50 protein-coding genes and 1 tRNA gene are annotated in these 55,045 nt (G+C 74.8%); 18 read left to right on the top strand and 33 right to left on the bottom strand.

Annotated elements, in window-relative coordinates; genetic code table 11:
• Positions 1–3 precede the first annotated feature (3 nt).
• Both CITRIK5_RS04685 and CITRIK5_RS04680 read left to right on the top strand, forming a co-directional pair.
• Positions 4–654: a hypothetical protein gene (locus CITRIK5_RS04685; protein ID WP_087114303.1), complete on the top strand. Its 651-nt coding sequence runs from the start codon at positions 4–6 to the stop codon at positions 652–654.
• 192 nt (positions 655–846) lie between these two features.
• Complete coding sequence (locus CITRIK5_RS04680; RefSeq protein ID WP_002854519.1) at positions 847–1,092, top strand: superinfection immunity protein; 246 nt, start codon at positions 847–849, stop codon at positions 1,090–1,092.
• Between the two features lie 16 nt (positions 1,093–1,108).
• Here the strand turns inward: CITRIK5_RS04680 and CITRIK5_RS04675 are convergent, their stop codons facing one another.
• Positions 1,109–1,657 (bottom strand): maltokinase N-terminal cap-like domain-containing protein, encoded by a 549-nt coding sequence (locus CITRIK5_RS04675; RefSeq protein ID WP_049147365.1) that lies wholly within the window; start codon positions 1,655–1,657, stop codon positions 1,109–1,111.
• A gap of 59 nt (positions 1,658–1,716) precedes the next feature.
• Positions 1,717–3,822: an NADPH-dependent 2,4-dienoyl-CoA reductase gene (locus CITRIK5_RS04670; protein WP_049147364.1), complete on the bottom strand. Its 2,106-nt coding sequence runs from the start codon at positions 3,820–3,822 to the stop codon at positions 1,717–1,719.
• A 149-nt stretch (positions 3,823–3,971) separates the two neighbouring features.
• On the opposite strand from CITRIK5_RS04670, the gene CITRIK5_RS04665 reads away from it, so the two are divergent.
• The 3 genes from CITRIK5_RS04665 (at position 3,972) to CITRIK5_RS04655 (ending at position 6,144) form a co-directional block, all read left to right on the top strand.
• Positions 3,972–4,448, top strand: a complete 477-nt coding sequence (locus tag CITRIK5_RS04665) for an NfeD family protein (protein ID WP_061867282.1) — start codon at positions 3,972–3,974, stop codon at positions 4,446–4,448.
• A 70-nt stretch (positions 4,449–4,518) separates the two neighbouring features.
• Positions 4,519–5,709, top strand: a complete 1,191-nt coding sequence (locus CITRIK5_RS04660; protein WP_036315078.1) for an SPFH domain-containing protein — start codon at positions 4,519–4,521, stop codon at positions 5,707–5,709.
• Positions 5,710–5,796: 87 nt separating this feature from the next.
• Positions 5,797–6,144 carry an RNA polymerase-binding protein RbpA gene (locus tag CITRIK5_RS04655; RefSeq protein ID WP_012750883.1) on the top strand — a complete coding sequence of 116 codons (348 nt, stop codon included), beginning with the start codon at positions 5,797–5,799 and terminating at the stop codon, positions 6,142–6,144.
• A gap of 76 nt (positions 6,145–6,220) precedes the next feature.
• On the opposite strand, the gene CITRIK5_RS04650 is transcribed toward CITRIK5_RS04655, so the two are convergent.
• From CITRIK5_RS04650 to CITRIK5_RS04605, 10 genes are all read right to left on the bottom strand, one after another.
• The gene (locus CITRIK5_RS04650; protein ID WP_049147360.1) at positions 6,221–6,952 is read right to left on the bottom strand and encodes a polyprenol monophosphomannose synthase; all 732 of its coding nucleotides are present in this window, start codon (positions 6,950–6,952) and stop codon (positions 6,221–6,223) included.
• 90 nt (positions 6,953–7,042) lie between these two features.
• Complete coding sequence (locus CITRIK5_RS04645; protein ID WP_049147358.1) at positions 7,043–8,137, bottom strand: hypothetical protein; 1,095 nt, start codon at positions 8,135–8,137, stop codon at positions 7,043–7,045.
• 19 nt (positions 8,138–8,156) lie between these two features.
• Positions 8,157–11,147: an RNA helicase gene (locus CITRIK5_RS04640; RefSeq protein ID WP_159833167.1), complete on the bottom strand. Its 2,991-nt coding sequence runs from the start codon at positions 11,145–11,147 to the stop codon at positions 8,157–8,159.
• A gap of 74 nt (positions 11,148–11,221) precedes the next feature.
• A complete protein-coding gene (gene tatC / locus CITRIK5_RS04635; protein WP_061873143.1) occupies positions 11,222–12,079 on the bottom strand; it encodes a twin-arginine translocase subunit TatC in 858 nt (285 codons plus the stop codon).
• A gap of 20 nt (positions 12,080–12,099) precedes the next feature.
• Positions 12,100–12,357: a twin-arginine translocase TatA/TatE family subunit gene (locus tag CITRIK5_RS04630; RefSeq protein ID WP_002855080.1), complete on the bottom strand. Its 258-nt coding sequence runs from the start codon at positions 12,355–12,357 to the stop codon at positions 12,100–12,102.
• Between the two features lie 37 nt (positions 12,358–12,394).
• Positions 12,395–14,503, bottom strand: coding sequence for a YafY family protein (locus tag CITRIK5_RS04625; protein ID WP_134416993.1), 2,109 nt, complete (start codon positions 14,501–14,503; stop codon positions 12,395–12,397).
• Positions 14,504–14,514: 11 nt separating this feature from the next.
• On the bottom strand, positions 14,515–14,910 hold the full coding sequence (locus CITRIK5_RS04620) for an FKBP-type peptidyl-prolyl cis-trans isomerase (protein ID WP_010078659.1): 396 nt from the start codon (positions 14,908–14,910) through the stop codon (positions 14,515–14,517).
• Positions 14,911–14,942: 32 nt separating this feature from the next.
• Positions 14,943–16,034 carry an FKBP-type peptidyl-prolyl cis-trans isomerase gene (locus CITRIK5_RS04615; RefSeq protein ID WP_159833165.1) on the bottom strand — a complete coding sequence of 364 codons (1,092 nt, stop codon included), beginning with the start codon at positions 16,032–16,034 and terminating at the stop codon, positions 14,943–14,945.
• A gap of 37 nt (positions 16,035–16,071) precedes the next feature.
• Entirely contained in the window at positions 16,072–17,466 is a 1,395-nt protein-coding gene (pafA, locus tag CITRIK5_RS04610; protein WP_134416991.1) for a Pup--protein ligase, read from the bottom strand.
• Positions 17,463–17,654 (bottom strand): ubiquitin-like protein Pup, encoded by a 192-nt coding sequence (locus tag CITRIK5_RS04605; RefSeq protein ID WP_061867274.1) that lies wholly within the window; start codon positions 17,652–17,654, stop codon positions 17,463–17,465. The genes pafA and CITRIK5_RS04605 overlap by 4 nt, the downstream gene beginning before the upstream one ends.
• A gap of 124 nt (positions 17,655–17,778) precedes the next feature.
• Here CITRIK5_RS04605 and CITRIK5_RS04600 point away from each other — a divergent pair, with 124 nt between their 5' ends.
• Together CITRIK5_RS04600 and CITRIK5_RS04595 are read left to right on the top strand one after the other, a co-directional pair.
• Complete coding sequence (locus CITRIK5_RS04600) at positions 17,779–18,243, top strand: pyrimidine dimer DNA glycosylase/endonuclease V (RefSeq protein WP_036336875.1); 465 nt, start codon at positions 17,779–17,781, stop codon at positions 18,241–18,243.
• A gap of 40 nt (positions 18,244–18,283) precedes the next feature.
• Positions 18,284–18,877: a cyclodeaminase/cyclohydrolase family protein gene (locus CITRIK5_RS04595; protein ID WP_159833163.1), complete on the top strand. Its 594-nt coding sequence runs from the start codon at positions 18,284–18,286 to the stop codon at positions 18,875–18,877.
• Positions 18,878–18,892: 15 nt separating this feature from the next.
• On the opposite strand, the gene dop is transcribed toward CITRIK5_RS04595, so the two are convergent.
• Genes dop through CITRIK5_RS04570 form a run of 5 tightly spaced genes read right to left on the bottom strand, consistent with a single transcriptional unit; the run spans position 18,893 to position 25,317 of the window.
• Positions 18,893–20,620, bottom strand: a complete 1,728-nt coding sequence (gene dop / locus CITRIK5_RS04590; protein ID WP_061873144.1) for a depupylase/deamidase Dop — start codon at positions 20,618–20,620, stop codon at positions 18,893–18,895.
• On the bottom strand, positions 20,617–22,371 hold the full coding sequence (gene arc, locus CITRIK5_RS04585; RefSeq protein WP_159833161.1) for a proteasome ATPase: 1,755 nt from the start codon (positions 22,369–22,371) through the stop codon (positions 20,617–20,619). The genes dop and arc overlap by 4 nt, the downstream gene beginning before the upstream one ends.
• Positions 22,372–23,436, bottom strand: coding sequence for a tRNA (adenine-N1)-methyltransferase (locus CITRIK5_RS04580; protein WP_159833159.1), 1,065 nt, complete (start codon positions 23,434–23,436; stop codon positions 22,372–22,374).
• Positions 23,437–23,452: 16 nt separating this feature from the next.
• Positions 23,453–24,580 (bottom strand): site-2 protease family protein, encoded by a 1,128-nt coding sequence (locus CITRIK5_RS04575; RefSeq protein ID WP_036315175.1) that lies wholly within the window; start codon positions 24,578–24,580, stop codon positions 23,453–23,455.
• Positions 24,577–25,317 carry an HAD family phosphatase gene (locus CITRIK5_RS04570; RefSeq protein ID WP_051995261.1) on the bottom strand — a complete coding sequence of 247 codons (741 nt, stop codon included), beginning with the start codon at positions 25,315–25,317 and terminating at the stop codon, positions 24,577–24,579. The genes CITRIK5_RS04575 and CITRIK5_RS04570 overlap by 4 nt, the downstream gene beginning before the upstream one ends.
• Before the next feature lie 91 nt (positions 25,318–25,408).
• Here CITRIK5_RS04570 and CITRIK5_RS04565 point away from each other — a divergent pair, with 91 nt between their 5' ends.
• On the top strand, positions 25,409–26,359 hold the full coding sequence (locus CITRIK5_RS04565; protein ID WP_036315178.1) for a proteasome assembly chaperone family protein: 951 nt from the start codon (positions 25,409–25,411) through the stop codon (positions 26,357–26,359).
• Positions 26,360–26,381: 22 nt separating this feature from the next.
• Here CITRIK5_RS04565 and mshC read toward each other — a convergent pair whose 3' ends face one another.
• The 3 genes from mshC to CITRIK5_RS04550 form a co-directional block, all read right to left on the bottom strand.
• Complete coding sequence (mshC, locus tag CITRIK5_RS04560; RefSeq protein WP_159833157.1) at positions 26,382–27,650, bottom strand: cysteine--1-D-myo-inosityl 2-amino-2-deoxy-alpha-D-glucopyranoside ligase; 1,269 nt, start codon at positions 27,648–27,650, stop codon at positions 26,382–26,384.
• A 64-nt stretch (positions 27,651–27,714) separates the two neighbouring features.
• On the bottom strand, positions 27,715–28,548 hold the full coding sequence (locus tag CITRIK5_RS04555) for an undecaprenyl-diphosphate phosphatase (protein WP_159833155.1): 834 nt from the start codon (positions 28,546–28,548) through the stop codon (positions 27,715–27,717).
• Positions 28,549–28,617: 69 nt separating this feature from the next.
• Positions 28,618–28,836, bottom strand: coding sequence for a hypothetical protein (locus CITRIK5_RS04550; RefSeq protein WP_036315190.1), 219 nt, complete (start codon positions 28,834–28,836; stop codon positions 28,618–28,620).
• A 93-nt stretch (positions 28,837–28,929) separates the two neighbouring features.
• Between CITRIK5_RS04550 and CITRIK5_RS04545 the strand changes: the two genes are divergently transcribed.
• On the top strand, positions 28,930–29,169 hold the full coding sequence (locus CITRIK5_RS04545; protein WP_036315193.1) for a DUF5703 family protein: 240 nt from the start codon (positions 28,930–28,932) through the stop codon (positions 29,167–29,169).
• Between the two features lie 52 nt (positions 29,170–29,221).
• Here the strand turns inward: CITRIK5_RS04545 and CITRIK5_RS04540 are convergent, their stop codons facing one another.
• A complete protein-coding gene (locus CITRIK5_RS04540) occupies positions 29,222–30,547 on the bottom strand; it encodes a M20/M25/M40 family metallo-hydrolase (RefSeq protein ID WP_102708390.1) in 1,326 nt (441 codons plus the stop codon).
• 116 nt (positions 30,548–30,663) lie between these two features.
• Here CITRIK5_RS04540 and CITRIK5_RS04535 point away from each other — a divergent pair.
• Positions 30,664–30,747: transfer RNA gene (locus CITRIK5_RS04535), tRNA-Leu, on the top strand.
• Positions 30,748–30,832: 85 nt separating this feature from the next.
• On the top strand, positions 30,833–34,342 hold the full coding sequence (gene malQ, locus CITRIK5_RS04530; protein ID WP_159833153.1) for a 4-alpha-glucanotransferase: 3,510 nt from the start codon (positions 30,833–30,835) through the stop codon (positions 34,340–34,342).
• A 67-nt stretch (positions 34,343–34,409) separates the two neighbouring features.
• On the opposite strand, the gene CITRIK5_RS04525 is transcribed toward malQ, so the two are convergent.
• Genes CITRIK5_RS04525 through CITRIK5_RS04515 form a run of 3 tightly spaced genes read right to left on the bottom strand, consistent with a single transcriptional unit; the run spans position 34,410 to position 38,031 of the window.
• Positions 34,410–35,303, bottom strand: a complete 894-nt coding sequence (locus CITRIK5_RS04525) for a MaoC/PaaZ C-terminal domain-containing protein (protein WP_044658921.1) — start codon at positions 35,301–35,303, stop codon at positions 34,410–34,412.
• A 2-nt stretch (positions 35,304–35,305) separates the two neighbouring features.
• The gene (locus CITRIK5_RS04520) at positions 35,306–36,655 is read right to left on the bottom strand and encodes a 3-oxoacyl-ACP reductase (protein WP_036383386.1); all 1,350 of its coding nucleotides are present in this window, start codon (positions 36,653–36,655) and stop codon (positions 35,306–35,308) included.
• A gap of 32 nt (positions 36,656–36,687) precedes the next feature.
• Positions 36,688–38,031, bottom strand: a complete 1,344-nt coding sequence (locus CITRIK5_RS04515; RefSeq protein WP_061867265.1) for an acetyl-CoA C-acetyltransferase — start codon at positions 38,029–38,031, stop codon at positions 36,688–36,690.
• Between the two features lie 118 nt (positions 38,032–38,149).
• Here CITRIK5_RS04515 and CITRIK5_RS04510 point away from each other — a divergent pair, with 118 nt between their 5' ends.
• Entirely contained in the window at positions 38,150–38,863 is a 714-nt protein-coding gene (locus CITRIK5_RS04510) for a TetR/AcrR family transcriptional regulator (RefSeq protein WP_036383382.1), read from the top strand.
• Complete coding sequence (locus tag CITRIK5_RS04505; protein ID WP_134416990.1) at positions 38,860–40,983, top strand: acyl-CoA dehydrogenase; 2,124 nt, start codon at positions 38,860–38,862, stop codon at positions 40,981–40,983. The genes CITRIK5_RS04510 and CITRIK5_RS04505 overlap by 4 nt, the downstream gene beginning before the upstream one ends.
• 79 nt (positions 40,984–41,062) lie before the next feature.
• Here CITRIK5_RS04505 and glgA read toward each other — a convergent pair whose 3' ends face one another.
• Positions 41,063–42,259 (bottom strand): glycogen synthase, encoded by a 1,197-nt coding sequence (gene glgA, locus CITRIK5_RS04500; RefSeq protein ID WP_002855046.1) that lies wholly within the window; start codon positions 42,257–42,259, stop codon positions 41,063–41,065.
• Positions 42,260–42,372: 113 nt separating this feature from the next.
• On the opposite strand from glgA, the gene glgC reads away from it, so the two are divergent.
• Together glgC and pepN are read left to right on the top strand one after the other, a co-directional pair.
• On the top strand, positions 42,373–43,617 hold the full coding sequence (gene glgC, locus CITRIK5_RS04495) for a glucose-1-phosphate adenylyltransferase (protein ID WP_061867262.1): 1,245 nt from the start codon (positions 42,373–42,375) through the stop codon (positions 43,615–43,617).
• 103 nt (positions 43,618–43,720) lie between these two features.
• Positions 43,721–46,369 carry an aminopeptidase N gene (gene pepN / locus CITRIK5_RS04490; RefSeq protein ID WP_159833151.1) on the top strand — a complete coding sequence of 883 codons (2,649 nt, stop codon included), beginning with the start codon at positions 43,721–43,723 and terminating at the stop codon, positions 46,367–46,369.
• 79 nt (positions 46,370–46,448) lie between these two features.
• Here the strand turns inward: pepN and CITRIK5_RS04485 are convergent, their stop codons facing one another.
• From CITRIK5_RS04485 to CITRIK5_RS04460, 6 genes are all read right to left on the bottom strand, one after another.
• Positions 46,449–47,093, bottom strand: coding sequence for a hypothetical protein (locus CITRIK5_RS04485; RefSeq protein WP_233437075.1), 645 nt, complete (start codon positions 47,091–47,093; stop codon positions 46,449–46,451).
• A gap of 373 nt (positions 47,094–47,466) precedes the next feature.
• Complete coding sequence (locus CITRIK5_RS04480) at positions 47,467–48,525, bottom strand: biotin/lipoate A/B protein ligase family protein (protein WP_159833149.1); 1,059 nt, start codon at positions 48,523–48,525, stop codon at positions 47,467–47,469.
• Positions 48,526–48,628: 103 nt separating this feature from the next.
• Positions 48,629–48,886, bottom strand: a complete 258-nt coding sequence (locus tag CITRIK5_RS04475; protein WP_036336843.1) for a type B 50S ribosomal protein L31 — start codon at positions 48,884–48,886, stop codon at positions 48,629–48,631.
• A gap of 109 nt (positions 48,887–48,995) precedes the next feature.
• Positions 48,996–49,838 (bottom strand): RNA methyltransferase, encoded by an 843-nt coding sequence (locus CITRIK5_RS04470; RefSeq protein WP_159833147.1) that lies wholly within the window; start codon positions 49,836–49,838, stop codon positions 48,996–48,998.
• Positions 49,831–50,676, bottom strand: coding sequence for a sulfite exporter TauE/SafE family protein (locus tag CITRIK5_RS04465; protein ID WP_036315227.1), 846 nt, complete (start codon positions 50,674–50,676; stop codon positions 49,831–49,833). The genes CITRIK5_RS04470 and CITRIK5_RS04465 overlap by 8 nt, the downstream gene beginning before the upstream one ends.
• Complete coding sequence (locus tag CITRIK5_RS04460; RefSeq protein ID WP_052520061.1) at positions 50,673–51,497, bottom strand: ABC transporter ATP-binding protein; 825 nt, start codon at positions 51,495–51,497, stop codon at positions 50,673–50,675. Before CITRIK5_RS04460 ends, CITRIK5_RS04465 begins: the two co-directional genes overlap by 4 nt.
• A gap of 86 nt (positions 51,498–51,583) precedes the next feature.
• On the opposite strand from CITRIK5_RS04460, the gene serB reads away from it, so the two are divergent.
• Positions 51,584–52,420 (top strand): phosphoserine phosphatase SerB, encoded by an 837-nt coding sequence (serB, locus tag CITRIK5_RS04455; RefSeq protein WP_159833145.1) that lies wholly within the window; start codon positions 51,584–51,586, stop codon positions 52,418–52,420.
• A 73-nt stretch (positions 52,421–52,493) separates the two neighbouring features.
• On the opposite strand, the gene CITRIK5_RS04450 is transcribed toward serB, so the two are convergent.
• Together CITRIK5_RS04450 and CITRIK5_RS04445 are read right to left on the bottom strand one after the other, a co-directional pair.
• Positions 52,494–53,252 carry an SDR family oxidoreductase gene (locus tag CITRIK5_RS04450; protein ID WP_159833143.1) on the bottom strand — a complete coding sequence of 253 codons (759 nt, stop codon included), beginning with the start codon at positions 53,250–53,252 and terminating at the stop codon, positions 52,494–52,496.
• 37 nt (positions 53,253–53,289) lie between these two features.
• A complete protein-coding gene (locus CITRIK5_RS04445) occupies positions 53,290–54,036 on the bottom strand; it encodes a beta-ketoacyl-ACP reductase (protein WP_159833141.1) in 747 nt (248 codons plus the stop codon).
• A gap of 171 nt (positions 54,037–54,207) precedes the next feature.
• On the opposite strand from CITRIK5_RS04445, the gene CITRIK5_RS04440 reads away from it, so the two are divergent.
• Positions 54,208–54,675 carry a DUF3099 domain-containing protein gene (locus CITRIK5_RS04440; RefSeq protein ID WP_159833139.1) on the top strand — a complete coding sequence of 156 codons (468 nt, stop codon included), beginning with the start codon at positions 54,208–54,210 and terminating at the stop codon, positions 54,673–54,675.
• Positions 54,672–55,043, top strand: a complete 372-nt coding sequence (locus CITRIK5_RS04435; protein WP_036336831.1) for a hypothetical protein — start codon at positions 54,672–54,674, stop codon at positions 55,041–55,043. The genes CITRIK5_RS04440 and CITRIK5_RS04435 overlap by 4 nt, the downstream gene beginning before the upstream one ends.
• The last annotated feature ends 2 nt before the right edge of the window (positions 55,044–55,045 follow it).

Genomic DNA, 55,045 nt, shown 5'->3' with positions numbered 1-55,045 from the left:
TGTATGGTGTTCGTGCATCTGGTGCCCATCCGACCGACCGCTGCCACGGCCGACGACGCCCGACGTCTGGCAGCGGTGCTGCTCGATGATCCTCACCCGGACGCGGCTGTGATCGCGGCGGCGTGGCTTCTCGACGAATCCGGCCCGGTCGCCGATGCGGCGTCGCACGACGGCGAGCTGGCCGTCGTCGTCGAAAGCATGGCGGCTGCGGTGGGCCTGGCGTTGTGGGCTGTGCGGACCGGGTCCTGGGCGGTGCTGTTGGATCCCGAGGATGCCCTCGACAAGGACTCATTATTGTCGTACCTGACAACAGCCGAGCGGCGGCGGGCCCGGCGGGCACCGGGCCGACTCGTGCTGCCGGGCGGAGGTCGCGCGGACCGCGCCTCGGATGCCGGCCGAGAGGCCGATCTACGCTGTGCGGAGGCCACCCTGCAGCTGGTCGCCACGGTGGAACGGCGCCGGTCCGCTGATCAGCACGCGGCGGGACGGCTGGTCGAAGCCGGCGCCAGTCAGCGAGAGGCGGCGGCCGAGCTCGGGATCAGTCAGCAGGCCGTCCATTCCCGGTTGCGACACGGGCTCTGGCACGAGAGCCGGACGGCGGTGGCGGCCGTCCTGCCGTTGCTGGACCGGCTGTCCACAGACCCGGGGGAGTGAATCCCCGGCACGCGGCGCCGGCGTCAGCCGGCGCGACCTCCTGGGCCAGGTCCCGATGTGGCGCGTGCCGTGCAGGCGGCCTCCGAAGGGGAGGCGAAGAACGGGCTAGTTGACATAATGTACATTATCGGCGCACTGCGGAACGGTGGACAGGGCGCCCTCCGCGGCGGGTCTCGCGCGTAGCCTGGACCCATGACGATCATGACCGACCAGCGCGACCGCCCCCTGCACGCGACGATCGCCGTCGTCCTGGCCATCGCCACGGCGGGCTACCTGGCTCCATGGGCCGTCGCCGCCGTCCGTGGCCGTTCCAACGTGTGGGCGGTGTTCTGGGTGAACCTGCTCACCGGGTGGACCGTCCTCGGCTGGTGCATCGCGCTGTACATGTCGCTCACCAGCCATCGCCGGCTGCGGTCCTGGGGTCCGCGCGGCCTCTGACCGCGCGGACCGCCCCTCAGGTAAGACGCGCGACGACGGCCCGCACACCGTCTCCCTCGGCGATGAGGCACCGCGGGCCGTCGACGTCCGCCTCGCCCGTCTCCGACAGCTCGACCGGCACCTCGAGCTCCCCCGTCGCATCGGCGCCGATCACGCGGAGGGTGAGATCCGGGGCGCGCGTCTCGAGGTAGGTCCCGGACTCGTCATGCATCTCGAGCCGGGCCTGCGGGATCTCGCCGCGCACGGCGGCCGCGAGGATACGGCGCGCGTCCGGGTCGGTGGCGGCGTCCACGACCCAGCGGTGTCCCAGGACGGAGTGCTCCACCTCGGCCACGACGTCCCCCTCGGCGGGTGCGTCGCCTCGGTAGGCGAACGCAGTCTGGTAGAGCCGGTCCCCCACGCGCACGAGCATCGACTCGACGCCGATCTCGCCGGTGGGATCGTCGAACCGGTACGAGCCGACCTTCTCGGCGGTCACGTCCTCGGGCAGTCCGTGCGCCACGAGGCGGCGGCGGATCCATTCGGGCTTGTCCGGGTCCAGGCGTGCGGTGTAGATGAGAGCCATGCCCCGACCGTAGCCCCGACGTCGTCCGCCCGGGAGGGCCCGCCGGCCGGCGGCGCGGCTCAGCCCTGCACGGCCCGCACGGCGTGGTCCATGGCCCGGTAGGCGTCGAGCTCGCGGGCTTCGGCCGCCCCGCCGATCAGGCGCACCGCCTCCGGCGCGTAGCCCGCGGCCACGAGGTCCTCGACGAGATCCGTCTCGGACACCTGCCCGGCGCACACGACGACGTCCGTCACGTCCAGGGTCAGCGCCACGCGGGCCTCGGGGTCCTCCGGCGACGGCGCGGTCACGCGCAGACCGTCGGGGCCGACGCCCTCGTAGGTCACACCGGAGTGCAGCTGGACCCCGTGCTGCCGCAGCTCGGCGCGGTGCACCCAGCCGGTGGTGGGGCGCAGTCGGGCGCCGATCGGTCCGGGGCTGCGCTGGAGCAGGTGGACCTCGCGTCCCGGGTGGGCCGCGGCTGGCTTCGCCAGCTGGCCCGGCGTCTCCGAGGTCAGGGCCACGCCCCAGCGGGCCCGCCAGTGCTCCTGTGTCTCGGGTGTCCCGTCCGGCCGTTCCGTGCCGGCCGCCAGGGCCTCGGCGACATCCACGCCCACGCCGCCGGCGCCGATCACCGCGACGCGCGGGCCGACGTCGACATGTCCCAGGACCACGTCGTCGTACGCGTGGACGGCGGGCGCGCCCGGCTCCCCCGCCCCGGGCAGAGCGACGGGCCGCGGCCGCACGCCGGTGGTGAGGAGCACCTCGTCGTAGCCCGGCCGCCCATCGTCCGTGAGGAGTGTCTGTGCGGACACCTCCTCCCCGGTCACGAGCGTCACCCCGGATGCCGCCGCGCGGGCCGCCAGGTGCTCCAGCGCGGGACCGAACTCCTCCTTGCCGGGGATGCGCCGGGCGAGCCGGAACTGCCCGCCGGGCTCGGCGTGCCGGTCGAACAGGGTGACCTCGTGCCCGAACCGGGCCGCACGCTCCGCGGCCGTGAGGCCCGCCGGCCCGGCACCGACCACGGCGATCCGGCGCCGGCGGCCCAGGGCCACCGGGACGGGCGCGGCGTACTCCGGCTCCGTCTCCCGCCCGGCGCGGGGGTTCATCAGGCACGAGACCTTGGCCCCGGTGAACACGTGGTCGAGGCAGGCCTGGTTGCAGGCGATGCACGGGGTCAGGGTCCGAGCGCGCGGGTCGCTGATCGCGGCCATCCACTCGGGGTCCGCCAGCAGGGGCCGGGCCAGCCCGACGAGCGCGGCGGCCCCGGACGTCAGCGCCTCCTCCGCCTCGGCGGGGGTGGTCAGCCGGTTGGAGGCGATCACGGGGATGTCGACGGCGGCGGTCAGGTCAGCCGAGGCGGCGAGGAACGCGGCGCGCGGCACGGAGGTCACGATGGTCGGCACACGCGACTCGTGCCACCCGATGCCGGTCATCAGGACGTCCGCTCCGGCGGCCTCGAAGGCCCGGGCGGTGTCCGCGATCTCCGCGCGCGTCTGCCCGTCGGGGACCAGGTCCGCTGCCGAGGTGCGCACCGAGAGCACGCCGCGCTCCCCCAGCGCCTCGCGCACGGCCGCGACCACCGCCACCGGGAACCGGCGTCGGCGCTCGGCGTCACCCCCGTACTCGTCCGCGCGTCGGTTCGTCGCCGGGGCGAGGAACTGGTTGAGGAGGTAGCCCTCCGAGGCCATGATCTCCACGCCGTCGTATCCGGCCTCCAGGGCCAACGTGGCCGCGCGTGCGAACGCGTTCACGGTCCGCTCGATGTCCGCGGCCGTCATCTCCCGGGGCGTGTGCCGCGAGATCGGCGCTCGCACCGCGGAGGCCGAGACCAGGTCGGGGCTGGGGGCGTAGCGTCCCGCGTGCAGCAGCTGGGCGAGGATCCTGCCCCCGGCGGCGTGGACGGCGTCCGTGACGACGCGATGGGCGCGCGCGTCCTCCTCGCTGGCGAGCATCCCCCCGCCCAGCGTCACCGTGCCCTCCGGGACCACACCCAGGCCGCCGGTGACGATGAGCCCGACGCCGCCGCGTGCCCGCTCCGCGTAGAACGCCGCCAGCTGCGGCAGGTCGTCGTGCCGATCCTCCAGTCCCATGTGCATCGAGGCCATGACCACCCGGTTGGGCAGCCGGAGGGGGCCCAGAGTGATCGGCTGGAGCAGGGGCGAGACCGCGACGGGTGAAGATGTCATGCAGCTCACATTACCGGGCGGTAGCCCCCTCCTTCCAGGACCGCCTGGGGACACGCTGTGTCCAACGCCACTGCGTAGGGCAGGATGGGGATCACATGTCGACGCGCGGCAGACCCGTCCGCGCACCCGACACGGAGGGGAGCGCACGCATGGAGTGGATCGAGGCGAACGCGGGCTGGCTGTGGCTGGTGCTGGCCGCCGGCCTGGCCGGCGTCGAGCTGCTGACCCTCGACCTCGTCTTCCTGATGATCGCCGCCGGGGCCGGCGCGGCGGGAGTGGTCGCGCTCGTGGGCGGCCCGCTGGCGCTCCAGCTCGCGGCGTTCGCCGCCGTCGCCCTGCTGATGCTCGCCGCCGTGCGCCCCGTCGCCCTGCGCCACCTGCGCAAGGACACCGGCGCCGGCGCCTCCTACCTGGACACGCTCCCGGGGCGCCGCGTCGCGGCCCAGGGCGCGATCACCGGCGACGCCGGCACGCTCGCCGTCGACGGCGACACCTGGTCCGCCCGCGTCGAGCCCGGGGCGCCCGACGTCGCCCCCGGCGACGAGGTGACCGTCCTGCGCATCGACGGGGCCACCCTGGTGGTCCGCCCGCTCCCCCGCATCGACTGGGAGGCGGACGGCGCCTGAACCGCCCCACGTCCTTGTTCCGACCGCACCGACCGCACCGACAGCACCGACCCCAGAAGAAGGGACCCCGATGGAAACCCTCATCGTCCTCGTCGTCCTCGCCGTCCTCGCGGCGGTGATCGTGGCCTCCTCGGTCAAGATCATCCCGCAGGCGCGGACGGCCAACATCGAACGCCTCGGCAAGTACAACCGCACGGCCGGCGCCGGGCTGACCCTGATCATCCCGTTCGTGGACCGCATGCTCCCGATGGTGGACATGCGCGAGCAGGTCGTCTCCTTCCCGCCCCAGCCGGTGATCACCGAGGACAACCTCGTCGTCTCCATCGACACGGTCGTCTACTTCCAGGTCACGGACGCCAAGGCCGCGACCTATGAGATCGCCAACTACATCCACGCGGTGGAGCAGCTCACCACCACCACCCTGCGCAACGTCGTGGGCGGCATGAACCTCGAGGAGGCGCTGACCTCTCGCGACTCCATCAACTCCCAGCTGCGCGGCGTGCTGGACGACGCCACCACGCGCTGGGGCCTGCGGGTCTCGCGGGTGGAGCTCAAGGCCATCGACCCGCCCATGTCCATCCAGGACTCGATGGAGAAGCAGATGCGCGCCGAGCGCGACCGCCGCGCCGCCATCCTCACCGCCGAGGGCACGAAGCAGGCCGCCATCCTCACGGCCGAGGGCGAGCGCCAGTCCCAGATCCTCTCCGCCGAGGGCGAGGCTCAGGCACGCGTGCTGCGCGCCAACGCCGAGGCCGAGGCGATCGAGGTGGTCTTCGACGCCATCCACTCCGGCGGCGCCGACTCCGAGGTCCTGGCCTACCAGTACCTGCAGTCCCTGCCCAAGATCGCCGACGGCCAGGCCACCACCATGTTCGTGGTCCCCGCCGAGCTCACCCGCGCCCTGCAGGGCCTCGGTGAGGCGTTCGCCCCCGGCGACGGCGACCGCCCCACCCCGGAGCGCGCACCCCGGCGTCGGGACTCCGGGGACCGCGCGGGCGAGCCGGGCGCCGAGCACGTCGGCGTCACCCCGGAGCGCGCGCGTCGGCCGCGTGGGTCCCGCCCCACCACCGCGGACGCCCTGCGCGCCAGCGGCGTCATGGACGCGATGACCGCCGGCGCGGTGACGGCGGAGGACATGCCGCAGACCTCGCTCGACGAGGCCCTGGCCACGCCGCAGGAGATTGAGCCCGACCCGTCGGCCGGCCGCACCCCCGGCACCCGCCCGGCCGGCGAGGCCGACGGGAATGCTGTGGGACACTGAATGGTTCCATCAGTGAGGACGACCCGCCGCGCCTCGATCGGCCCGCGCCCCCGCGCGGGCCTCGGCGCGGCCTGACGAGGAGGAAACGTGAGCGATCGCAGCCTGCGGGGCATGCGCCTGGGCGCGCAGTCCCTGGAGTCCGAGGCCGGCGTCGAGCCCGCCGCCCGGCAGCGGGTGGAGTACCGCACGGAGGACGGCGAGCAGGTGTTCGTGACCTTCTCCGTGGAGGCGGACGTGCCGGCCACCTGGACCTCGAAGACCGGCAAGGAGGCGTTCCTCGTCAGCGGCGAGAAGCCGGCTGAGACCGAGGGCAAGCCCGTGCGCACCCACTGGGACATGCTGCGCGAGCGCCGCAGCCTCGAGGAGCTGGAGGAGACCTACAAGATCCAGCTCAACAAGCTGCGCGCCAGCCGCGGCGAGGACGTCGACGCCTGACCCGCCGCTCCCCCATGCATGACGGGGCCGGATCCGCCATGGATCCGGCCCCGTCGTCGTTCGGGGGCTGTGCGCCTCAGAGGCCGAGGCGGGCGCGCAGGCCCTCCCAGCGCGCGGCCAGGCCCCACCGGGTCACGTTGACCACGGCCTCGCCGATGATGCCGCCGCTCATCTTGGACTCGCCGAGCTCACGCTCCACGAACGTGATCGGGACCTCGACGATCCGCTTGCCGAGGCGGGCCGTGCGGAAGGTCATGTCCACCTGGAACCCGTAGCCCTTGGACTCGATCGCGTCCAGGTCGATCGCACGGAGCGTGTCGGCCCGGTAGGCGCGGTAGCCCGCCGTGATGTCCGTCAGGTCGAGGCCGAGCATGATCTGCGGGTACAGGGACCCGGCCCACGAGATCATCTTGCGGGAGGTCGGCCAGTTCACCATCTTGCCGCCCGGCACGCGGCGCGAGCCGATCACCAGGTCCGCGGTGCGGACGGCCTCCAGCAGGCGCGGCAGCTGCTCGGGCTGGTGCGAGCCGTCCGCGTCCATCTCGACCAGGACGTCGTAGCCGCGCTCCAGGCCCCAGCGGAACCCGGCGATGTAGGCGCCGCCCAGGCCGTCCTTGGTGGTGCGGTGCAGCACGTGCACGGAGGGGTCCTCGGCGGCGCGGGCGTCGGCCCAGTCGCCGGTGCCGTCCGGGGAGGCGTCGTCCACCACGAGAACGTCGGACTCCGGGACGGAGTCACGGAGCCGGCCGAGGGTCAGCGGCAGCGACTCGATCTCGTTGTACGTGGGGATGATGGTCAGCACGCGCATGTGCGGTTCTCGCCTTCCGGCCGGGGTCGTTGGGGCGGCCCGCCGGTCGGACGGGCCATCGCATCCGTTCGAGTATAGGAAGCGGAGGTCTCAGGCCGGCGTCGCGCCATCGCGCGCGTCGCGGGCCACGTCCTCCGCGGCGATCCGGCCGTCCACCCAGGTGGCCCGCCAGCGGGGCAGGGCGGTCTCGGCGTCGAGGGCCGGCAGCAGCGGCGTGCCGGCCCGGGTGTCCGTGCTCCACGCCGCCACCCGGCCGTCCGGCGACTGCACGGCCACCGCGTCCGCGTCCCAGACGCCGAACACGGCCGGGGCCGACACGCTCAGGCGCGGGGCGACGGACAGGCCTGCCGCCGGAGCGTCGGGCAGCGCGCGCAGCGGGGTGCGGGTCGCGGCGGCGAAGGCGGAGCGGGCGGAGATGCGCTCGTCCGGGTCGGGGTGGGACAGCGCCGACCGGACGGCGGCCCACGGGTCCCCGGCCGGGCCGGCGCCCAGGCACACGGAGACGGCGTCGGCCAGCAGGCTCGCCACCGGGGCGTGCAGCACGCCGTCCGCGTCGGGGACGACGGTGGCGCTGACCCCGGCGGCGGCCAGGAAGGCGCGGTCCACGGCGGTGACGGAGTGGGTGACCACGAGCCGATGGCGCACGCGGCCCAGGGCGGCGGTGCCGAGTTCCTCCGCGACCGAGCGCAGGGCGGTCAGGGCCACGTCCTGGGCGGCAGGCCCGGCGTCCGCACCGCCGTCGGGGACGAGGTAGGCCTGCTCCCCCGCCTGGGTCGAGGCCGTCAGGAGACCGGCGAGCGTGGCGGGGTCGGTGTCGGCCCCGACGGGCAGCCACACCCCGGCCGCCTCGGCGTCCACGCGGTCGGCGTGCCGGTAGACGACCGTCTGGACGTCCTCGTCGGCGGGCGCGGCGCCCGTGTCCTCGGGCCCGGCCAGGACCGTCACGACGGCGGTGCCGCGGCTCAGCGCGTCACGCGCGTCCGCGGGCCGCGCCAGCGGCTCGACGAACACGGGCACGACGACGGCGCCGTCGAGGTCCCGCCGTTCGTCACCCGGATCGGCCACGCGGTCCGCGGAGTCGTCCGCGCCGAGCCAGGCGATCATCCCGTCCCGGACCAGCAGCGCCTGTGCGTACGGGTCCGTCGTCGAGTGGATGATGCCGCGGGTCAACAGGTGTGCGCTCACCCGCCCACCCTAGCCCGTGTCAGTCCTCGTCCGTGCGGGGCGCCGAGGCCGCCGGCAGCGAGGTGGCCACGACGCCGCGGGAGACGAGGTCCGCGGCCCGGCGGCAGGCCCGGCTGCGACGGGCGTCCCCGGGGACGTTGGCCAGCTGGTCCAGCACGTCGATGACCTGCCGCGCCCAGCGGACGAAGTCGCCCGCGGCGAGGTCCGCGCCCTCGAGGGTGCGGCGCAGGGTGGCCCCCCGCACCCAGCGATGCATGGGCGCCACCAGGCCGGGGTCCGTCCGGGGCGTGGGCTCGAGCCGTGCCTGGGCCTCGTCCGTGCGCAGGCGCTCCTCGATGCGCTCGGCGGCCTCCGCGACCCGTCCGAGCCGGGGGGTCGGCATCGGGACCAGTCCGGGCTCGGTCTCCCCCTTGCCCTGGTACACGAGCAGCGCGGCGACGGCGGCCCACTCCTCCGGCGTCAGGCCGTCCGTGGCCGGATCCTGCAGCACCAGCGAGGTGAACAGGTCCCGCTCGCCGTAGATCCGGCGCAGGGCCTCGCCGCGCTCCGTGAGCGCCGCACGGGGCGAGGACGCGTCCTCCTGGACGTAGCCGTAGGCGCGCAGCAGAGCGACCACGCGGTCGAACGTGCGGGCGATGGTGTTGGTGCGGCCCGCGATGCGCTCCCGCAGGACGGAGACCTCCCGCCGCATGGCCCACCAGCGGTCGCCCCAGCGGGCGTGCTCCTCGCGGTCCTGGCAGCCGTGGCACGGGTGGCGGCGCAGCGCCCGGCGCAGCTCCTCGACCCGGGGCGCGGCCGGGTCCTCCCGGAGGCGGAAGCCCGCCGTGCGGCGGCCTCCGGCGGGCGGGCGGCCCGTGCGCACGGCCTCGCGCATGAGCGCGGCGACGTCCTTGCGCTGCGCGGGCGTCTTCACCTGCACCACCTGGGGCAGGGCGGCGCCCGCCACCGGCTCGACCGGCCCGGCGACGTCGTCCACCGTGATGCGGCGCAGCTGCGCCTTGTCCGTGACGACGCCGACGCGCGGGTTCTGGGGGTTGCCGGCGGGGAACACGACGACGGCCCGTCCGAGCGAGCGGCCGGCGTCGAGCTCGACGACGTCCCCGACCGCGAGGTTCGCGAGCGAGTCCTTCACGGCTGCCAGGTGGGCTCGACGGCGTCCCTGCGAGCCGGACTTCTCCGCGGCAGCGAGCTCCTTGCGCAGGGTGAGGTATTCGGCGAAGTCGCCGAGGTGACACTGCATGGCCTCCTCGTACTTCTCGAGGCTGGCCTGCTTCGAGCGGACTTCGCGGGCCAGCCCCACCACGGAGCGGTCCGCCTGGAACTGGGCGAACGAGGACTCGAGGATGCCCCGCGCCCGCTCCGCGCCGACCTGCGCCAGCAGGTTCGCGGACATGTTGTAGGTGGGCCGGAACGAGGAGTGCAGCGGGTAGGTGCGGCGCGAGGCCAGGCCCGCGACGGCGGCCGGGTCCAGCCCGGGACGCCACATCACCACGGCGTGGCCCTCGACGTCGATGCCGCGGCGGCCCGCCCGGCCCGTCAGCTGGGTGTACTCCCCCGGCGTGATGTCGACGTGGTTCTCGCCGTTGAACTTGACCAGCTTCTCGATCACGACGGAGCGGGCCGGCATGTTGATGCCGAGGGCGAGGGTCTCCGTGGCGAACACGGCCTTGAGCGCGCCGGCGGCGAACAGGTCCTCGACGGCCTCCTTGAACGGGGGCAGCATGCCGGCGTGGTGGGCCGCGAAGCCCCGGGACAGGCCGTCCCGCCACGCCCAGAACCCGAGGATCTCCAGGTCCTCGACGGGCAGCAGACGCGCCGCCTCCTCGACCCGCTCGGCCACGAGCGCCTTCTCCCGCGCCGTGGTGAGGTCGAGCCCGGCCCGGAGGCACTGTTCCACGGCGGCGTCGCAGCCGGTCCGGGAGAAGATGAAGGTGATGCACGGCAGCAGCCCGTCGCGGTCGAGGGCCCGGATCATCTCCGGGCGCGACGTGGACAGCCGCGGTCCGCGCCGCTGGCCGCCGTCGTGACCGCCCGGCCGACCGGAGACCGGCCGCTCCCGGTCCAGCGCGGAGGAGCCGGTCCGGCCTCGGCCGCCGTCGCGACCCGTGCGCCGACCGCCCCTGGCCCGCCCCTTCGGGACGCCCCCGCGCCCGTCGCGGTGCTGCTGCCGCCCGGGGCGCCCCCAGTCGGCGCGCTGGAACCGGCGCTCGGCCTCCTCCCCCAGGCGCTTGAGCTCGGGGTTGAGCAGGGCCTCCCCGTCCCGGTCCGCGGTGTCCTCGAAGGCGATGTCCTCGGCGAACAGGTCGTAGAGCCGGCCCCCGGCCATGACGTGCTGCCACAGCGGCACCGGCCGGTGTTCGGAGACGATCACGGTGGTGGCGCCCCGGACCGTGTCGAGCCAGGCGCCGAACTCCTCGGCGTTGGACACCGTGGCGGACAGGGAGATCAGCTGCACGTGCTCGGGCAGGTGGATGATGACCTCCTCCCACACCGGGCCCCGGAACCGGTCGGCGAGGTAGTGGACCTCGTCCATGACGACGAAGCCGAGGTCGATGAGGGTGTCCGACTGCGCGTACAGCATGTTGCGCAGCACCTCGGTGGTCATCACGACGACGGGCGCGTCCGGATTGATGGAGGTGTCCCCCGTGAGCAGGCCGACGTTCTCCGCGCCGTGCACGCGGGCGAGGTCCGCGTGCTTCTGGTTGCTGAGGGCCTTGATGGGGGTGGTGTAGAACGCCTTCGTGCCGCGGGCCAGGGCCAGATGGACGGCGAACTCGCCGACCACTGTCTTTCCGGCGCCGGTGGGCGCCGCGACGAGGACGCCGTGGCCGTCCTCGACCTCGGCGCACGCGCGGCGTTGGAAGTCGTCGAGGGGGAAGCCCACGCGTGCGGCGAACCGGCCGAGCTCGGAGCCGGCGTGGTGCCGGGCCGCCCGGGCACGGGCGTAGCGCTCCGCCGGGCTCAGCTCGGGCTCGTCGTGCGGGGTCGCGGACGCGGGATGGTGGGCCATGGCCCCACCCTACTGGCGGGTCCGGACACCGTCGTGCTCGTGCGTCCGGGCGCGAGGGCTGCGGCGGGCGCCGCTCAGATCTGATCGAGCGGCTTCGGGCCTGCGGCGAGCTCCGCCTCGACGTCCATCTCGCGCTGGCCCTGCCGACGGTCGCGACGCCGGTCGCCCCACAGGCACAGGACGATGGCCACGCCGAAGAGGACGACGAGCGGGATCGCCATGTAGAACATGGAGATGGCGTCCGCACCGGGGGCGGCGATCGCGGCGATCAGCATGATCACGAAGACGGTGATGCGCCAGTGGTGGACGATCGTGCGGCCCGGCAGGATGCCGAGCATGTTCAGTCCCACCAGCAGCACCGGCAGCACCATGGCCACGCCGAACGCGAGGTAGAGACGCGTGACGAAGCTGATGTACACCGACGCCGTCGGGAGGTTCGCGCCGCCCTCGGGAGTGAAGCCCACGAAGAACTGGACGGCCTGCGGCATCACGAGCCACCCCAGCGCGATGCCGAAGATGAACAGGGGCACGGCCGCGGCGATGAAGCCCAGGGCGTACTTCTTCTCGGCCTTCTTCAGACCCGGCACGATGAATGCCCAGATCTGGTAGAGCCAGACCGGGCTGGACAGGATGAGCCCGATGAACAGGCTGACCTTGAGCATGAGGTCGAACGGCGAGGCCACCGTGTCATAGGCGACGGCCGCCGTGTGTCCCTGGCTGGCGATCTCCTTGACCGGGCGGAACAGCTCCGCCATGACCGGCTGGTAGACGAGGAAGCCGACCACCATGCCGACCGCGACGGCGAGTCCCGACTTCAGCAGTCGGTTGCGCAGCTCCGTGAGGTGTTCGCGCAGCGGCATCTCGCCGGTGGGGTTGTCCCGCCGCTTCCGGCGGCGCCGGGTGCGGCGGGCGACCTCGTCGACCTCGGTCATCGGGTGGGGGTCCTTCCGGCTCAGCGCGGGTCGCGCGGGTCGGTCTCGTCACGCTCGACGACGCGGCCCTCGACCGGCTCGTCCGCGGCGGTGGAGCCGGCGCCGGAGCGCTCGTCCGTGGTGCCCTTGCCCTCGGTGCGCATCTGCTTCACCTCGGAGGAGAAGATGCGCATCGACTGGCCGAGGTTGCGGGCCATCGCGGGCAGCTTCGGCGCCGCGAAGAGCAGGATCGCGAGCAGGATGATGATGACGAGCTGCCAGCCCTGGAGTCCAGCCATGATGAGGGGTCCTTTCGATGGGGTTCCGGGGTCAAGGCTACCGCGCCGGCAGGGCCGCGAGGGCATCGCCCAGCGCGTCCGCCACGGACGTCCGGAGGTCGGCGGGGGCCAGCACCTGGACGGCTCCGCCGTGGCGTCCGACCAGCGCGGCGGCCACGCCGGCGTCGGTCAGATGCACCCGGGTGAGCCGGTCGCCGTCGGGCAGGTCGGCCTGGGCGTCCGGGCGGTAGCCGGCGGCCGCGTCGCGGACGGGATGGGCCCAGCGCAGCAGCACGGGCACCCCCGCGGCGTCGTCGGGGTGGACCCGCCAGCGTGCGGGCCGGGCCCGGGGCGCGAACGTCTCCCCCGTGGGTGCGGGCGCGCTGATCCGGTCCACCCGGAACACCCGGTGGTCCTCGGCGCGACGACACCACGCCTGCAGGTAGAGGCGCGCCCCGTCCTGCACCAGGGCCAGCGGCTCCACGTCCCGCTCGGTGAGGGCGTCGGCATGCACGGAGCGGTAGGTCAGGTGGACGACGGTCCGCTCCGCCACGGCGGCCAGCAGGGTGCGCACCGTCGCGGGGTCCACGGCCACGTCCCAGTGGGCGGCGACGGCGACCGGGGGCTCGCCGGCGGTGTGCGCCTCGGCCTCCCGGAGCGCGGCGTCGTCCGCGTCGTCCGCGTCGTCCGCGTCCGGGGCCCCCGCGTCCAGGACCGCGGCGCGGATCCGGCGCTGAGCGGAGCGGGCGGCCTCGCGGTCGGCCTCGTCCAGCACCGGCAGGTCCGCGACCGTCTGCAGGGCGGCGACGAGGCTGTGCGCCTCGGGGCGCGTCAGCCGCACGGGACCGGCCAGGTCGGCGGCGCGCTCCACGTGGACGCGGCCGGCCACCTCCGCCACCTCGAACTGGAAGCCGGGGAAGTCGCGCTCGGGCATGCCGCAGTAGCGCAGCGTCTCGAGGTCGGCGTCGAGGCGTTCGTCGGTGATCCCGAGACGCGCGCGCAGCTCCGCCCGGTCCACCCCGCCGGCCCGGTTGGCCAGCCCCACGATGTCCAGCAGGCGGCCCACGAGGTCCTCGCTCGAGTCGCGGGCGCGACGTCGGACGGGCGCGGCGAGCGCCACCTCGAGCAGGGCCGGGTCGGCGGGGCCGGCGTGGGCGGCCACCGCGGCGGCCAGGCCCGCGCGGACGCGGTCCGTCAGGTCCGGGTGCGCGGCCGAGGGCACGGCGAGGCCCAGCAGGCCGCCGATCTCCGCGGCGAGGCCGTCCTCGCGCGGTCCGGCCGGGGCCTCCCAGAGCTCCCAGCCGGGTCCCGGTGCGGCGCCGTCCTCGGCGCGGGGCTCGGCGGGCTCACCGACCGCGCGGACGCCCTGACCCCGGCCGGGCGCGAGCCACACCCGGACCCGCTCGGCGTCGGCCTGCCCGGCCAGGCGCGCCACGAGGCCGGCGTGGTCGTGGTCCTCGGGACGGCCGGGGGCGTCCGTCGCCCGCTCGAGGCGGCGCGGCTCCCCCTCCATCCGGGTGAGCCGGAAGCTGCGCTCGGCGCCGCGGTCGAGGTCCCAGCCGGTGAGGTACCAGCGGCCGCGCACGAGGGTGAGGAACCAGGCCCGCACGGTGCGCCGGGTGGCCCGCCCCCGCGCGTCGCGGTAGGGGAAGCGCAGCACGGCCTCGTCGGCCACGGCCTGGGTGAGGGCCTCGAGCCGGGGGTCGGCCCGGGGCATGAGGGTGTGGTACCCGGCCAGCTCGTCGTCGCCCGTGAGGTCGGTGGCCGGCTGGAACAGCAGGCCCACGGCGCGGACGACGTCGGCGCGCAGCGGCGAGTCGCCCCACAGGCGCCGCGCCCGCACGAGGGCGCGGCGCTCGTCCACGGTCAGGTCGAGGTCGCGCAGCAGCAGCGCATCGCGGACGACGCGGTGCCGCACCCCCGCCTCGTCCTCGTCGAAGCCGGCGGGTTCGAGGGTCTCCAGCGGGACCCCCACGGCGCGCAGCACGCGGCGGTCCCGCTGGAAGAGCTTCTCGAAGGCGGCGTCCGTGAGCCCCTCGTAGCCGACGACCTGCCGTCGGATCCGGTCACGCTCGAGGCCGTGCGGTGCCGAGAGCAGCAGCCACAGCAGCGAGATGATGCGCTCGGCGGCCTCGTCGCCGGCGCGCCGCGGGGCGGGTGGGGTCACGGGGCCCGGGGTCAGTCGACCGAGACGAGGTCGCAGACGAAGATGAGCGTCTCGTTCGGCCCGATCGCGGAGCCGGCGCCGCGGGCGCCGTAGCCCAGGTGCGGCGGGATCTCGAGGCGGCGGCGGCCGCCGACCTTCATGCCGAGCAGGCCCTGGTCCCAGCCGGCGATGACCTGGCCGACGCCGACGGTCAGGGGCAGCGGGGTGCCGCGGTTCCACGAGGCGTCGAACTCCTCGCCGGTGGACCAGGCCACGCCCACGTAGTGGACCTGCACGCGGGAGCCGGCCTCGACGGCCGGGCCGGAGCCCTCGATCAGGTCCTCCACCACGAGCTCGGTGGGCGGGGTCTCGCCCGGGAAGTCGATCTCGGGCTTGGTGCGGTCGTAGTCGCGCTGTCCGAAGGACACGGTGCTCTCCTCTTGGGTTCTCGTGGACGGGGTCAGTTCGCCGACGGGGTGGCGGACACCTGGGCGTCCAGGATGTCCACGACGAACAGCAGGGGCTCGTTCTCGCCGATGGCCGGCGGGCTGCCCTGCTCACCGTAGGCCTTCTCGGCCGGGATCGACAGGAGGACGCGCGAGCCCACCTTCTGGCCGGCCAGACCCTCCTTCCAGCCCTCGATGACCTGGTTGAGGGAGAACGTGATGGCCTGGCCCGTCTCCCAGGACGAGTCGAAGACCTCGCCGTCGGACCACGTCACGCCCTCGTACTGCACGGTCACGGTGTCGTCCGCGCCGACCTCGCGGCCCTCGCCCTCGATCAGGGGCTGGACCACCAGCTCCTGGGGCGCCTCGCCGTCGGGCTTCGCGATGCTCGGCCGGCCGCTCTGCTCGTCCACGGTGACGTCGGGCAGGCGCTCGTCCCGCTCGGTCACCTCCTCGCCCTCGGCCTGCTTCGGCAGGATGGCGTCGATCTTGTAGACGAACAGCTGGGCGGGCTGCGTCTGGGTGGGGGGGGAGGCGCTCGGCGACGCGCTCTCGGTCTGCGGGACGGGGACGTCGTACTCGGGGCTGTACGCGGCGACGATCGTGCCGGCGCCGTTGCCCACCAGCATCTCGTGGATCTCCGGGTTCATGGACTTGAGCTGGTCGTCCACGGGCACGGCCTCCGGTTCGCCGCTGAAGTTCTCGGCGACCACCTCGCCGCTGGCCGGATCGACGACGGCGATCGACATCTTCAGGACGTCGCCCTCCTGCACCTGCTCCCCCTCGCCGGCGGTCAGCACGCGCGTGGTGGGCTGGTCGGTGTCGATCTCCCCGTCGATCTCGACCGTCGGCGCCCCGCTGTCGCCCTCCGTGAAGGTGACACCCGTCAGGGCGTCCGGCTCCCCCTGGCCCTCGCCGACGGCCGCCCGCTCGGGGGCGGCCGACGTGGAGGCCGACGCGGTGTCGCTGTGGGGCTGGTCCGCGCCGTCGTCGCCGGTGGCGCAGGCGGTGGCCAGCATCAGGCCCGCGGCGCCGAGGGACAGCAGCGGCAGCAGGCGGCGACGGCGGCGGGCCGTCGGGGGCTGGGGGGTCTGGAACGAACTCATGCGGGTCACCCTAACGGCGCGTCCTGGGCGTGCGCTGTCAGGCGATTCGCCCGAACAGCCGGTCGACGGCGGCCGACGACGTGTCGAACGGGTCCTTCGTCACGATCGCGTGCAGCGGATGGTCGGTGAGCTTCAGGGTCGTCCAGTCGACGGCGTAGTCCAGGCCGCGCTCCCGGGCGCGGGCCACGAAGTCCGCGCGCACGCGGGCCCGGGTGGTGGGCGGGGCGGTCTCCACGGCGGACCGGGCGGCGTCCTCGGGCAGCAGGCGCGCGACGGCGCCGCGCCGCAGCAGCATGCGGAACAGCCCCCGGTCGGGGTCGATGTCGTGGAAGGCCAGGTCCAGCTGGGCGAGGCGGGGCGCGTCCCAGCCCAGGTCGTGGTGGGCCCGGTAGTCCTCCAGCAGGCGCAGCTTGATCGCCCAGTCGATGCGGTCCTCGATGCGGGACCGGTCACCGGTGCGGACGGCGTCGAGCACCTCGCCCCACAGGGTGAGGATCTCCCCCACCCGGTCGTGGTGGGCACCCTCCGCGGCGACGAAGGCGCGGGCCCGCTCGAGGTAGTGCTCCTGCAGCTCGAGGGCGGAGGCCTCCCCCTCCCGGAGCGCGATGCGGGCCGTGCCGGTGAGGTCGTGGGAGATCTGCCGCACCGCACGGGTGGGGTGGGCGACGACGCGGTCCCCGAGCGGGAAGCCCGCCTCGATCATCCGCAGCAGCAGGTCGGTGGTGCCGAAGCGCAGCAGGTGGGTGTGCTCGGAGAGGTTCGTGTCCCCCACGATCACGTGGAGGCGCCGGTACTCGGAGGCGTCCGCGTGCGGCTCGTCCCGCGTGTTGATGATCGGCCGGGACCGCGTGGTGGAGGAGGACACGCCGTCCTGCACGAAGTCGGCGCGCTGGGAGAACGCGAAGTGGGCCGGGCCCTCGCCCTCGGGCCACGTGCCGGCGGGCACGACGCGGCCCGCGCCCACGAGGATCTGCCGGGAGACGAGGAACGGGACGAGCGCCTCGGTGAGCCGCCGGTACTCGGTGCGCCGGCGCAGCAGGTAGTTCTCGTGGGAGCCGTAGGAGCTGCCCGAGGAGTCGGCGTTGTTGCGGTAGAGGTGGATCCGGCCGCCGACCCCGTCCGCGGCCATGCGCTCCTCGGCCTGGACCACGAGGTCGTGCAGCAGCAGGTCCCCCGCCCCGTCCGAGGCGATGAGCTCGTCGAGCGTCGAGCACTCGGCGGTCGCGTACTCGGGGTGGGACCCGACGTCGAGATAGAGCCGGGAGCCGTTGGACACGAACACGTTCGAGGACCGCCCCCACTCGACCACGGGCCGGAAGAGGTAGCGGACGACCTCTTCGGGGCTGAGCGGGCGCCCCTGCGGGTTCCAATGCTGGACGCCGTACTCCGTCTCCAGCCCGAAGATCCGGCGGGCGCGGTCCGCGTCGGTCACTGGCCGCCCTTCTGGACGAAGCCCTTGACGAACTCCTCGGCGTTGGACTCCAGCACCGAGTCGATCTCGTCCAGCAGGCTGTCCAGGCCCTGGTCCTGGGCCGCGGGCTTCACGTGCGCCTGGCCCGCCGCGGCGCCGGTCTCGTCGTCGCCGCCGGACGGGCGTGGGCGGATCTGCTCCCGGGACATGGTGGCCTCCTCGTGCGTCGACGCGGGTCGGTGTGCTCCGTCCGCGTCCACCCATCCTGCCCCACGCGCGGGCCACGTTTCAGCCCCACGTCCCCGGGTTGCCCCGCGCTGGCAGGATGGGGGCATGCGTCTGTGGACCCTTCACCCCCGCCACCTCGACCGTCAGGGCCTGACGGGCGCCTGGCGCGAGGCCCTGCTCGCGCAGGCCGTCCTGGCCGGCCGCACGCGCGGGTATCGGGACCACCCGCAGCTGCTGAGGTTCCGGGAGCACCCGGACCCGTCCGGCGCGATCGGCGCGTTCCTCTCCGGCCTCGAGGCCGAGGCCACGGCGCGCGGCTATCGCTTCGACCACTCCCGGATCGACCGGCCGTGCCCCGCCCCCGACGGCGCGGTGCGCATCCCGCCCGCCGGTCTCGCACCGATCCCGGCCACCACGGGCCAGCGCGACCTGGAGTGGCGTCACCTGTGCGCCAAGCTGGCCGCGCGCAGCCCCGCCTGGCTCGAACGGTGGTCGGACACGCCCGTCCCCGACGTGCACCCGCTGTTCACGATCGTCCCGGGGCCGGTCGCCTCCTGGGAGCGCGCCTGAGGGCGGGCCGCGGTCGGGCCCGGTCTGGCACGGTGGGCGCATGATCCGCGACGAGAGCATCGAGAGCTATCTGGGGCGCCTCGCCTCCGGCGAGCCCACCCCCGGCGGCGGCGCGACGGGCGCGCTCGCGGTCGCCGAGGGCGCCGGACTGCTGGCCATGGCGGCCCGGTTCAGCGCGGCCGAGGAGGACGCTCGGGCATCGGAGGGCCTGATCGCGGCGTGCCTCGGCCTCGCCGACGGCGACGAGCGGGGCTTCGGCGCCGTGGCCGAGGCGTTCGGGCTGCCCCGCGACACCCCGGAGGACCGGGCCCGGCGCTCGGCCGCGATCCAGGCCGCCCTGGCCGAGGCCGTCCGGCCGCCCCGCGGGATCGTCGACGTCGCCGAGCGTGCGCTGGACCTGGCCGAGCGTGTGCTGGACGCGGCGAACCCGAACGTGCTCTCCGACGTCGGTGCGGCGCTCGGCTGCGTCCGGGGCGGCCTCACCGCCGCCGCGGTCACCCTCGAGACCAACCTGGGCCCCCTCCGCGACGAGGGCCTGGAGGGCGTCCTGCGCACCGACGTCGACCGGGCGGGCCGTCTCGTCGCGCGGGCGGACGCCCTGCTGGGCCGCGTGCGCGCGGCCGTCGCGGGCTGAGCGCCCGCCCTCGCCTCAGGCCCGCGCGCCGAACAGCGGCGGCAGCGTGGCCACGAGCGCCTCGTCGTCGGGCCGGGGCGCGGCGGCGTCCTCCCACCAGCCGGGCAGGTCCACGGCGGCGCCGACCAGCGGCTCGGCCAGGTGCAGCCGGTGCACCCGCTCCCCCGCCCCGCGCAGCAGCAGCGTCTCCCACGCGGCGCCGGCCACGCGGTCACCGTGGCGGCCCACGAGGTTGCCGCGGGTCCACGCGCGGGTGGCCCGCGGCGGCGTGGCGACGGCGGCACGGATCTCCGCCTCGTCGGCGAGCGTCCGGAGGGCGCCGGCGGCCACGAGGCGGCGGTGCAGGGAGCGGGCCGGGCGCAGGTCGGCGTACTGCAGGTCCACCATCGCGAGGCGGGGGTCGGTCCAGTCCGCGCCCGTGCGGGCCCGCAGGCCCTCGAGGACGCGCAGCTTGGCCGCCCAGTCGGCGCGGTCGCTCAGGGACAGCGGATCCGCGGTGGCGTCGTCGAGGTCGATGGCCCAGGCCTCCAGCACCTCGCGCGTCTGCGGATCCGTCACCCCGAAGGCGGCGCAGTGGGCGCGGGCCGCGTCCAGGTAGGACCGCAGGATCTGCAGCCCGGTCCAGTGCCGGCGCACGGGGCCGTCCGCGGTGCGTTCGAGCAGCGGCACCGTGGCCCGCAGGCCCGGGTCGTGGCTGATCGTCTGCAACGCGGCCACCGGGTCGTCCAGGGTGAGCCGGGGCGCGGTCCCGGCCTCGGCCATCGCGAGGACGAGCGCGGTCATGCCCATCCGCAGCCACGTGGCGTGCTGGCTCAGCGTCGCGTCGCCGATGATCACGTGGAGCCGGCGGTAGGCCTCGGGACGGGCGTGCGGCTCATCCCGCGTGTTGACGATCGGCCGGTGGATCGTGGTCTCCAGCCCCACGGGCTCCTCGAAGTAGTCGGCCCGCTGGGACAGCTGGAAGCCCGGCCGCTCCCCCGCCGGGCCGAGTCCCACGCGGCCCGCGCCCACGAGCACCTGCCGTGCCGCGAAGAACGGCAGCAGGACGGCGGTGAGCTCCTCGAAGTCGAGGGACCGGGCCACGAGGTAGTTCTCGTGCGCGCCGTAGGACTGGCCCTTGCCGTCCACGTTGTTCTTGTAGACCAGCACCTCCGGGGCGCCGTCGGCCTGGCCGATGTGCTCGGCCGCCGCCTGGGCGACCAGGTCCCCGGCGGCGTCCCAGACCATGGCATCCCGCGGGGTGGTCGTCTCCGGCGACGAGTACTCCGGGTGGGCGTGGTCCACGTACCAGCGCGCGCCGTTGGCCAGCACGGTGGACAGCAGCAGGTGCACGGGCTCCCCGTCCGGGCCCACGAGCGCCTCGTCGGTCAGCTGCGAGGGATGCGCCGCCGAACGCGGCAGCCGCCAGCCGCGCGCGTCCACGAGCGGCGACTCCCCCGTGTAGTCCCACTCCGTGCCGGCCACCGTCGAGCCGGACCGGGTCACCAGGTCCGCGTACGCGTTCACGAGCTCGACCGAGAGCACGCTGTGGTGCGCCCCCGGGTTGGCCGGCGCGTGGATGCCGAACTCGGTCTCCGTGCCCATCACCCGGTGCACGCCCCAGCCGGCGGCGTCCCGCCCGTTCGGGGGCACGGCCGCGCCGTGGAACAGCCGGCGCTGGCCCTCGAAGGCGGGGGTCGGGCCGACGTCGACGGCGACGGCCCGGGTGAAGCCGTCCGCGGCCCCGCGGCCGAACGCGCTCATGCCCCGACCCCCCGGACCATGCGCAGCGAGCGCAGCCGAGGACCGCGCCAGCCGGAGGTGCGCGCCCACTCGGCGGGCGCGACCGTGGCCAGCAGGTCCGTCTGGTCCTCCAGCACCGCGGCCACGGCCTCGCGCAGGTGGCCCTCGCGGACGCCGAGCGCGGCCGGGGCCTGGCCGGCGGCCAGGTAGTCGCGCACCGCGTGCCGCTTGGCGCGGTCCACGACGTCGGCCACCACGGCGCCCGAGACGAGGTCGGCCAGGTGCAGGGCGTGGGTCGTGCCGGACACGTCCGTCAGCTCCGCCAGCGCGGTGTCCGCGCCGCGGTCGTAGAGGGCGGCGACCGTCCGGGCGATGAGCGTCGCGCGGGCCGCGTCCGCGGAGCCGGCCGCGACGACGTCGTCGGCGTGCAGGGGCACGTCTACGGTGAGGTGCTTGGCCATGATCTCCGCGGCGCCGTCGGCGTCGGGACGGTCCACGCGGATCTTCACGTCCAGTCGGCCGGGGCGGAGCACGGCCGGGTCGATCATGTCCTCGCGGTTGGAGGCGCCGATGACGATCACGTTCTCGAGGGCCTCGACGCCGTCGATCTCGGTGAGCAGCTGCGGGACGATCGTGGTCTCCACGTCCGAGGAGACGCCGGAGCCGCGCGTGCGGAACAGCGACTCCATCTCGTCGAAGAAGATGACCACGGGGAAGCCGGCGTCGGCCTTCTCGCGGGCCCGGTCGAAGATGACGCGGATCTGCCGCTCGGTCTCGCCCACGTACTTGTTCAGCAGCTCGGGTCCCTTGACGTTGAGGAAGAACGAGCGCTCGCCGTCCGCGCTGCGGGCCGAGAGGGCGTTGGCCACGGCCTTGGCGAGCATGGTCTTGCCGGTGCCGGGCGGGCCGTACAGCATGATCCCCTTGGGGGCGCGCAGGCCGTGCTCGCGGTAGACCTCGGGGTGCAGGAACGGGATCTCGACGGCCTCGCGGATCCGGTCGATCTGCGGGCCGAGGCCGCCGATGTCCTCGAATGTGACGTCCGGGACCTCTTCCAGCAGCACCTCGTCCACCTCGGACAGCTCGACCCGCCGCAGCGCCCATTCGACGCGGGCGTCCACGGTGACGGCGTCCCCGTGGCGCAGCTCGACACCCTCCAGCGCGGGCGCGCGTCGCACCACGCGCTCCTCGTCCGCCGTGCCGGCCAGGACGAGGCCGCCGTCGGGCAGCGCCTCCTTGACGCGCAGCAGCTGACCCGACCCCGTGCCCGGGGCGACGCCGACGATCGAGCTGGACTCATCCAGCAGCACCTGGGCGCCGGGGGTGAGGCGGGCGGCGTCGAGCAGCGGGGAGACCGTCACGCGCAGCCGCCGGCCGTTCTGCACGACGTCCGCTCCCCCGCGCACCACGGCGCCGGTCTCCACGCCCTCCTCGGGCTCGCGCGGGGCGTGGACGGCCTCGAGGGTGGCGAAGGTGAACGGCGGATGCGTGACGGCGTCCAGGTTCTCCTTGAGCGTCGTGATCTCGGCGCGCGTGGCCTCGAGCAGCTCGACCATGCGCCGGTTGTTGCGGGCGGCCGTCTGCGTCTGGGCCTCGGCGGCCCGACGGCGTTCGCTCAGGCCGGCGGCGTGCCGCTGGGCGGACTGCAGCTGGTGCCGCAGCCGTTCGGCCTCGGCCTGGGACTGCCGCAGCAGCTCCCGTGCCTCGGCGAGGCGCTGCTCGGCGTGCTCCGTGCCTGATTGCGCGTGGTGGTCCACCGGTGCTCCGTCCACTCAGTCCTGCTCCCCGGTCGGGGTCCTCCCACCGTACGCGTCCACGCCCTGCTCGGCGGCGCGTGACCGCGCGGCCATGAGGCGGGCCTCCTTCGCCGCCTTGCGCGCCTTCTTGTCCGTGACCGGCCGTTCGCCGAGGGCCTCGGGCGTCCACCGGGCCTCGTCGGCCGGCTGCCAGGCCTCGACGTCCTCGGCCCTGAACTCGGAGACCTTGGAGCGCTTCTTCAGGCGCAGCGCCTCCTCGCCCGAGGCCAGGCGGCGGGCCGTGAGGAGGAAGCCGGTGTGCGCGACCATGCGGTGGTCGGGGCGCACGGCGAGCCCGTCCAGGTGCCAGCCGCGCACGAGGGTCTCGTTGGCCTCGACCTGCGTGAAGCGGCCCGAGTCCCGGATGGCCTCGGCCACGCGGGAGAGCTGGGTGGCGGTGGCCACGTAGTTCAGCCACACACCGCCGGGGGCCAGGACCTCGGCGACGGCGTCGAGGCATTCCCAGGGGGCCAGCATGTCCAGGACCACCCGGTCCACGGAGCCCGGCTCGTGGACCTTGGGCATCTCCTCCTGCGCGTCGCCGAGGTGCACCGACCAGGCGGGGTGCTCGGCGCCGAAGAAGGCCTCCACATTGGCCCGGGCGACGTCCGCGAACTCCGGGCGGCGCTCGTAGGAGTGCAGGCGACCGTGGTCGCCCACGGCGCGCAGCAGGGACATGGACAGGGCGCCGGAGCCCACGCCGGCCTCGACCACGACGGCGCCCGGGAAGATGTCCGCCTGCTGCACGATCTGCGCCGCGTCCTTCGGGTAGACCACCGTGGCGCCGCGGGGCATGGACAGGACGAAGTCGTTCAGCAGGGGGCGCAGCACCTGGTACGGCTGGCCGGCCGAGTTCTCGACCACGACGCCCTCGAAGCCGCCGATCAGGTCGTCGTGCCGCAGCACGCCCTGGTAGCTGTGGAACTCCCCGCCGGGCAGCAGGGTGATCGTGTTGAGGCGGCCCTTCGCGTCCTTGATCTGCACGCGCTGGCCGGCCCGCAGGGGGCCGCGGCGCGCGCTCACGCCGGTGGGTTCGGTCATGGGGGGCTCCTTCGGTTCAGGGACGCCGCGTCGCGTCGACGGCGGCGAGGATCGTCTCGCGGGGCACCACGGAGCGCACGAGGCCGTGCGCGTCGGTCAGCACCCACACGGGGGTCTGGGGGTCGGCCAGGCGGGCGGCCAGGTCGGGACCGGCGGCGGGGACGTCGTCGCGGACGAGGACGGCCTCCGGAGCCAGGGCGACGGCGACCGCGGCCAGGGCGGTGGTCGTGCGGCGCGCCGGGGTCAGGCCCGCCGCGGCCGTGAGGTCCAGCACGCCGCGGGGCCGACCGGCCCCGTCCACGGCCACGACGGCGCGGCGGCCGCCGTCCGCCTGGGCCAGGGCCTCGGCGACGCTGAGGTGCTCGGGCAGGGCGATGGCGGGCGCCTCGACCTGCTCGAGCCGCAGGGTCTCCAGCCGGCGGCTCCAGCGCCCGTGGCGCACGGCGTCGTCGGCGCCCCGCCACAGCGTGAGGGCGACCCAGGCCGCCAGGACGACGACGAACAGGTCCGGCGCGCGGCCCGCGAGGGTCGGGGGGCCGAGCACCGCCGCGAGGACGCCCACCGCGACGACGCGCCCGGCCCAGCCGGCCGCCTCGACGCCACGGGCCCGGGAGCCGGTGGCGGCCCAGACGGCGGACTCGACCATGCGGCCGCCGTCGAGCGGGGTGCCCGGCAGCGCGTTGAACGCGGCCAGGAGGAGGTTGGCCCACACCGTGACCTCGAGCAGCAGGGCGGGAACGGACGGGCCGGGCACGGCGCGGGCCGCCAGATGGGCGAGGCCCGCGAGCACGAGGTTCGCGGCGGGGCCGGCCATCGCGGTGAGGACCGTGTCCAGCGGTCGAGCGGACGGGCTGCGGAACTGGGTGTGCCCGCCCCACAGGGTGAGCGCGATCTCCTCGGTGCGCTGGCCGAAGGCGCGGCCGGTGAGGGCGTGGGCGGCCTCGTGGACCAGGACGGAGAGGGCCAGGAGCACGGCGTACCCCAGGGCGACCGCGTAGGCGCCGCCGCCGATCGCGGGCAGCGCGCGCTGGATCTGCGGGCCGAACGCGAGGGTGATGACCGCGGCGATCAGGAGCCAGGACCAGGACAGGCGCACCGGCGCGCCGGCGATCGTGCCCAGCCGGACGGAGGCGGGCCCGCTCATCCGGCCCCGTCCGCCCCGGGCCCGCGCGCGGCGGCGATCCGGCGGACCGCGGCGAGGTCGGCCGGCGTGCGGCCGGCGAGCGTCGTCCACTCGACGGTCGCGAGCCCCGCCGGCAGCGGCAGCACGCTGGGCACGCCGACCGTCGGCAGGCCCGCGGCCACGGCCGCGCCGACGCCCACCGGGGAGTCCTCGACCGCCACACAGTCGGCGGCCGTCAGCCCCGGTGTCCGCTCGGCCAGCAGCTGCAGGCCCAGCTGGTACGCCTCCGGGTCGGGCTTGCCCCGGGAGACCATGTCCCCCGAGACGACGACGTCCAGCGTGCCCGCCGGCGCCCGCTCGGCCAGTGCGCGGGCCAGTGGGGCATGGGACATCGTCACGAGGGCGCCCGGCACGCCGGCCTCGGCGAGCGCGACGAGCAGCTCCCGGGCACCCGGCCGCCATGGCACCCCACGGACGACCCCCTGGACGACCTCGTCCATCGTCAGGTCGATGATCCGCTGCACGGGCAGGTCCAGCCCGGCCTCCTGCAGGCGGCGCGCTCCCTCGTCGAGGGGGCGTCCCACGAGGGAGGCGGCCAGGTCATCCGACCAGGTGCCGCCGTGCTCGACCACCAGGCGGCGCTGGACGGCGTTCCACAGGGGCTCCGTGTCCACGAGGGTGCCGTCCATGTCCCACAGGACGGCGCGTGGCAGGCGGCGGGCACGGTCGTCCGGGGCGGGCGCGGGGTGGCGGGGCATGGAGTGCATCCTATCGAGCGCCGCCGCCGGGGTGTGCCGGGCGGGTCGCGGGCCGTGGCCCCGTCGTCGGGCCGTGTCTAGGCTGGCCGCCATGACCGACGCTACCTCCGAGGACCAGCCGGACGACGTCCTGGGCCCGCTGCGGACCCACCTGACGGCGACCGTGGACGAGCTCGAGGCCGGGCGGCGGGCCCCCACGGTCCTGTTGCTGGCCTTCGAGGGGTGGAACGACGCCGGGGAGGCCGCGACCGGGGCCCTGGGCGCGCTGCGGGAGCAGTGGGACGCGGCGGACGCGGGACGGGTGTGCGACGGCGAGTTCTACGACTACCAGGTCACTCGACCCCTGGTCCGGCGCGACGCCGACGGGCTGGGGACGCTGGACTGGCCGGCGGTCACCCTGCACGAGGCGCTCCTGGACCGTGAGGGTCGGCCCGTCGCGGGCGAGGCCGCCCCGCCGGACGGGGTGCGTGTGCTCCTCGCCGTCGGCGTGGAGCCGAACGTGCGGTGGCGCGCGTTCCTCGAGGAGCTGTTCACGGCGGCCGACGCGCGTGACGTGGACGCCGTCGTGACGCTGGGCGCGCTGCTGGCGGACGTGCCCCACACCCGGCCCCTGCGCGCCCGCCCGACCTCGCCGCTCGTGGACGTGCGGGTGGCCGTCGGCGCGGACCGTCCGGTCTACGAGGGGCCCACCGGGATCATCGGCGTCATCGCGGACGAGGCCGCGCGCCGCGGCCTGCCGAGCCTCTCGCTGTGGGGGACGGTGCCCCACTACGTGGCCCAGGCGCCCTCCCCCAAGACGCTGCTCGGGCTGGTCGAGGCGGTCGAGGACCTGCTGCACGTGAGCGTGTCCACGCGCGGGCTCGAGGACGACGCGAGGGCCTGGCAGCGCGGCGTGGACGAGCTGGCCGCCGAGGACCCCGACGTCGCCGCCTACGTCCGGCAGCTCGAGGAGGCCCAGGACACCCAGCAGCTGCCGGAGGCCTCGGGCGAGTCGATCGCGCGGGAGTTCGAGCGCTATCTGCGCGGGCGCGGCGGACGCTGACGCCCGGCCGCGCCCGGCGGGGTCAGCGCAGGCGCAGACCCAGCAGCGCCGCCACGACGTCGACCACCGACACCGGGTCGGCGGCGGCCTCGGCCAGGCCCGGCAGGGTGCCGGCCGCCCATGCGTCGAGGGCCTCCAGCGCGCGGGGGGCGTCGAGGTCGTCCGAGAGCGCCGCGTGCACCGCGTCCAGCACGGCGACGCCGGCGGCGGCATGCGGTCCGTCCAGGGCGGCGCGCCAACGGGCCACCCGCGCCTGGGCGTCGGCCAGCACCTGCTCGGACCACTCCCAGTCCGACCGGTAGTGGTGCGCGAGGATCGCCGCGCGGACGGCCACCGGCTCGACGCCCCGCGCCCGCAGGCGGGAGACGAGTTCGAGGTTGCCGAGGGACTTGGACATCTTCTCGCCGTCCAGGGCCACCATGCCGGTGTGCGCGTAGGTGTGCGCGAGCGGCAGGCCGTCGACGGCGGTGGCGTGCGCGGCGGAGAACTCGTGGTGCGGGAACCGCAGGTCGGAGCCGCCGCCCTGCACCGTGAACGGAGCCGGCAGGTGGGCCCGGGAGATCACGGAGCACTCGATGTGCCAGCCGGGCCGGCCGGAGCCGAGCGACCGCCCGTCCCAGGCCGGCTCGCCCTCGCGGTGCACACGCCACAGCAGCGGGTCCAGCGGGTCGCGCTTGCCGGGGCGGTCGGGATCGCCTCCCCGCTCCGGGAACACCGCGGCCATCTCGTCCAGGCCCATCGCGGAGACCTGCCCGAGACGCCAGTCGGTCGCGGACTGGGCCGCGCGGACGTCGAAATAGACGTCCCCGTCGGGCTCGCCGTCGCCGCCCGGCACGCGGTAGGCCCGGCCCGCCGCCAGCATCGTCTCGACGGCGTCCACCACCAGGCCCACCGCCTCGGTCGCGCCGACGTAGTGGTCCGGGGCGAGCACCTCGAGGGCGGCCATGTCCGCACGGAACAGGTCGGTCTGCTCCTCGGCGAGCGCGCGCCAGTCGACGCCGGTCGCCTCGGCCCGCTCGAGCAGGGGGTCGTCCACGTCGGTCACGTTCTGGACGTAGGCGACCTCGAGACCGGCCGCGCGCCAGTAGCGGTGCAGCAGGTCGAAGGCCACGTAGGTGCTCGCGTGGCCGAGGTGCGTCGCGTCGTACGGGGTGATCCCGCAGACGTACAGCGAGGCGCGCTGGGCGTCGTTGCCCGGATGCCGGGTCCGTCCCGTGGCGGTGTCGTGCAGCCGCAGCCGGTCGGGGCGGCTCGGCACGGCGGGCGGGGCGGGGGTGCTCCAGGACTTCACGGGACTCCTCACATCGGGGTGGTTCGGCGGTGCCGGGCCGTCATGCCCGGCGGCGGGAGCGGGCTCAGGCGTTGATGACGCCCGCACCCAGCAGGGCGAACAGGACGCCGCCCAGGAGGATGCGGTACCAGACGAACGGCAGGAACGAGTTGGTGCTGATGAAGCGCATGAGCCAGGCGATGACCGCGTAGGCCACCACGAAGGCGATCGCGGTCGCGACCAGCGTCTCCCCCATGCCGTACGGGCCCTGCGTGCCGGGATCGGTGAGCGAGGTGTACAGCTTGTACAGGCCGGAGGCGAACACGGCGGGCACCGCCAGCAGGAACGCGTAGCGGGTGGCGGCGGGCCGGGTGTAGCCCATGGCCAGGCCGGCCGCGATGGTGCCGCCGGAGCGCGAGACGCCCGGGATCAGCGCGAGGGCCTGGGCCAGGCCGTAGAGGACGCCGTCCCGCACGGTGAGCTTCTCGAGCGGCTTGGTCTGACGGCCGAGCCGGTCCGCCAGGGCGAGCAGGACGCCGAACACGATGAGCATGGTCGCCGTGATCCACAGCGACCGGAACTCCGTGTCGATCCAGTCCTCCAGCAGCAGGCCCAGGACCGCGATCGGGATCGAGCCCACGATGATCAGCCAGCCCATGCGCGCATCGGGGTCCGAGTGCGGGATCCGCCCCGTGACCGCGGCGCACCACCGGCCGATGATGCGGGTGATGTCGCGCCAGAAGTAGATGAGGACCGCCAGCTCCGTGCCGAGCTGCGTGATGGCCGTGAAGGCCGCCCCCGGGTCGGTCGCGGAGGGCAGGAACTCGCCCACGATGCGGATGTGGGCGGAGGAGGAGATGGGCAGGAACTCCGTGAGGCCCTGCACCAGGCCCAGGATGATGGCTTCGATCCACGTCACGGAGGGTCACTGTACGCCACGGCCCCGGGTGGGAACCCGGGGCCGTGCGGTCCGTCACGAGCGGGACGGTCAGTCGTCGTCGTCCTCGTCGTCGAAGAGGTCGAGCGGGGTGACCTCCTCGGTGTCCGCGTACAGGGCGTCCTCGTAGGCCTCGAAGGCGTCGGCCACGGCGAAGAAGGCGGCTTCGACGGCGGGGTCGTCCTCGCCCCGCTTGTTCTGCGCGGCCACGAGGTGTTCGTTCAGGGCGGTGGTGAGGGCCTCGAGGGCCATGCGGGCGTCAGAGCTCATGGGTGAACGGTAACCCGGTGGCCGGTGACGCGGCCAGGGGTGGGCCGTGCGGGACCGGCCGCCGGACCCGACGCCGTCTGCCAGGATGGGCGGGTGCGTGAACAGCTGATGTCCTCGACCCTCGACGCGATCTCCCGCGGACAGAAGTGGGAGTACCTGGTGATGACGGTCGCCGCCCACGAGTCCCTCGCCGACGCCCGGCGGCGCCTCGTGGAGCACGCGGAGTACGGCCAATGGGAGCTGCAGCGCTCCGTGCACTACCGTGACGGGGCGCGCCGCTACTGGATGCGCCGCCGGGTGATGCGCGTGGCCTCGACCCTGCAGACCCTCTGAGGCGCGGGCGCGACGACGGCGCCCCGGCCGTCGTCGCCGCCCGCTGCCCGGATCAGCGCGGCTCCAGCATCCGCTCGAGCACCCGGCAGCCGAACTCGAGCGCGTCCACGGGCACCCGCTCGTCGATGCCGTGGAACAGGGACGTGAAGGCCAGGTCGGCAGGCAGGCGCATGGGCGCGAAGCCGTAGCCGGTGATGCCCAGCCGGGAGAGGGACTTGTTGTCCGTGCCCCCGCCGAGCATGAACGGCAGCACCTGGGCCTCGGGGTCCTCCGCCTGTAGCGCGGCGATCATCAGCTCCACCAGGTCTCCGGAGAAGGGGGTCTCCAGGGCGACGTCCCGGTGCTCGGGTGCGATGGTCACCTCGGGGCCGGCGAGCTCGGCGATCGTGGCGAGGGCGGACTCCTCCTCCCCGGGGATCAGGCGGACGTCCACGGTGCCGGTGGCCGAGGACGGGATGACGTTGTGCTTGTAGCCGGCGGTCAGCCCCGTCGGGTTGGACGAGGTGCGCAGGGTGCCGGCCACCCAGGAACGGGCCTGCCCGAGCGCGTCGAGCTGGGGCGTCGGGTCCGTCTCATCGAAGTCCACGCCCATGATCTCGGCCACCTGTTCGAGCAGCGCGCGCGTGGTCTTGGTGTACACGAGCGGCCACTCGTGCCCGCCGATGCGGGTCATGGCGCCGGCCAGCCGGGTGACCGCGTTGTCCGGGTGCGGGGCCGAGCCGTGCCCGGGGGCGCCCTCCGCGGTGAGGTTGAGCCAGGCGAGCCCCTTCTCCGCGGTCTGCACGAGGTAGGCGCGCGAGCCGTGCACCTCGGTGGAGAAGCCCCCCACCTCCGAGATCGCCTCGGTGCACCCGTCGAACACCTCGGGGTGGTGATCCACGACCCAGCGTGCGCCGTAGACGCCGCCGGCCTCCTCGTCGGCGAAGAACGCGACCGTCAGGGGTCGCCGCGGCCGGCGGCCCGTGCGGGCCAGGTGCAGCAGCACCGCGAGCACCATGGCGTCCATGCCCTTCATGTCCACGGCGCCGCGCCCCCAGATCATGCCGTCCTTGAGCTCGGCGCCGAACGGGTCCACGCTCCACTCGTCCGCCTCGGCGGGGACCACGTCCGTGTGCCCGTGGATGACGAGCCCCGGCGCCTCCGGATCCCAGCCCGGCAGGTGTCCGACGACGGAGACCCGGCCCGGCGCCGACTCGAAGAAGCGGGGGGTCATCCCCGCCTCGGTCATGAGCCGGGCGCAGTACTCCGCGGCCTCGGGCTCACCGACGGAGACGTTGCCCCCGCGGTTGGTCGTGTCGATCCGGATGAGGTCGCGGCAGATCTCCACGACGCGGTCCTCGGGGCGCGAGCGGGCGGGGTTCTCGATGTTCTCGACCATGGTTTTGAGCCTAGCCCGAACCCGTGCTATCTTTCTCGAGTTGCCTGGAGCGGGACGGACCGGACAGGACCGGAGTGCGGTGGGCGACGGAGCCTCTCCCAGGGCTCCACCGATGAGCGCGAGTGGCGGAATTGGTAGACGCGCAGCGTTGAGGTCGCTGTGTCCGCAAGGACGTGGGGGTTCAAGTCCCCCCTCGCGCACCGCTCGTCGAGCAGCAGGGCCCCGGTCGTCACGACCGGGGCCCTGCGTGTTCCCCGGCCCGGCGTCCCCTCTAGAGTGGTGTCCGTGCGACGGCAGGCGCCGTCGGTGGAACCGCACGACGGCATGGAGGACCCGATGGCCCTGGAAGCCCCCGCACTGCTGCATCGGCTCGCGCGAGCCCACGGGGTGCAGCCCGAGTACGTCGGGCAGGACGGCTCGGCCCAGACCGTGCCGGACGAGGCCCTCGTGAAGGTGCTCGCCGCTCTCGGGGTGTCGGTCCGTCCGGACGGGGTCGCCGCTCTGGCCGAGGCGCTGGAGGAGGCGGAGACGGCCCCCTGGCGGGACGTGCTCCCGCCCACCGTGGCCGCCCGGTCCGGCCACCGCCTGTCCGTGCCGTGCCACGTGGCCGCGGGCGAGCCGGTCGTGGCCCGCGTGCGCACGGAGGACGGGCGGACCCTCGAGGTGAGCGTGAGCGAGCCGGTGTCCGAGGTCCGCCTCGTGGACGGCGTCGAGCGCGAGCGCGTCCACGTGCAGATCCCCGCCGACCTCGCCCCGGGCTGGCACCGGCTGGAGGTGACCAGCGGCTCCGGCTCCACCGCCTCCGCGGTCCTGGTCTGCGCCCCGTCCCGGCTGAGCACGGCGCGTCCCTTCCTCGAGCGCCGCGGCTGGGGCGCGGCCGCGCAGGGCTACTCGGTGACCTCGGCGGACTCGTGGGGCATCGGCGACGCGGCGGACATGGCGTCCCTGGCCGAGATCGTCGCCCGGCACGGCGCCGACTTCCTGCTGCTGCACCCCCTGCACGCGGTCGAGCCCGGCCCCCATCCGGCGGACTCCCCCTACTCCCCCGTCTCCCGTCGGTTCCTCTCGGCGCTGATCGTGCACGTGCCCTCGATCCCCGAGTTCGCCGACCTGCCCGCCGCGGAGCAGGCGGAGCTGCGGTCGGCCGGCGCCCGCGTCCAGGCGGAGCTGGAGCGCACCGGCCGGATCGATCGGGCCGCCGTCGCCGCCGTCCTGTGGCCCGCGCTGCGCCGCGTGCACGAGGTGCCCCGCTCCCCCGAGCGCGAGGCCGCCTACGCGCGGTTCCGCGCCGAGGCCGGCCCGGGCCTGGACGACTTCGCCCTCTGGTCCGTCCTGCGCCTGGACGGCGACGGCACCGGGCCCGATCTCGCCGACCCGGCCTGGGCGCCGGGCGGGGTCGAGGCCGAGCGGGTCCGCGTCGAACGCGCGACCGACGTCGACCTGCACCGCTGGGTGCAGTGGATCGCCGCCGAGCAGCTCGCCGGCGTGCACCAGCGGGCCCGGGCGGCCGGCATGCGCATGGGCGTCATGGTGGACCTGGCGGTCGGGGCGACCGGCGAGACCGCGGACGCGTGGATGCTCGGGGACGTGCTGGTGCCGACCATGTCCGTCGGCGCGCCGCCCGAGCTGTTCAACCAGCTGGGCCAGGACTGGTCACAGCACCCCTGGCATCCGCGCCGCCTGGCCGAGACCGGCTACGCCGCGTTCCGGGACATGCTGCGCACGGTGCTGCGCGGCGCGGGCGGCATCCGCATGGACCACGTCCTGGGGCTGTTCCGCCTGTGGTGGATCCCGGAGGGCGCCGGTGCCACCCAGGGCGCGTACGTCGAGTACGACCACGAGGCGATGCTCGCCGTGCTCACGCTCGAGGCCGAGCGGGCCGGCGTCGTCGTGGTGGGCGAGGACCTCGGCACGTTCGAGCCGTGGGTGCAGCGCCGCCTGGCCGAGGCCGGCGTGCTCGGCACGTCGATCCTCTGGTTCGAGCAGGAGGACGGCGAGCCCACCCCGCCGGAGCGCTACCGGCGGCTGGCCATGGCGGCGGTGAACACGCACGACCTGCCGCCCACGGCCGGCTACCTCGAGGGCGTCCAGGTGGACCTGCGCGAACGGCTGGGCCTCTACACCGTGGACGTCGCCCAGGAACGCCGCCGGTCGGCGGAGGAGGTGCGCGCGTTCCTCGCCGCCGCGGCCCGGCGCGGGCTGCTCGCCGAGGCGGACGTGGACGTCCCCGACGCCGGCCCCGAGGTGCGCGAACGCCAGATCGTGGCCCTGCACCGCCTGCTCGCGCAGGCGCCCTCGGCCCTGCACAGCGTGGCGCTCGTGGACGCCGTGGGCGAGCGGCGCATCCAGAACCAGCCCGGCACCCTCCAGGACCAGTACCCGAACTGGACCGTGCCGCTCGGCGACGGCGCCGGACGGATGGTCTCCGTCGAGGACCTGGCGGACTCGGCGTCGGCGGCCCGACTGTTCGACGCCGTGGACGCCGAACTGCGGTCGTCCGTGCCGGTGGGGATCGGGGTCAGCCTGCACACCTCCCCCCTGGCCCAGCCCGGCCGCGGCGACGCCGGCGGCATGAACGTCTACGTGCGGCAGGCCGCCGTCGCCCTGGCCCGCCGGGGCGTGCGGATGATCCTGCTGACCCGGGCGGAGGAGCCGGTGGGAGCGGACGGCGCACGGGTCCGGATGGTGGACGCCGGCGGGCAGGCCCCGCCGGTCACGGTCGTGGACCTCGCCGCCGGGCCGTCCGCTCCCGTGCCCAAGGAGGAGCTGGCGGGACTCGGCGCCGAGTTCACCCGCGCGGCCCTGGACTGGCTCGCCTCGGACGCCGTGCCGGGCGGCCCCGTCCTCGGTGGCGCGGACGCCCCGCCCGTCGCGTTCGTGCACGGCCACTACTGGCTCTCCGGGTCCACCGCCGCGGCGCTGGCGCGGGCGGCCCACGCCCCGTACCTGCAGACCATGCACACCACGGCGGCGGCGAAGATGCTCGAGGACCCCGAGCTGCGCGAGCCGGACGCCCGGGTCGAGGCCGAACGCGGAATCGTCGAGCGGGCCGACCTGCTCGTGGTCAACTCCGCCGCCGAGGTCGCCGACCTGCGCGAGCTGCTGGACGTGCCCCGCGCCCGCACCCGGGTGCTGCCCCCCGGGGCCGACCTCGAGACGTTCACGCCGGACGGCGCCGCGCAGTGGCCGGGCGCGCCGGAGGACGACGGGGCCCTGCGCGTCCTGTTCGCCGGTCGCGTGCAGCGTCACAAGGGCCCGCACCTGCTCGTGTCCGCCCTCGGGGTGCTGCGCGAGCGGGCCGGTGGCGCGGGCGTCGACCCGGGCGTGCGCCTGCATGTGAACGGGGCCGCCTCGGGGGACAACGGACTGGACCTGGCGGGACTGGCCGCGCGGGAGGGGGTCGCCGACCTGGTGACGTTCTCCGGGCCGGTGCCCGCGCCTGCCCTGGCCGCCCAGTTCCGGGCGGCGGACGTCGTGGCGATGCCGAGCGCGTCCGAGACCTACGGCCTGGTCGCCCTCGAGGCACAGGCCTGCGGCACGCCCGTGCTGGCGCACCGGGTCGGCGGACTGGTCTACGCGGTCCTCGACGGCGTGTCCGGCCGCCACGTGACGGCGGGCACCCCCGAGGCGTGGGCCGAGGCCCTGGCCGAGATCCTGGCGGATCGTGATGCCTGGGCGGCACTGGGGACCGGCGCCGTGCGCCACGCCGCCGGTCACTCGTGGGAGGCCTACGCGGACGGGCTGCTCGAGGCCGTCGCCGCCGTGCCGCGGCGGTCGCCCGGGCTGGACGCCTGACCGCCCGAACGCACCGGCCCGCCGAGACAGCGAGTCTCGGCGGGCCGGTGCGCGGGCCCGGGGGCCGTCAGGACTCGAGCGGAGTGATCTCCCCGGAGAAGTGCGGGCGCCGGCGCCGCGCATCCCAGCCGTACACGCGCGTGCCGCCGTCAGGCCCGGGCTCGTAGCGGACGGCCACGGTGGTCGGCAGCACGACGGGCGCCTCGAAGTCGATGTGCCAGCGGAACCCGGCGCCGGCCGGCTCACGGCCCTCGAGCATCCGGGCGGCCAGGAACATCCCGTGGGCGATCGCGCCCTTCATGCCGAACAGTCGAGCCGAGACGCCCGTCAGGTGGATCGGGTTCCAGTCCCCGGAGACGCCCGCGTACCGGCGTCCGGCCCCCGTCCCGAAGCGCCACTGGGCGGTCGGCGTCGGGGGCACGAAGTCCGGGCGGGCGGGCCGCTCGGGACGCAGGCCGGAGAGGTGGACGCCCTTGGCGAGGTACCGGGAGACGCCCTCCCACAGCAGTGCCTCCCCGCCGTCGTCGCCGGGCCCCTCGACGGTCACGACGACGTCCACGGCGGTACCCGCGTGGTGCGGGACGAGACCCACCGCACGCGCGGTGACGCGCAGGGCGGTCTCAGCCGGGACGGGCCGGTGGTGCAGGACGGTGTTGCTCAGGTGCACCAGCCCGGGCAGGGGCAGCGGGAACTCGGGGTCGGCCATCAGCTCCATCGCCGCGCCGAACACCTGGGTGTGCACCAGGACCGAGGGCAGGTCCGCCGGATCCGCGGACCCGACGGCCCCGCGCCACGCGGTCACGGCCTCGGCCGGGATGCGGTGGCCGGTCACGACCACCTGACGGTCCGGGAGCTCGCGGGGACGGCGCCGACGGACGACGGCGTCCGTGGCGGCCCGCCCCGCGGCGCGGACGTAGAGCCGGCCGAGGGAGGGCGGGGCGGACAGCTGCGTGGTCTGCATCCTCACGCCCCCAGCTTCGACTGGCCGCAGACCCGCAGCGTGGCCCCGTTGGTGCCTCCGGCGGCGTCCGAGGCGAGCCAGGCCACCGTCTCGGCCACGTCCTGCGGCAGACCGCCCTGCTGCAGCGCGTTGAGCCGCCGGCCCACCTCGCGCGTGGCGAGCGGGATCTTCGCGGTCATCTCGGTCTCGATGAAGCCCGGGGCCACCGCGTTGATCGTGCCCCCGCGGGCCGCGAGGACCGGGGCGGACGCCGCCGTCAGGCCGATGACCCCGGCCTTCGAGGCCGCGTAGTTCGTCTGGCCGCGGTTGCCCGCGATGCCGGAGATGGAGGCCAGGCCCACGATGCGCAGCCCCTGACCCGCCACGTCCCGGGCGTCCTCGGCGAGGAACGCCTCGTTCATGGCCAGCTGGGCCGTGGTGTTCACGGCGAGGACGGAGTCCCAGCGCGCGGCGTCCATGTTGGCCAGCATCCGGTCCCGGGTGATCCCGGCGTTGTGCACCACCACGTCCATCCGGCCGTGCCGGGTGCGGCAGTGCTCGAGGATGCGAGCGCCCGCGTCCGGCGCCGTGATGTCCAGGGCGAGCGCCGTGCCGCCGACCTCGTTCACGACCTCGGCCAGCGCCTCGCCCGCCGCCGGGACGTCCACGCCGACGACCACGGCCCCGTCGCGGGCGAGCGTCCGCACGATGGCGGCGCCGATGCCGCGGGCGGCACCGGTGACCACGGCGACCTTGCCGGCCAGCGGGCGCGCCGCGTCGGCGGGGACAGCGCCGTCGGCGGTGGCGACGGGCACGAACTGGCCGGAGACGTACGCCGCGCGGCCGGAGAGCAGGAACGCGAGCGCGCCGGCCGCACCGGGGGCGGTGAGCGGCACGCCCTCGCCCAGGACCAGGCCGTTGGCCGTGCCGCCGCGGCGCATCTCGTGCGCGATGGAGCGGGTCAGGCCCGTCACGCCCTGGCGGGCGGCGCGCAGGGTCGGGTCCGTGGCGGCCTCGGGGTCCTCGAACACCGTCACCACGCGCGAGGAGGAGCCCAGCGAGCGCAGCGCGCCGCCGATCTCCAGCGCCACCGCGCCGAGGTCCGCGGGCGTGGCGACCCCGTCGAAGCACGCGACGATCGCCGCGTGGCGGGCGCCCTCCCGGGGGGCGTCGGCGACCTCGAGGCCCCACGAGGCCAAGAGGGTGCGGGCGTCCGCGGCTGCGGGGGTCGCGCCCAAGACGAGCACGGAGCCGGGCAGCACGGGGTCGCCGGGGGTGTGCCGGCGCAGCTCGACGGGCTGAGGCAGGCCCAGGGCGCCGGTGAGGCGGCGGCCCAGGGGCGAGGCGACGAAGGTGCCGTAACGGTCGGTCATGGTCGGTCCTCTCGGGTCGGGTCGGTCGGGGCTCAGCGGCCGCGGAGCAGGGCGACGATGCCCTGGCCGCCGGCGGCACAGACGGAGATGAGGCCGAGGGAGCCCTCCCCCTTCTCATGCAGCATCTTGGCCAGCAGGGCGACGATGCGGCCGCCGGTGGCGGCGAAGGGGTGACCGGCCGCCAACGAGGAGCCGTGCACGTTGAGCCGGGCGCGGTCCACCGAGCCCAGCGCACCCGGCAGCCCGAGGCGCTCGCGGCAGTACTCCTCGTCCTCCCAGGCGGCGAGCGTGGACAGGACGGTGCCGGCGAACGCCTCGTGGATCTCCACGAAGTCGAGGTCGTCGAGGGTGAGCCCGTGCCGGGCCAGCAGGCGCGGGACGGCGTAGGCGGGGGCCATGAGCAGGCCCTCGTGTCCGTCGACGAAGTCCACGGCGGCGTTCTCCATGTCCACGAACTCGGCGAGCACGGGCAGTCCGCGCTCGGCGGCCCACTCCTCGGAGGAGAGCAGCACCGCGGAGGCGCCGTCGGTGAGCGGGGTGGAGTTGCCGGCCGTCATGGTCGCCTCGTCCCCCAGCTGGCGGCCGAACGCGGGCTTCAGGCCGGCCAGCTTCTCCGGCGTGGAGTCGGGGCGGAGGTTGTTGTCGCGGGCCAGGCCGTGGAACGGGGTCACCAGATCGTCCATGTACCCGGCGGCGTAGGCGGCGCCGAGGTTCCGGTGGGAGGCCGCGGCGAGCTCGTCCTGGGCCTGACGGGTGATGCCCCACTTGTGGGTGGTCAGGGCCTGGTGCTCGCCCATGGACATGCCGGTGCGCGGCTCGCCCGCGCCGGCCGGCTCGGGCACGAGCTGCCCGGGGCGCAGCTGGGCGAGGGCGCGCAGGCGGTCCTTCGTGGTCTTGGCGGTGTTGAGCTGCAGCAGCACGCGGCGCGCGCCGTCCGAGAGCGAGACGGGCGCGTCCGAGATCGAGTCCACGCCGCCGCCGATGGCGGAGTCGAGCTGGCCGAGCCGGATCTTGTTGGCGAGGGTGCCCAGGGCCTCCATGCCGGTGGCGCAGGCCACCTGGACGTCGGCGGCCGGGGTGGCGGCGGAGAGCGCGGAGCCCAGGACGGCCTCGCGGGTGAGGTTGAAGTTGCGCGGGTGCTTGAGGACGGCGCCGGCGGTGACCTGGCCGATGCGCTCGCCCTGGAGCCCGAACCGCGCGACGAGGCCGTCGAGCGTGGCCGTGAGCATCTCCTGGTTCCCGGCCTCGGCGTAGGCGGTGTTGGCACGGGCGAAGGGGATGCGGTTGCCGCCCAGGATGACGGCGGGGCGCAGCGCTCCACCGGCGACGGCGGGGCGGGAGGCGGTCTCGGACGCGGGGGTCTCGTGGTGGGTCATGACGGTCCTCTCGACGGCGGGCCCACCGCCGACGCGGCGGGGGCGTTTCCACCCCGGACGATACGGACATCGGCGGGGTGGGTGACTGTGACCCACAGTACCTGATACGCTCGGTTTCGTGAACCCCGTTACGTCCACCGCCCGGGACGGTCGCAGCGTCCGCTGGGACCGGCACCGCGCCGAGCGCCGTCTGGAACTGGTCCGGGCCGCCCGGTCGGCCGTGCACGCCCTGGGCGCACACGCCTCGATGGAGGAGATCGCGTCCCACGCGGGCACCTCCAAGACCGTCTACTACCGCTATTTCGGCGACCGCGAGGGCCTGCGCCTGGCGGTGTCCGAGCGGGTCACCGCCCACATGGAGCGCCGCCTGCTCGAGGTCGCGGACGAACCGGTCTCCGAACCCGAGGCGCTGCGTCGCATGGTCGAGGTGTACCTCACGGTCGCGGCGACGTCGCCCGAGGTGTACGCGTTCGCCGTCGCCCCGCCCCCCGCCGCGGCCGAGGCCCCTGTGCTGGGCCCGTTCCTCGAGCGCGTCTACGCCGTGCTCGAGTCGGGCCTGGCGCGCGGGATGGCCGCGCGGGGCCACGCCCCGGCGCCGGCGGACCCGCTCGCCCTGTGGCCGCGCGCCGCCGTCGGCCTCGTCCGGGCCGCCGCCGAGACCTGGCTGCGGACCCCGGCCGCCGGTCGCATCCCGGTCGAGGCGATGGCCCGCGCCATCGCCGACTGGCTGCTCACCGGCCTCATCGGCGCCGCGCCCGGCGCCTCCCTCGAACCCGCGGCGGCGGACGCCGACCGCGCCCGCCCCCACTCACGAACAGGAGCATCGTCATGACCGTCCACGAGAAGCTCGCCCCCCAGTCCTCGACGCCCAGCACCGAGGTTCCCTCCGACGTCGCCGAGATCGCGCCCGAGCGGCCGACGCCCGGCTCCCTCGACGCCGCGGCCCTCGAGGAGGCCCTCCTCGGCCGTTGGGCCGCGGAGCGCCGCGAATCCCGCGAACTCGCCAAGGACCCCGCCCTGTGGCGCGACCCGCTGCTCGGCATGGACGAGCACCGCGCCCGCGTCCTGCGGCAGCTGGGCGTCCTCGTGGAGCGCAACGCGGTCCACCGCGCCTTCCCGCGCGAGTTCGGCGGCGAGGACAACCACGGCGGCAACCTCGCCGCCTTCGGTGACCTCGTGCTCGCCGACCCCTCCCTGCAGATCAAGGCCGGTGTGCAGTGGGGCCTGTTCAGCTCGGCGATCCTGCACCTGGGCACCGCGGAGCACCACCGTCGGTGGCTGCCGGGCGCGATGGACCTGAGCGTCCCGGGCGCCTTCGCCATGACCGAGATCGGGCACGGCTCGGACGTCGCCTCGATCGCCACGACCGCCACGTACGACGAGGCGACCCAGGAGTTCGTCATCCACACCCCGTTCAAGGGCGCCTGGAAGGACTACCTCGGCAACGCCGCGCTGCACGGCAGGGCGGCCACGGTCTTCGCGCAGCTGATCACCCGGGGCGTCAACCACGGCGTGCACTGCTTCTACGTCCCCATCCGGGACGAGGAGGGTGCCTTCCTGCCCGGCGTGGGTGGCGAGGACGACGGCCTCAAGGGCGGACTGAACGGCATCGACAACGGCCGTCTGCACTTCACCCAGGTCCGCATCCCGCGCACCAACCTCCTCAACCGCTACGGCGACGTGGCCGAGGACGGTACCTACTCCTCGCCCATCGCCTCCCCCGGGCGTCGCTTCTTCACGATGCTCGGCACGCTCGTCCAGGGCCGCGTCTCCCTGTCCCTCGCCGCCACCACGGCCTCCTTCCTCGGCCTGCACGGTGCGCTGGCCTACGCGGAGCAGCGCCGCCAGTTCAACGCCTCCGACCCGCAGCGGGAGGAGGTGCTGCTGGACTACCAGAACCACCAGCGCCGCCTCATCGACCGCCTGGCCCGCGCCTACGCGGACGCCTTCGCCTCGAACGAGCTCGTCGAGAAGTTCGACGACGTCTTCTCCGGCCGCTCCGACACGGACGTGGACCGGCAGGAGCTCGAGACGCTCGCCGCGGCCGTCAAGCCGCTGACCACGTGGCACGCCCTGGACACCCTGCAGGAGGCCCGCGAGGCGTGCGGCGGCGCCGGATTCCTCGCCGAGAACCGGGTGGCCCAGATGCGTGCCGACCTGGACGTGTACGTCACGTTCGAGGGCGACAACACGGTGCTCCTGCAGCTGGTGGGCAAGCGTCTGCTGACCGACTACTCGAAGGAGTTCGGACGTCTCAGTGTGGGCGCCGTCTCCCGCTACGTGGTCCATCAGGCCTCGGACGCCCTCCACCGTGCGGGCCTGCACAAGGCCGTCCAGTCCGTGGCCGACGGCGGGTCCGAGCGCCGCTCCGCGAACTGGTTCAAGGACCCCGCCGTGCAGCATGAGCTGCTCACCGAGCGCGTCCGCGCCAAGACCGCCGACGTCGCCGGCACCCTCTCGGGGGCCCGGGGCAAGGGCCAGGCGGCGCAGGCGGAGGCGTTCAACACGCGCCAGCACGAGCTCATCGAGGCCGCCCGCAACCACGGCGAGCTGCTGCAGTGGGAGGCCTTCACCCGCGCCCTGGAGGGCATCACGGATGAGACCACGAAGACCGTCCTGACGTGGTTGCGCGACCTCTTCGCGCTGCGCCTCATCGAGGACGACCTCGGCTGGTTCGTGGCCCACGGCCGCGTCTCGAGCCAGCGCGCCCGGGCCCTGCGCGGCTACGTCAACCGGCTGGCCGAGCGGCTGCGCCCCTTCGCCCTCGAGCTCGTCGAGGCGTTCGGCCTCGAGCCCGAGCACCTGCGCATGGCGGTGGCCACGGACGCCGAGACCCAGCGCCAGGAGGAGGCCCACGCCTGGTTCACGGCCCGCCGGGCCGCCGGCGAGGAGCCGGAGGACGAGAAGGCCGTGCGCGCCCGCGAGAAGGCGGCGCGGGGTCGCCGCGGCTGACCGCGTCCGTCCCCGGACGCACCGGGCCCCCGTCACCTCGCGGTGGCGGGGGCCCGTCTGCGTGGTCGGCCGGGCGGGCTCAGCGCAGCACGGCCTCGTAGACCTCGATCGTGCGCTCCGCGATGGTCTCCCACGAGAAGTGCTCGATCGCGCGGGCCCGGCCGGCCTCACCCATCGCGCGGGCGCGCTCCGGGTCCTCCACGACGCGGGTGAGCGCGGCCGCGAAGTCGGCGGCGAACCCCTCCTCGTCCACGGGCGCCCCCGTGCCGTCGTCGACCTGCTCGAAGGGGACGAGCAGGCCGGTCTCGCCGTCCTGCACGACCTCCGGGATGCCGCCCACGGCGGAGGCGACGACGGCGGTGCCGCACGCCATCGCCTCGAGGTTGACGATGCCCAGCGGCTCGTAGACCGAGGGGCAGGCGAACACGGTGGCGGCCGTGAGGATCTCCATCACCTCGTGGCGCGGGATCATCCCCTCGATCACGACGACGCCCTGGCGGGTGCGCCGCAGCTCGGCGATCAACCCGTTCACCTCGTGCGCCAGCTCCGCGGTGTCCGGGGCGCCCACGCACAGCACGAGCTGGACGTCCTCCGGCAGCCGCAGGGCCGCACGGAGCAGGTGGGGCACGCCCTTCTGGCGCGTGATGCGGCCGACGAACGCGACGGAGGGCTTGTCCGGGTCGATTCCGTACTTCTCCAGTGCGGCGGTGCCGGTCTGCGGGGTCCAGACCTGTGTGTCGATGCCGTTGTGGACCGTGTGCACCTTTGCCGGGTCCACGTCCGGGTAGCAGGCCAGGATGTCCCGACGCATGCCGTCCGAGACCGCGATGACCGCGTCCGCCCCGAGGTAGGCCGTGCGCTCGGCCCAGCTGGACAGGGCGTAGCCGCCGCCGAGCTGCTCCGCCTTCCAGGGGCGCAGCGGCTCGAGGGAGTGCGCGGAGAGGACGTGGGGGGCCTCGTGCAGGAGCTTGCCGAGGTGGCCGGCCAGGTTGGCGTACCAGGTGTGGGAGTGGATGACGTCGGCGCCCTCGAGGTCCCCGAGGATCGTGAGGTCGGTGGCCAGGGTCTGCACGGCCCCGTTGGCGGCGTCGAACCCGGGCGGGTTCGGGTACGTCAGGACGCGGGCCCCGTGGTAGTCCGGGTCGCGCGGCTCGCCGAAGGCATGGACGCGGACGTCGACGCGGGAGGCGAGGACGCGGGTCAGCTCGGCGACGTGGACGCCGGCACCGCCGTAGATGGACGGGGGGAACTCTTTGCTCACGATGTCGATGCGCACGCCCCCAACCTAGTTCAGCCCGGCGGGGGTCGATAGTCTGGCGGCACGGATGCCCCGCACGCCCAGAGCACGCGTGCGGGTCGCGACGACCCGGCTCATGAGGAGTGACGCAGATGGTGCAGAAGAAGGTCCTCTCGGTCGTGCTGGCGGGCGGTGAGGGCAAGCGTCTGATGCCGCTGACGGCCGACCGTGCCAAGCCGGCCGTCCCGTTCGGCGGCACGTACCGCCTCATCGACTTCGCGCTGTCCAACCTGGTCAACAGCCGGTACCGCGAGATCGTCGTGCTGACGCAGTACAAGTCGCACTCGCTGGACCGCCACATCTCCGAGACGTGGCGGATGTCCACGCTGCTGAACAACTACGTGGCCTCCGTGCCGGCGCAGCAGCGCCGGGGCAAGGACTGGTTCACGGGCAGCGCGAACGCCATCTACCAGTCCATGAACCTGATCCACGACGCACGGCCGGACATCGTCGTCGTCATCGGCGCGGACCACGTCTACCACATGGACTTCCAGCAGATGGTGGACCAGCACATCGCCTCGGGCGCCAAGGCGACCGTGGCCGCGGTGCGCCAGCCCCTCGAGCTGGCCTCCTCGTTCGGGGTGATCGAGACGGACCCGCAGGACAGGACGCGGATCTCGGCGTTCGTGGAGAAGCCGAAGACGACCCCCGGCCTGCCGGACGACCCCACGCAGTTCCTGGCCTCGATGGGCAACTACGTGTTCGACACGGACGCCCTCGTGGCGGCGCTGAACCAGGACGAGGAGAACCCCGAGTCGAACAACGACATGGGCGGGGACATCATCCCGCTGTTCGTGGAGCGCGGCGAGGCCGGGGTGTACGACTTCACCTCCAACGAGGTGCCCGGCGGCACGGCCGGCAAGCACTACTGGCGGGACGTCGGCACCCTGGACTCCTACTACGACGCGCACATGGACCTGGTGCAGCCGTGGCCGGAGTTCAACCTCTACAACCGCGAGTGGCCGCTCTACACCCGCCAGTCCGTCTCCCCGCCCGCCAAGCTCGTGCGCTCGTCCACCCGCCGCCCCGGCTCGGCGAACGACTCGATCCTCTCCCAGGGCGTGGTCATCTCCGGCGGCACCGTGGCCCAGTCCGTGCTCTCCACGGACGTGCGCGTGCACAACGAGGCGTGGGTGGAGCAGTCGGTGCTGCTGGACTCCGTCGTGATCGGCGAGGGGGCCCACGTGCGCAACGCGATCCTGGACAAGAACGTGGTCGTGCCCCCGGGCGCGCGCATCGGCTTCGACCGGGCGGAGGACGAGGCGAACGGCTACACCGTGACAGAATCCGGCCTGACGGTGCTCTCCAAGGGCCAGCCCGTCCCGAAGCCGCACTGACGCGGCCCCGGGCCGCCGGTCCCGGACCACCGCCGACGCGCGGGCACGCCCCGGTGTGTCCGCGCGTCGCCGTCCCCGCTGGATCCCCGACCGGAGGCTCGCCTTGACCGACACCACCCCCGACCTCGACGCCACCAACGTCACCCGCGCTGAGGCCGCGGAACGCTCCCGCCTGCTCACGGTGCAGGACTACGCCGTGGACGTGGACCTCTCCGACGCCCGGGACGCCGCGACCGACACCTATCCGGTCCGCACCGTGATCCGCTTCGCGTGCGCCGAGCCGGGCGCGCAGACCCACCTGGACTGGATCCACGGGGGCGTGGAGTCGGTGACCCTCAACGGCACGGCGCTGGACGTGGCCGAGGTCGTGGGCGGGGCCCGGGTGCTGCTGCCCGATCTGGCGGCGCAGAACGTGGTCGAGCTGGTCGGCCGGTCCGTGTACTCCCGGTCGGGCGAGGGCCTGCACCGCTTCACGGACCCCGCCGACGGCGAGGTCTACCTCTACACCCAGTACGAGCCCGCCGACGCGCGCCGCGTGTTCCCGGACTTCGAGCAGCCGGACCTCAAGGCCGCCTTCACCTTCTCCCTCACCGGACCCGAGGACTGGGTGCTGGCCTCGAACCGGCCCGAGGTGTCCCGGACGCGGGCCGGGGACGGCGTCGTCCGGGCGGAGTTCGCCCCGACGCTCCCCCAGTCCACCTACATCACGACGCTGCTCGCCGGCCCCTATGCGCAGTGGGAGGACGCCTGGGACGGTCACCCGGCCAGCGGTGCGCAGGCCGTGCCGCTGCGGCTGTTCACCCGGCGCACGATGGCCGACGCGTTCGACCCCGAGGCCGTGTTCGACGTGACGAAGCGGGGGCTGACGTTCTTCCACGACCTCTTCGGCGTCGCGTACCCGTGGGGCAAGTACGACCAGGCGTTCGTGCCCGAGTACAACCTCGGCGCCATGGAGAACCCGGGCCTCGTGACCTTCACCGAGGACTTCGTGTTCACCTCGCGGGCCACCGCGGTCCAGTACGAGGGCCGGGCCAACGTGATCCTGCACGAGATGGCGCACATGTGGTTCGGCGACCTCGTGACGATGCACTGGTGGGACGACCTGTGGCTCAAGGAGTCGTTCGCGGACTACATGGGCGCCCTCGGCGTGGACGAGGCCACCGACTTCCGGACCGCGTGGGTGACCTTCGCGTCCCGCCGCAAGGCCTGGGCGTACGTGCAGGACCAGATGCCGACGACGCACCCCATCGTCGCGGACATCGTCGACCTCGAGGCCGCCCGTCAGAACTTCGACGGCATCACCTACGCCAAGGGCGCCTCCGTGCTCAAGCAGCTGGCCGCCTACGTGGGCCGGGACGCGTTCCTCGACGCCGCGCACCGCTACTTCGCCGCCCACGCGTGGGGCAACGCCTCCCTCGCCGACTTCATGGCCGCGCTCGAGGCCGCCTCGGGGCGGGACATGCGCGCGTGGGCGGACGCGTGGCTGCACACCTCCGGCGTGCCCCGGCTGCGGGTCGACGTCGACGGCGACGCCCCGGTGCTGCGCCAGGAGGGCACGGACCCGGTCACGGGCGGGCCGATCCTCCGCCCGCACGTGCTGAAGGTCGGCCTCTTCACGCCCGGGCAGGACGGCGTCCTGCGCCGCACCGCCCAGGTCACCGCCGACGTGCCGGGCGGGGCGGAGGGCGCGGCCGTGCCCCTGCCGGACCTCGAGGTCCCCGGGGGCGTCCGCCTCGTGCTGCCCAACGACGAGGACCTCACCTACGCCGCCGTCGCGCTCGACGCGGGCTCGCTGCGCGCGGCCCTGACGCACCCCATCGCGGACCCGCTCGCGGAGGCCACCGTGTGGGCCGCCCTGTGGTCGATGACCCGCGACGGCGAGCTGCCGGTCGCCCGGTTCCTGGACGCGGTGGCGACGCTGTCCGCGCGGATCGCGACCGTGGGCGTGCACGCGCAGGTGCTGACGCAGGCCGCCGCGGCCGTGGGCCAGTACGCCCGCGCCGAGGACCGGGACGCGCTGCGGGCCCGGCTGGGCGAGGTCCTGGCCGAGCAGACCCGCACGCTCGAGGCCGGCTCCGACCGCCAGCGCACCGCGGCCCGCACGTGGGCGACGCTGGCGCGCGCCGACGTCGGGATGGCCGCGGCCCTCGAGGCCGCCCTGCTCGGCGAGGACGCGGCGACGTCGGCGCCGGGCCTGGCGATCGACGCGGAGCTGCGCTGGCTCGTGCTCCAGGCCCTCGCCGCGACCGGCCGGGCCGGCCAGGACCGCCTGGACGCGGAGCTCGAGGCCGGCCGCACCGCCCAGACGGTCACGTGGCACCGCCTCGCCGCGGCCGCCCGCCCCGAGGCCGAGGTCAAGGCCGCGGCGTGGGAGGCGGTCATGTCCGGCCGCACGGCCACCGGCACGGAGCTGTCCAACGACCTGCTCTCGGCCACGGCGGCCGGCTTCGCGGCGGGCGAGGTCGAGCTCCTCGCCCCCTACGAGTCCGGCTTCTGGCCGCGCCTGACCTCGGTGTGGGCCTCGCGGTCCAACGGGCTGGCCTCGCGCGCGATCGGCGGGCTGTTCCCGGGCCGCCAGGATGCGGTGGCCGGCGGCGTCGACGCGCAGGAGTCGCACCCGACGCTGGCCGCGGCCCAGCGCTGGCTGGACGAGCACCGCGACGCCCCGGGGGCCCTGCGGCGCCTGGTCGTGGAGCACACGGACGCCCTGCGGCGGTCCCTGCGCGTGCAGGCGGTGCAGCCGGCGGGCTGAGCGGTAAGCCCTCCCGCGCAGAGTGTTCACGACACGCCGCCTCCCCTCGGGCGAGGCGGCGTGTCGTGACCATTCCAGCTCAGGGCGCGGCGACGCGGAGCACGCGTTCCCGGCCCACCCGGCGCAGGCCCACGGCGTCGGCGGCGCGCTGGGCGTCCCGGTCGCGCATCCCCACCCGCTCGACGACGACGGGCCGCGTCTCCAGCACGGCCGTCAGTTCGGCGTGGCGCGCCACGTGCGCGGCCCCGCCGTCCGGGTCGAGGGACAGCGCCTGCCGGTCGGCCGCGTGGAGCCAGGCCGCCGACACGTCCTCCACCGGGCGGCGCAGGTGCGCGCCGAGGGAGGCGTCGTCGAGCAGGTCGGAGACGTCGGCGTCCGCGAGGCGGGCCACGAGTGCGGGTGGCCCGGCGACCACCGCGGTCGTGTGCAGCAGGACCACGTGCAGCAGCTCCGGGTCGGCGTCCGCGGCGGGCGCGAGCACGACGCCCGGGTCCTCCCACGCCGTCGGCGCGACGCCGAGTCCCGCGGCCAGCCCGGTCCGCAGCGCGGCGGTCGCGTCGGCGCCCAGCACGTCGGCCGGCGCGACCGTGCCGAGGGCCAGCGGGTGGACGCCGAGCAGCCGGTTCAGGGCGCGGGCCTCGCGGTGCGCCCGGTCCACGAGGGCGGCCAGCTCGGGCGAGGTCTCCCCCACGAGCGGCAGCTCGCGCAACGTTGCGGCCCCCACCGGCACCCCGGCCTCGGCCGCGACCGCTGCCAGCGCGTCCCAGTGTCGCGTCTCCTCCTGGGCAGGCGTGCGGCCGCCGCCCGGCTCGTCCAGCCGCGGTCCGTGAGCAGAGGCACGCGGCGGCCGGAGGCCAGCTCCAGCTCGAGGGCGCAGTGGACGTCCACGGTCGACCGTGGGCGCCCCGGGGCGTCGGAGCGGGCGATCAGGCGGACGGGGGCGTCGTCGTCGGGGGTCATGGTCCGATCCTGACAGAGCCGCCCCGCCACACCTCGACGCGTCGGGGGCGGTTTCGGGCGGTACTCACGTCGAATACCACCGCAAACCGCCCCCGGACGGAAGCGTGCCGGACGGTGCCGGGACGCCGTCAGGCGGCTCAGGGCACCCGCGCGGTCCACTCGGGGGTCGTGAACTTGGTGCGGGCCAGCTGCTCGGCCTCCTCACGGGTGGCCTCGTCCAGCTCGACGCGGCGGGCGCCGTAGCGCTCCTCGAAGGTGGTCATCATGGTCTCCCAGATCTCGGCGCGGGAGACGCCGGTCTGGCGCCGGAGCGGGTCCACGCGCTTCTTCGCCGAGGTCACGCCCTTGCCGCGCAGCTTCTCCCGGCCGATGCGCAGCACCTCGAGCATCTTGTCCGCGTCGATGTCGTAGCTCATCGTCACGTGGTGCAGGAGCCCGGCCGTGCCCACCCGCTTCTGCGCGGCGCCGCCGATCTTCCCCTGGTCCGTGGCGATGTCGTTGAGCGGTTGGTAGAACGCGTGCACGCCGAGTCGGGAAAGCGCGTCCATGGTCCACTCGTCCAGGAACGGGTAGGTCTCCGCCGTCTCCAGCCCGTCGACCAGCGACGACGGCACGTGCATCGAGTACGTGACGCAGTTGTCCGCCTCCATGAACATCGCGCCGCCGCCGGAGATCCGCCGCACCACGTTGATGCCGTGCCGCCGCGCCCCCTCGGGGTCCACCTCGTTGGCGAGCGACTGGAAGGCGCCGATCACCACGGCCGGCTCGTTCCACTGCCACAGGCGCATGGTCGGCTTGCGACGTCCCTCGGCCACCTGCCGGGTGAGCACCTCGTCCAGGGCCACGGTCAGCGCGATCGGCATCGGCTCCGGCCCGATGACCTCCCACTCGTGGTCCCCCCACGTGGTCGCCTTGCCGAGGGCCCGACGCACGGCCGAGGCGACCGCGAAGGCGTCCACGCCGAACAGCTCGGCCTCGGAGCGCAGCCCCCGCTCGACGGCCTCCCGGATGACCCGGTGCTCGGCGTCCGCGGACAGCCCGGTGACCGCCGCGTTGAGGTCCTCGAGCGCCTCGTCCGGCTCGAGGAAGAAGTCGCCGTTGATGCTGGCGGTCGCGATCCGGCCGTCCGCGAGGGTCAGGTCCGCCGCGACCAGCTTGCCGCCGATCACCTTGTATTCACCGTGGAGAGTCGTCATGCCCGTCAGCCTACGGGCGACGCGACGGGCCCCGCACCGCCCGGATCGCTCCGGGGGCGCGGGGCCCGTCGTCGTGGTGGGCGCGCGGCTCAGGCCGCCGCGGTCACTTCTTGCCGCCGAAGCCCTTGAAGCGGGCGTTGAAGCGCTCGACGCGGCCGGCGGTGTCCATGATGCGCTGCTTGCCCGTGTAGAACGGGTGCGAGGCGGCCGAGATCTCGACGTCGATCACCGGGTAGGTGTTGCCATCGGTCCACTCCGCGGTCTTCTCGGAGTTCGCGGTGCTGCGGGTGAGGATCTTCTCACCGGAGGCGAGGTCGTTGAAGATGACGTAGCGGTAATCCGGGTGGATCTCAGACTTCATGGTGCATCCTTCGTTTCAGCCGCCTGATTGGGACCAGGGGCGCGAGAGGTGTGGTCAGGGGGTCCGCCGGACGGCGGGCCAGCCGCCCACTCTACCGCACCCGGGCCGGTCAGCGCGCGCGCAGCTCCCACAGCGCGACCGCCGCGGCCGCGGCCACGTTCAGCGAGTCGACGCCGGCGGGCATGGGGATGACGACGTCGGCGTCGGTCTGGGCGAGGGTGTCGGGCCGGACCCCCGGCCCCTCCTGGCCGAGGACGAGGGCCAGGCGCTCGGCGGTCCGCAGCGGCTCGATCTCCGGCGAGTCCAGGCCCACGGCGCGGTCCGTCACCTCGAGGGCGGCCACCGCGAACCCGGCCGCCCGCAGCGCGGGCAGCGACTCGGCGACCGGGCCGGGCAGGCGCGCCCACGGCAGGCGGAACACCGTGCCCATCGAGACGCGGATGGCGCGCCGGTACAGCGGGTCGGCGGCCTGCGGGGTGAGCAGCAGCGCGTCCCAGCCGAGGGCGACGGCGGAGCGCACCACGGCGCCCAGGTTCGTGTGGTCCACGAGGTCCTCGGCGATGAGCACGCGCCGGGCGCCCGCGAGGACGTCGGCGAGCGGCCGGGGTGCGGGGCGGTCCATCGCGGCCAGGGCGCCGCGGTGCAGGTGGAAGCCGGTGAGGGCCTCGAGCACATCGTCGGGTCCGGTGAAGACCGGGACGTCCGGATGGGCGGCGAGCACGTCCGCGAAGGAACCGCGGTAGCGGTCCCCCAGCAGGAAGGAGCGCGGGGTGTGTCCGGCGTCCAGCGCGCGGCGGACCACCTGGGAGGACTCGGCGAGGAAGACGCCGTGCTCCGCGTCGACGCGACGGCGCAGGGCCGCGTCCGTCATGGTCGTGTAGGGGGCCAGGCGGGGGTCGGCGAGGTCCTCGATCCGCTCCAGGCGCACCTCGCGGGTCCCGCCCTCACCCACCCGAGACCTGCCGCATCACCATGACCACCAGCCCGGCCAGGCCCACGATCACGATGGTGACGCGCAGCGCCGTCGGCGAGATGCGCCGGCCGATCCGCGCGCCCACGAGCCCGCCCACGAGCGAGGAGAGCGCGATCAACAGGACGGCCCGCCAGTCGATGCGGTCGAAGGCGAAGACCAGGTAGAACGCGGCGGCGGTGAGGTTGACCACCAGCGACAGCCACGTCTTCACCGCGTTGGCGTGCACGAGGGTGCCGCCCACCAGCAGCACGCCGAAGATCGCCATGAGCATGACGCCCTGGGCGGCCACGAAGTAGCCGCCGTAGATGCCGGTCAGGAACACGAGCGTCCACAGCGTCGGGGTCACGGGGCCCACCGGCACGGGAGAGTCCGCGCCGGGGGTCGGCCCCTGGTCCTCCGCCCGACGCCGGACCCACCGCTGGATGCGCGGCTGCAGCACGACGACCGTCAGGGCCACCACGAGCAGCACCGGCGCGACGTAGCCGAACACGGCCGGGGGCAGCGTGGTGAGCAGGGCGGCGCCGATGACCCCGCCGAGCAGGGACGCGACGGTCAGCTTCGGCAGGAGCGCCCGGGACTGGGCCAGCTCGCGGCGGTACCCGTACGTGCCGGAGAAGCCCGAGGCCACCAGGCCCATCGCGTTGGAGACCTGGGCCGTCACGGGCGGGAACCCGACCGCCACGAGCGTCGGGAAGGTGACGAGCGTGCCCGAGCCGATCACCGAGTTGATCGTGCCGGCCCAGAACCCCGCGAGCAGCACGAGCAGGACCTGCCACAGGTCCATGCCCAGCAGCTGCGCGGTCAGCAGCCCCGTCACCGGGCCACGGCGGTGTACCGACCGCCGGTGCGGGTCACCTTCAGGTCCGTGCCGAACGCCGCGGAGAGGTGCTCCTCGGTGAGCGTCGACTCGATGGGCCCGGCCGCCACGACGCCGCCGTCCCGCAGCAGCAGGGCATGCGTGAAGCCCGGGGGCACCTCCTCGAGGTGGTGCGTGACGAGGACCAGCGCGGGCGCGTCCTCGTCCGTGGCGAGCGCCGTCAGCTGGCGCACGAGGTCCTCCCGCCCGGCGAGGTCCAGGCCCGCGGCGGGCTCGTCCAGCAGGAGCAGCTCGGGATCGGTCATCAGGGCACGGGCGATGAGCACGCGCTTGCGCTCACCGTCGGAGAGGGTGCCGAACGCGCGGTGCGCGAGGCGGGAGAGCCCCCAGGTCGCCACGAGGCCGAGCGCGCGGGCGCGATCCTCCGTCTCGTACCGCTCGCGCCACGTGCCGGTGATCCCGTAGGCGGCGGTGACGACGGCGTCCTGCACGGTCTCGTTCGCGGGCACCTGGGCGGCGAGCTGGGCGGAGGACAGGCCGATGCGCGGGCGCAGCTCGAACACGTCGACGGCGCCGAGCACCTCGTCCAGCACGCCGACGTCGCCGGCGGTCGGGTGCAGGCGGGCCGCGGCCAGCTGAAGCAGCGTGGACTTGCCGGCGCCGTTCGGGCCCATCACGATCCACCGCTGCCCCGCGCGGACCGTCCAGTCCAGGGGGCCGAGGATGTCGGTGGTGCCGCGGCGCACGCGCACGCGGCGCATCTGCAGCACGGCGTCCTCATCCGGGAGGAACCAGTCGTCGGGAGGCGCGGGGGTGGTCATGGGGGCCAGCCTAGTCCGGCCGGCCGGCGCGTCGCCGATGCGACGCACGCCCGGCCGCGCCCGCACCCCCGCCTAGGATGCCGCGCATGAGCACCCTGCGCCGCCTCGTCGTCACCGCCGACCCCGCCCTCCTCGTCACGGACGCGCCCCCGGCCGGCGTGCCCGACGACGCCGAGCGGCTCACCGACGACGGCCTGCTGGGCTGGCGCTTCGCCGCGGACGAGTGGGCGGCGGCCCCGGAGCCGGGCTCCGGGTGGGACGTGCTCACGGTGCCGGCGACGGTCGCCGCCGCGCCGGCGCCCCTCGTGGTGACGGACGTGGACTCCACGCTGATCCGGCAGGAGGTCATCGAGCTGCTCGCCGCCCACGCCGGCCGCGAGGCCGAGGTCGCCGAGGTGACGGAGCGGGCGATGCGCGGTGAGCTCGACTTCGCCGCCTCGCTGCACGCGCGCGTCGAGGCGCTCGCGGGGCTGCCCGTGGGCGTCGTGGCGGACGTGGTGCGGGCCATCCGGCCCACCGACGGAGCCCTCGCGCTGATCGAGGCCATCACCGCGGCCGGCGGCCGGGTGTGCGCGGTCTCCGGCGGCTTCACCCAGGTGCTCGCCCCGCTGGCCGAGGCGTGGGGCGTGCACGCCTACTGCGCCAACGAGCTCGAGGTGCGGGACGGGCACCTGACGGGGAAGGTGCTCGGCGACGTCGTGGACCGCGCGGCGAAGGCCGCCATGCTGCGCGCCTGGGCCGAGGACGCGGGGCTCACCCCCGAGCAGGCCGTCGGCGTGGGCGACGGCGCCAACGACATCGATCTGCTCGAGGCGGCCGGCTGCGGCGTGGCGCTGTGCGCGAAGCCGATCCTCCGGGAGCACGCGGACGTCGTCGTCGACGTGCCCTCCTTCACCCCCCTGCGGTGGCTCCTCGGTCTCTGAGGCGTCCGCTCCCGGAGGTCACGAGGGCCGGATCCCACGGATCCGGCCCTCGTCGTCAGGGGTGTGGTGCGGTTCAGTCCTGCCCGAGGAAGTCCTCGGCGCCGCCCACGAGCTCGGTGTGGCCGACCTCGAGGTCCTCGCGGCCCACGAGGGAGGCGATCTCGGCGGCGAACTCCTCCACGGAGTAGAGCTTGCCGGCGGCCTCGCGGCGGGCCTCGATGGCACCGGGCTCGGCGCGGTCGAGCAGGGTGGCGGTGATGGTGCCCTCGATCATGTCGCCGGAGACCACCACGAAGCCCACGCCCTTCTCGGTGAACGCGGGGATGCGCTCGCGCAGGGCGTCCTCGCCGGCGCGCTTGGAGCGGGCCACGGGCTCGTAGGAGTCCATCGTGGCGACCTCGTCGATGAAGTGCGCCTGGTGGGAGGTCACGAACACGATCTGCCCGCCGGCACCCATGCGCTCGAGCGCGGCGTCGGCCAGCGCGGCCTGGGCGTCACGGTTGAGCTTCAGGGCGTAGTCCTCGCCGAACTGGGACTCCATGCCGCCCGAGGCGTTGAGCACGAGCACGTCGAGTGAGCCGAAGTGCTCCACGGCGGCGTCCAGCAGCGCGGCCCGATCCTCGGCGACGGTCACGTCGCCGCCCACGGCCACGGCGCGGCCGCCGGCGTCCTCGATCTTCTGCACCACCTTGTTCGCGCGCGGCGCCTTCTGGCGGTAGTTCACCACGACGCCCGCGCCGCGGGCGGCCAGCAGCTCGGCGGTGGCGGCTCCGATGCCGCGGGAGGAGCCGGTGACGACGACGCCGCGTCCGGCCAGGTCCTGCTCGGTCATGTTCTGTGCTTCCTGTCTGCTCAGCGGTCGGTGGTCGTCAGTGGCCCATGCCCAGGCCGCCGTCCACGGGGATCACGGCCCCGGAGATGTACGCGGCCTCGTCCGAGGCCAGCCAGCGCACGACGCCGGCCACCTCCTCCGGGGCGGCGAAGCGGCCGGCCGGGATGGACGTCTTGTACTGGGCCTTGAGCTCGTCGTCGAGGGACTGCGTCATCTCGGTGTCGATGTAGCCGGGGGCCACGACGTTCGCGGTCACGCCGCGCGCGCCGAGCTCGCGCGTGATCGAGCGGGCCATCCCGACGAGGCCGGACTTGGAGGCGGCGTAGTTGACCTGGCCGGGCGAGCCGAGCAGGCCCACCACGGAGGAGATCAGGACGATGCGGCCGCGCTTCAGGCGCATCATGCCCTTGGTGGCGCGCTGCACCACGCGGAAGGCGCCGGTGAGGTTCGTGTCGATCACCGAGGTGAAGTCGTCCTCGGACATGCGCAGCAGCAGCTGGTCGTGGGTGATCCCGGCGTTGGCCACGAGCACCTCGACCGGGCCGTGGGCCTCCTCGACCTCGCGGAAGGCCGCGTCCACGGAGGCCGCGTCCGTCACGTCGGCCCGGACCGCGAGGACCCCCTCCGGCCCCTCCCCCGAGCGGGAGGTGATGGCCACCCGGTCGCCGTTCGCGGCGAACGCCCGGGCGATGGCCAGGCCGATGCCGCGATTGCCCCCCGTGACGAGGACGCTGCGGCCGGCGGCCTGCGCGTCCGCTGCGGGCGTGGTGGTCTGATCGGCCATGGGAACACCTTCCGGACGGGACGGGACTAGACTGAAGCACCGGCGCGGCGCCGTCGACGCCGTCCTGCGGGGCGCCGCCGAGGGCGGGCGCGCCGGCATGTGAACCACCACTCTACGTCCGCGGCCGCGCGGGGGCCCTCCGCAGGGCGCGACGTGCCAGGAGGATGCGCCATGACCAGCTCCGCCGCCAGCTCCCGAGCCGGCCGTCCCGCCCGCGCCGGGCGCGGGACGACACCGGAGGTCCAGGGGGTCACCACCGCCGCCGCCGGCCGCAGCGCGGACCGGGAGGCGCGCATGAAGGTCTACCTGGTCCAGATGCTGCTCCGCACCGCCTGCTTCGTCGCCGCGCTCTTCACCCACGGCTGGTGGCAGCTCGGGTTCATCCTCGGCGCGGTCGTGCTGCCCTACGTCGCCGTCGTGCGCGTGAACAACACCGGCCCGCAGCAGGCCGGCACCCTGCGCGCCGTGCCCACCCAGGGACCGGCCCTGGCCCCCCGCCCCGACGACACGGCGGCGCCCGAGCCGGTCGTGCTCACCGGCGACCTCGTGGACGACCCGCGCGACCGTGCGCCCCGGGCGCTGGGCCGAGGGTCCTCGTCCGCCGGCAGTCCCGGCCTGCCCGGACGGGGCGGCGCGTGATCGGCGCGGTCCCGGGTGAGCCGGGCATGGACCTGCTGGGCGCCCTCGCGTCCGGCCGCCTTGACCCCGCCGCCGGTGCCTCCACTGCCCGATCCCCGCACGCCGCCGTGGACGGGCCCGAGCGGCCGGTCTGCTCGCGTCGTGGCTGCACCGCGGAGGCCGCCTGGGCCCTGGAGTGGAACAACCCGCGCGTCCACGCCCCGGACCGCGTGAAGACCTGGCTGGCCTGCACGGACCATCGGCCCTTCCTGGACGACTTCCTGAGCGCCCGCGGCTTCCTGCGGCGCTCCCGCCCGCTCGATCCGGCCGCCACGCAGGCGCCCGAGGTCGACACGCCCGAGACCCCGCAGGAGCCCCCGCGCCCATGAGC

This window comes from Micrococcus sp. 116, from assembly GCF_902506395.1.
Classification (GTDB): domain Bacteria; phylum Actinomycetota; class Actinomycetes; order Actinomycetales; family Micrococcaceae; genus Micrococcus; species Micrococcus luteus.
This window is presented reverse-complemented; position numbering and strand designations above follow the sequence as displayed.

What these genes read in the sequence shown, in the direction of transcription:
- CITRIK5_RS04565 (WP_036315178.1), top strand. Translation starts at nt 25,409, where the DNA reads ATGACCGACGCTACCTCCGAGGACCAGCCGGACGACGTCCTGGGCCCG.
- CITRIK5_RS04520 (WP_036383386.1), bottom strand. Translation starts at nt 36,655, where the DNA reads ATGACCGACCGTTACGGCACCTTCGTCGCCTCGCCCCTGGGCCGCCGC.
- CITRIK5_RS04540 (WP_102708390.1), bottom strand. Translation starts at nt 30,547, where the DNA reads ATGGTCGAGAACATCGAGAACCCCGCCCGCTCGCGCCCCGAGGACCGC.
- CITRIK5_RS04570 (WP_051995261.1), bottom strand. Translation starts at nt 25,317, where the DNA reads ATGCCCCGCCACCCCGCGCCCGCCCCGGACGACCGTGCCCGCCGCCTG.
- CITRIK5_RS04480 (WP_159833149.1), bottom strand. Translation starts at nt 48,525, where the DNA reads ATGACGACTCTCCACGGTGAATACAAGGTGATCGGCGGCAAGCTGGTC.
- CITRIK5_RS04440 (WP_159833139.1), top strand. Translation starts at nt 54,208, where the DNA reads ATGACCAGCTCCGCCGCCAGCTCCCGAGCCGGCCGTCCCGCCCGCGCC.
- serB (WP_159833145.1), top strand. Translation starts at nt 51,584, where the DNA reads ATGAGCACCCTGCGCCGCCTCGTCGTCACCGCCGACCCCGCCCTCCTC.
- CITRIK5_RS04685 (WP_087114303.1), top strand. Translation starts at nt 4, where the DNA reads ATGGTGTTCGTGCATCTGGTGCCCATCCGACCGACCGCTGCCACGGCC.
- glgC (WP_061867262.1), top strand. Translation starts at nt 42,373, where the DNA reads ATGGTGCAGAAGAAGGTCCTCTCGGTCGTGCTGGCGGGCGGTGAGGGC.
- CITRIK5_RS04550 (WP_036315190.1), bottom strand. Translation starts at nt 28,836, where the DNA reads ATGAGCTCTGACGCCCGCATGGCCCTCGAGGCCCTCACCACCGCCCTG.
- CITRIK5_RS04580 (WP_159833159.1), bottom strand. Translation starts at nt 23,436, where the DNA reads ATGACCGAACCCACCGGCGTGAGCGCGCGCCGCGGCCCCCTGCGGGCC.
- tatC (WP_061873143.1), bottom strand. Translation starts at nt 12,079, where the DNA reads ATGACCGAGGTCGACGAGGTCGCCCGCCGCACCCGGCGCCGCCGGAAG.
- CITRIK5_RS04505 (WP_134416990.1), top strand. Translation starts at nt 38,860, where the DNA reads ATGACCGTCCACGAGAAGCTCGCCCCCCAGTCCTCGACGCCCAGCACC.
- CITRIK5_RS04675 (WP_049147365.1), bottom strand. Translation starts at nt 1,657, where the DNA reads ATGGCTCTCATCTACACCGCACGCCTGGACCCGGACAAGCCCGAATGG.
- CITRIK5_RS04615 (WP_159833165.1), bottom strand. Translation starts at nt 16,034, where the DNA reads ATGAGTTCGTTCCAGACCCCCCAGCCCCCGACGGCCCGCCGCCGTCGC.
- CITRIK5_RS04445 (WP_159833141.1), bottom strand. Translation starts at nt 54,036, where the DNA reads ATGGCCGATCAGACCACCACGCCCGCAGCGGACGCGCAGGCCGCCGGC.
- CITRIK5_RS04660 (WP_036315078.1), top strand. Translation starts at nt 4,519, where the DNA reads ATGGAAACCCTCATCGTCCTCGTCGTCCTCGCCGTCCTCGCGGCGGTG.
- CITRIK5_RS04605 (WP_061867274.1), bottom strand. Translation starts at nt 17,654, where the DNA reads ATGTCCCGGGAGCAGATCCGCCCACGCCCGTCCGGCGGCGACGACGAG.
- CITRIK5_RS04670 (WP_049147364.1), bottom strand. Translation starts at nt 3,822, where the DNA reads ATGACATCTTCACCCGTCGCGGTCTCGCCCCTGCTCCAGCCGATCACT.
- CITRIK5_RS04665 (WP_061867282.1), top strand. Translation starts at nt 3,972, where the DNA reads ATGGAGTGGATCGAGGCGAACGCGGGCTGGCTGTGGCTGGTGCTGGCC.
- CITRIK5_RS04450 (WP_159833143.1), bottom strand. Translation starts at nt 53,252, where the DNA reads ATGACCGAGCAGGACCTGGCCGGACGCGGCGTCGTCGTCACCGGCTCC.
- CITRIK5_RS04630 (WP_002855080.1), bottom strand. Translation starts at nt 12,357, where the DNA reads ATGGCTGGACTCCAGGGCTGGCAGCTCGTCATCATCATCCTGCTCGCG.
- CITRIK5_RS04575 (WP_036315175.1), bottom strand. Translation starts at nt 24,580, where the DNA reads ATGAGCGGGCCCGCCTCCGTCCGGCTGGGCACGATCGCCGGCGCGCCG.
- CITRIK5_RS04640 (WP_159833167.1), bottom strand. Translation starts at nt 11,147, where the DNA reads ATGGCCCACCATCCCGCGTCCGCGACCCCGCACGACGAGCCCGAGCTG.
- CITRIK5_RS04600 (WP_036336875.1), top strand. Translation starts at nt 17,779, where the DNA reads ATGCGTCTGTGGACCCTTCACCCCCGCCACCTCGACCGTCAGGGCCTG.
- CITRIK5_RS04515 (WP_061867265.1), bottom strand. Translation starts at nt 38,031, where the DNA reads ATGACCCACCACGAGACCCCCGCGTCCGAGACCGCCTCCCGCCCCGCC.
- CITRIK5_RS04525 (WP_044658921.1), bottom strand. Translation starts at nt 35,303, where the DNA reads ATGCAGACCACGCAGCTGTCCGCCCCGCCCTCCCTCGGCCGGCTCTAC.
- CITRIK5_RS04595 (WP_159833163.1), top strand. Translation starts at nt 18,284, where the DNA reads ATGATCCGCGACGAGAGCATCGAGAGCTATCTGGGGCGCCTCGCCTCC.
- CITRIK5_RS04460 (WP_052520061.1), bottom strand. Translation starts at nt 51,497, where the DNA reads ATGACCACCCCCGCGCCTCCCGACGACTGGTTCCTCCCGGATGAGGAC.
- CITRIK5_RS04475 (WP_036336843.1), bottom strand. Translation starts at nt 48,886, where the DNA reads ATGAAGTCTGAGATCCACCCGGATTACCGCTACGTCATCTTCAACGAC.
- CITRIK5_RS04650 (WP_049147360.1), bottom strand. Translation starts at nt 6,952, where the DNA reads ATGCGCGTGCTGACCATCATCCCCACGTACAACGAGATCGAGTCGCTG.
- CITRIK5_RS04680 (WP_002854519.1), top strand. Translation starts at nt 847, where the DNA reads ATGACGATCATGACCGACCAGCGCGACCGCCCCCTGCACGCGACGATC.
- dop (WP_061873144.1), bottom strand. Translation starts at nt 20,620, where the DNA reads ATGAGCGCGTTCGGCCGCGGGGCCGCGGACGGCTTCACCCGGGCCGTC.